Genomic DNA, 55,972 nt, shown 5'->3' on the forward strand with positions numbered 1-55,972 from the left:
CATCGACGGGGAGTGGCGCGACCACGTCCTGTTCCAGCGCATCCTCAACGACCGCCAGCCGAGCTGACCGGCCCGGTCAGCGGGGCGCGTTGACCAGAGCGTCCAGTTCGGACTCGCGGTCGGCGCGGTCCCTCGGCCAGCCCGCCGCGTCCGGCCGGCGCTGCCAGGGCAGGGGCCCCGCCTCCGGGCGGTACTCGACCCCCATGGCATCCAGCCGGGGCAGGTGCTCGGCCAGCCGGTCGCGGAAGTCGGCGTGCCTCCCGGAGTTCCACACCACCTCGGCGAACGCGCACAGCCGGGGGAACACCATGTAGTCCACGGCCCGGGTGGTCGGCATGTGCTCGGTCCACACGTTGCACTGCGCGCCGAGGAGCCGCTCCGGATGGTCGGGGGCGAGGGTGGCCGGGTCGAACGCGTACACGTCGTCGACGGTGAGGACCGTGCCGACCGGGACCGGTTCGTCCGCGTGGTCCGACTGGCGGTAGTCGAGGTAGGTGGACAGGTCCGGGCAGGCGACCACGTCGTGGCCGGCCTCGGCGGCGGCCCTGGTCACGCCGGGTCCCCGCCAGGCGGCGACGGCCACGCCCCGGGGCGCGCCGCCCTCGAGGATCTCGTCCCAGGCGTACGCGCGCCGGCCGTGGGTGGCCAGGTGGTCGACCAGCGCGCGGCCGAACCGGCGGCGGGCGTCGAGGGGCTGGTCGGGCGGGCACTCGTCGCCGCCGATGCCGATGAACTCGCCCGGGAACAGCGCGCACACCTCGTCGAGGACGTTCCGGCAGAACTCCAGGGTGTCGTCGGTCAGGTCGATCCCGTGCGGCGACAGTCCCCACCCGGTCCGCACCCCGACGGGGCCGTGGCCTGGGGCGAGCCAGGGGTAGGCGGCCACGGCGGACTGGGTGTGGCCGGGGAGGTCGATCTCGGGGACGACGGTCACGAACCGGGCGGCCGCGTATCCGACGATCTCGCGGAGGTCGTCGGCGGTGTAGTACCCGCCGTGGGGTCGGCCGTCGAAGCGCCCGTGCTGGCGGGAGCCGACCATGCTCTCGGCCCGCCAGCCGCCGACCTCGGTGAGCAGTGGATAGCCGGGGATCTCGACCCTCCAGCCCTGGTCGTCGGTGAGGTGCAGGTGCAGCACGTTGAGTTTGTGCGCGGCGAGGAGATCCACGAACCGCAGCACGTCGGCCTTGGGCATGAAGTGCCGGGCGACGTCGAGCATGCAGCCGCGCCACCCGTAGCGGGGCGCGTCGCGCACGGTCACGGCCGGTATCCGCCACGGGCCGTCGGCGACCGGTGCCCTGCGGTACGCGGCGGGTGGCAGGAGTTGGCGCAGGGTCTGGGCGCCGTGGAAGACGCCGGCCGGGTCGCCGCCGAGCAGGGTGACGCCGTCGCGGGTCACGACGAGCAGGTACCCGGAGGCGGGCAGCGCGGAATCCACCGCGAGCGCGATGGTCCCGTCCGCGCCGGCCGGGGGCAGCCAGCGGTCCAGCGCCGGGCCGAGTGCGCCGCGCAGCCAGTGCGCGACGCCGTCCAGGCCCTCCCCGACGGACAGCCCGGTCCGCGCGGTCAGCTCGAACTCGCCGGCGCCCCAGGTCACGGATCTCGGGAGCGGCAGCATCAGTCCTTCACCGCCCCGCCGAGGCCGGAGACGAGTCTGCGTTGGACGAGGACGAAGAAGAGCAGTACCGGAATGGTCATCAGGGTCGAGGCCGCCATGATGCCGCCCCAGTCGTTCTCGTCGGGTTTGACGAACATCTGCAACGCCGCCGGCAGGGTCTGGTTGCCCTTCGCGCTGATGATGAACGTCTTGGCGAAGATGAAGTCGTTCCACGCCGTGATGAATGAGAACACGCTGGTCGCGGCCAGTCCGGGCGCGGCGAGCGGGAAGGTGATCCGCCACAGCACGGTGAACCGGCTGGCCCCGTCCACGAGGGCCGCCTCCTCGACGGCCTCGGGGACGGCGGCGACGAAGCCGCGCATCATCCAGATCGCGAACGGCAGTGAGAACGCCAGGTGCGTGATCACCAGCGAGCCCAGCGTGTTGAGCCCGACGCCGGGCACGGTGCCGCCGAGGTCGCGGACCAGGAAGAACAGCGGGATGGTCAGGGCCTCCACCGGCACCATCTGCGCGATCAGGAACAGCACGAGGATGGTGGTGCGCCACCGGAACCGGAACCGGGTCAGCGCGACGGCCGCCAGGAAGGCGACCAGACCCGAGAGCACGACGACGGTACCGGCGACGATCAGGCTGTTGAGGAAGTACCGGCCGAAGTTCTCCTGGCCGATCACCCGCTCGAAGCTGTCCAGGCTGGGGTGCCAGGTCCAGGGCCGCACGGCCGTGGAGGTGATCTCGCCGGCAGGTTTGAAGGCCGACAGCAGCATCCAGTAGATCGGGAACACGGTGACGGCGGCGGCGAGCAGCGCCGCGGCGTTGGCGAGGGGACGCTTCACAGGTGCTCCCCCTGGCGGCGGATCGCGCGGACGTAGAACAGGGTGACGGCGAGCAGGATCACGGTCGTCACGACGCCGATCGCCGAGCCCAGGCCGTACTCGGAGGAGCCGAACGCCTTCTGGTAGGCGAACACGTTCAGCACCAGGTTCTGCCCGGCTATGCCGCCGCCGGTCATCACGTAGATCTGGGTGAAGATCTTGAAGTCCCAGATCACCGACTGGATGACCACGATGGTGATGACGGGCCGCAGGATCGGCACGATCACCTTCCAGAACTGTTGCCACACTGTGGCCCCGTCGATCCGGGACGCCTCGAGCACGGACTCGGGGACGGCCCTGATCCCGGCGTACAGGCTGACCATCACGAACGGGAAGGAGTGCCACACGACCGTGGCCCCGACCAGGGCGAAGGCCGAGTACCGGTCGTAGAACCAGTTGTGGCCGCCGAGCCCGAGGGTCTGGTTGACCAGCCCCAGATCGGTGTCGAACAGGAACAGCCACACCGTCGAGCCGGTCATCGCCGGGGCCGCCCAGGCCGCCATCGCCGCGAGCGACAGCACGGTCCTGGGCACCCGGCCGACCCGGGTGAGCAGCACCGCGAGCGCCGCGCCCACCGCGAGGGTCGCGAGCACGCACGCCGCCGCGAACCACACCGTGGTGCTCAGCACGCTCCAGAACTGCGGATCGGACAACAGCGTCGTGTAGTTGCCCACGCCGACGAACTCTGCCGGCTGACCGCCGGAGACCTGCGGCTGGCGGTAGTCGAAGACCGAGATCAGGCCCAACTGGTACAGGGGGTAGCCGAACAGCGGCACCAGCACCACGGCGGTGGGCAGCAGATACAGCAGCGGCAGGAACCGCCCCCGCCTCGCGGCAGTGGTCATCGGCCGAAGGCGCTGTTGATCGCGGTGTTGGCCTCCTCGGTGGCCGCCTCGACGCTGGCCTGCCCGGTGACGACCTTCTGCAGCATGGTCGGCACGACCTTCTGGCTGTCCACCTTCACCCAGGCCGGGTCGAGCGGCACGAACCGGGTGCCGGCGGCGGCCGTGGCCAGGAACGGCTTGAGGAACGGGTCCCTGGCGGCCACGTCGGCGAGCGCGGCGGAGCTGGTCGGCAGGTTGCCCATCGCGTCGTACATCTTCGTCTGGTACTTCTTCCCGCCGAGCAGCTTCGTGAACTCCACGGCCAGGGTGCGCTTCTTCGTGCCCTTCAGCACGCCGAGGTTGTTGCCGCCGGCGAACGCCGGGGCGATCGAGCCGGCCTTCGCGCCCGGCAGCGGGACCACGGCGTACTTCCCCTTGGCCGCCCCGGCGTCGACCGCGCCCCGGTTGAAGTTGCCGAGGATGGCCATCCCGGCCTTGCCGGTGGCGAACAGTTCGGCCGTCTTGCCGCCGGTCAGCCCGGCGCAGGCCTGGGCGGGACACGTGGCGAACAGGTCGGTGTACGCCTTCACCCCGGCCCTCGACCGCTCCGAACCGATCGCGGCGGCGAACTTGCCCTCCTTGCGCACCGCGATGTCGCCGCCGGCGTCCCAGACGAAGGGCAGTGCGCCGAAGGTGTACTCGCCGCCGACCGCGATGCCGTACAGCTCGGGCTTCGCGGCGCGGATCCTCGTGGCCGCCGCCGCGAGTTCGGCGTAGGAGGTCGGGGGCGCGATGCCCAGCTCGGTGAACACGTCGGTGCGGTAGTAGAGGGCGCGCAGGCCCACGTACCAGGGCATGCCGTAGAGCTTGCCGTCGATCGTGGCGCTGGCGAGCAGGTCCTTGCCGATGTCCCCGCCGGTCACGTCCTTCGTGATGTCCGCGAACCCGCCGGCCGCGACGTAGTCGGCGACGTCGGTGTTGCCGTACTCGGCGACGTCCGGGGCGCTGTCCGGGTCACTGAACGCGCCCTTGAACTTCTCGTGCCGGGTGGCGTTCGTCGGGATGTAGCTGATCTCGACCGTCACGTCCTTGTGCGCGGCAGTGAACTCGGCGACCGCCTCCTGGACGACCTTCTCCTTCGGCGGCTGGTTGGGCTCCTGGAACAGCCAGACCCGCAACGCCCCGGTGCTCTCGTCGACCCCGGCGTTCTCCTGCGGCGCGGCCGAGGGCGGCGCGCAGGCGGTCAGCAGGGCGCCGGCGACGGCCAGCGCTGCCCATTTCACGATCTTCACGGGGTACCTCCAGGGGGCGTCGTTCCGCTGGGCGGAAACCTAGACACCGGGCGGCGGCACGGACAAGGTTCTTCACGAATCGTTCTGCAATGCAAAACGCGATGCCGAGGAAGTATGGTCTGGGCATGACCGAGCGCAACCAGTCCTCCTCACTCCGCCGCGCGCTCGCCGTGCTCGGCCACGTCCGCGAGCACGCCGGGGTGGGCCGGGGGGTGTCGCTGACCGCGCTCGCCGAGGACCTGGAGCTGTCCAAGAGCACGGTGTTACGCCTGGCCACGCCCCTGATCGAGGCCAACCTGCTCGCCAGGGACCGCGACACCGGAGCGTTCCGGCTCGGGCACGGCGCGCTGGTCCTCGGCCAGGCCTATCTCTCCACACTGGACCTTCGCGCGGTGGCCGCGGAGGAGGCGCACCGGCTGATGCGCGAGGCTCAGGAGACGGTGCACCTGTGCGTGTACGACGCCCCACACGTCGTCTACATCGACAAGGTGGAGAACCAGACGAACCTGCGGATGGCATCAAGGGTGGGCAGCAGGATGCCGGCGTACTGCACGGCGGTCGGGAAGGCGATCCTGGCGTTCCTGCCGGACACCGCCATGGACGCGGCCGTCGAGGCCGGCATGCCGGCGCTCACCCCGCACACCATCACCGACCCGGACAAGCTGCGCGCGGAACTGGTGAAGATCCGCGGTCGGGGGTACGCCGTGGACGACCGCGAGAACGAGCAGGAGGTCCGATGTGTGGCGGCCCCCATCTTCGATCACTCCAATATGGTGGTCGCCGCGATGTCGGTGTCGGGGCTGACGTCCCGGATCACGCCGACCCGGGCACGCGAGCTGGGCGTGACCGTGACGGGCGCGTGTCTGCGGATCTCGCGCGGCCTCGGCTCGACGCGGTGACGGCCGCCGGAAGCCGGAACAGGTGTCGCCGTAACCATATTGTGGTTGTCGGCTTTTCAGCCGGGATGCGGAGTGGGGCGCGCGGCCGGCCACCAGGCCAACGGCAACGGGACCGGGTGCCGAGGCGGGGGCAGTCGCCGGCGTCGGCGGCGGCGCGCGTCGTCGGCCGCCGCCCAGCGGGCCTCGATGTCCGCGATGAGGGCGTCCACCGGTTCCGGAACCCTGTCGGCCGTCATGCTGCGGACGCTACCGTTTCGGAACGGGACATGAAGTGCGAATGCCCTGAACCCATGCATGATCCGGGTACCGGCCGGGCCGCGCCGTGAGCCCGCGGTGGGCGGTGCTCGCCGTGTTCGCCGTGCACGGGGCCGTGTCCGGCAGCCTCGCCGCCCGGATGCCGTGGATCGCCGACCACGTCGGCGCCGGCCCCGGACAGTTGGGCGTCGCACTGACCATGCCGGCCGTGGGCGCGATGGCCGCGATGCCGTTCGCCGGCCGGATCGTGGCCCGGCTCGGCGGCCGGCGCGCCACCCGGGCGCTGATCGCCGCGTGGGCGGCCGTCCTCGTCCTGCCGGCCCTCGCGCCTGACCTGGTCGGACTGTGCGGGGCGCTGCTGCTCGCCGGAGCGTGCGCCGGCATGTCGGACATGGCCATGAACGCCGAGGGCGTCGCCGTCGAGAAACTGCTCGGCCGGCCCGTCATGTCCGGGCTGCACGGCGGCTGGAGCATCGGCGGCCTGCTCGCCGGCGGGCTCGGCGCCGGGCTCGCCCGCGCCGGGGTCGACGCCCGGTGGCACTTCGCCGTCCTCGGGGCGACGCTGGTGGTCCTCGGGGTCGCGGCCACCCGGCACCTGCCGTCCGGGAGCGCCGCCGCCGGCACCCCGTTCGCATTGCCCCGGGGGATCGTGCTCGCCATCGCGCTCGTCGGGTTCTGCGCCTGCTTCGCCGAGACCGCCACCGCCGACTGGTCGGCGATCTACCTGGTCCGGGTACTCGGCTCGGGACCAGCGGCCGGGGCCGTCGCGTACGCCGGGTTCGCCGCGGCCATGACCCTCGGCCGGCTCACCGGGGACGCCGTCGTGCACCGGTACGGCCCCGTCGGCACCACCCGGGTCACCGGAGCGTTCGGCACGGTCGGCGGGATCCTGGTCGTGGTGGCGTGGGCCCCGTGGGTGGCCGTCGCCGGGTTCGCGCTGATCGGCCTGGGCATCGCGACCGTCGTCCCCCTGGTGTTCTCCGCCGCCGGGCGCACCGGCCACGGCACGCACGCGATCGCCAGCGTCGCCACGGTCGCCTACGGCGCCGGCCTCGCCGCGCCCGGCGTCGTCGGCGGACTGGCCGACGCCACGTCCCTCACCGTGTCGTTCACCGTGATCACGGCCCTGGTGGCGGTGGTCGCGCTGTCGGCGAGAACACTGCGACTTGACGTCCAGTCCAGTTGAACTCCTAGGGTGCTCCAGACCCCTACCGAGGAGAGTTCCATGTCGCAGTCCCCGATCCGTCTGGCCGTCATCATCGGCAGTACCCGCGAGGGCCGGATCTCGCCCACCGTCGCGCGCTGGTTCGTCGCGCAGGCCGAGCAGGCCGGCCGGTTCGAGGTCGACCTGATCGACGTCGCCGATATCGACGTCCGCCCCGACATGAGCGGCGGACCCACCGCCGTCGCCGACCGGCTCGACGCCGCGGAGGCGTTCGTGGTGGTGACGCCCGAGTACAACCACAGCTTCCCCGGCCCGCTGAAGAGCCTGATCGACGCGCACAAGCCCGAGTGGCGGGCCAAGCCGGTCGGGTTCGTCAGCTACGGCGGGGTGTCCGGGGGACTGCGGGCCGTCGAGCAGCTCCGACTCGTCTTCACGGAGCTGCACACGGTGTCCGTCCGGGAGTGCGTCAGCTTCCACGGGGTGTGGAGCCGGTTCGACGCGGAGGGCGCGTTGCAGGACCCGACGGCCGCCGAGGGGGCCGCGAAGGTGATGCTCGACCAGTTGGCGTGGTGGGGGAAGGCGCTCCGCGACGCGAAGGCCCTGGTCCCGTACGGATCCTGAGCCGGATCACGGACCGCGGGCCGGGGCTCCGGCCGCAGGGCGGTGGCCGTAGTCCCGGGTCGCCGGCTCCGGCCGGGTCGCGTGCGGCTCCGCCGTCGGATCCCGACCCGCCCGGCAGTCGTTAACATCGAAGGATGACGACAGAGGACAGCACGGCTGAGCGCGACTTCAGCACCCTTCCGGCGCGGGTCCGCCCGGAGGAGATGGTCGGTTCCCAGGAGACCCGGAGCACCCGGGACCTGCCGGACGACGTGAACCCGAGCCAGAACGAGGCGCTCCAGGCGGGCGGCTGATCCGTCACGCCGTCGGCGGTAGCCAGTCCGGCAGGGGCTCACGGGCGGCCAGCCAGGCCCCGGGGATCCCCGTCACGCCCGGCCCCGCTCCGGTCCCGGTGTGCGCGGCCACGATCCCTCCCACGATCGCCGCGGTGGTGTCCATGTCCCCGCCGGCCTCGACGCACGCGCGGATCGCCGCCGGGTAGTCGGTGAGGAACGTCGCGGCCGTCCACAGCGCGAAGGGCACGGTGTCCTGGGCGCTGACCCGCGCCCCGTTGCCCAGCTCGTAGGCGGCCCCGGCGACCGACCGGCCCAGCAGGGTCCGCGCGCGGCGGACGCCGTCGGCCGTCAGGCCCCCGGCGATATAGGGCTCGACGACATCCAGCAGATTGTCGGATGTCGTCCCCCGGCTCGCGGCGGCGTGGCAGGCGGCCACCGCGACGGCCATCGCGCCGACGATCCCCTCGGGGTGACGGTGGGTGACCTCGGCGGACAGCGCGGCCTCGGCGGCGGCCCGGTCCGGGTCCCCGGCGAAGAAGGCGCCCAGCGGCGCGACCCGCATCGCGGCCCCGTTGCCCCAGGAGCCGCGCCCGCCGAACAGTGCCCCGGCCGCCTCCGCCCAGGGCAATCCGTCCCGGATCTGGTGCAGGACGACGACGGCGCCGCCGCCGTAGCCCCGGTACGGTTCGCAGCGTTCGGCGAAGGCCATGGCCAGCGCGTCGCGGTCGATGGCGCCCCGGTGGTGGAGTTCCGCGTACACCGAGCAGGCCATCTCCGTGTCGTCGGTCCACGGCCATGGCGGTGCCGGCGGTCGGCCGGCGAGGAGGTCGGGCAGCGAGCTGCCGGGGACGAAGAACTGGGCGCCGAGGGCGTCGCCGACGGACAGACCGTCGAGGGAGTCGCGGGCGGGATCGGGAGTGGTCATACGCCGCCCATCATGCCCGCCCGGCCCGTCCTCCGCCACACCGATCCGGGCCTGGCCCCGGGCCCGTCGGAGTTGGGGCGGTGTGCGAACGGGGCCCACTTCCTGGACCCGAGCGGGCACAACATGGAGATCATCACGCGGCCGTACGGCAGCGCCGGGTAGGTTTTCCGTCGGGCGGAAAGCGCGGTACGGGCGATTCCGGAGCATGTTAGACACCGTGGGCCCGCCCCAGCCGAACGAGAGGAACGTCCGATGCCCGACACGGAACTGTCCCGGCGTGCGCTCCTCGGCGCGACCGCCGCCACCGGCAGCGCACTCCTGATGCCGGAAGCCGCAGCGGCGCGGGCCCCGGAGCTGGCCGCCCGCCCCCGGGTCTACCTGGGCACCTACACCGCCGACGGCGGCCATGGCCTGGGCGTCGGCGCCCTGGACCCGGCGACCGGCACCCCGACGGTCACGAGCTGGCTGACGGGCGTCCCCGACCCGTCCTGGGTCGACGTGTCCCCGGACCGCCGGTTCCTGTACACGATCAGCGAGTCCGGCGGCACGGTGCACGCGTTCCGGCTGGACTCGGCGGGCCACCCCGCCCCGCTCAACCAGCAGCCGACCGGCAAGGGGCCGGCGCACGTGGTCCTGCACCCGGACGGCCGGCACCTGCTCGTGTCGCTGTACGGCGGCGGGGCCGTGGTCGCCCATCCCGTGCTCCCCGACGGCCGGGTCGGCCCGGCGAGCGACACCGTGCGGCATCCCGGGACGGCGCACGCGCACCAGATCGTGGTCGACCCGTCGGGGCGGTGGCTGCTGGCGGCGGATCTGGGGCTGGACTCGGTCTACGTGTACGAGCTGAAGGAGGGCCGGTTCCGCCAGCACCGCCAGGTCCGGCTGCGCAAGGGCGCGGGCCCCCGGCACGTGGTGTTCCACCCGGGCGGCGAGTTCGTCTACGTCGCCAACGAGCTGGACTCCACCGTGGCCGTGTGCCGGTGGCGGGCCGGGGACCTGGTCGTCGGTCAGGTGCTCAGCACCCGCCCCGCCGACGCGCCGGGCGCGAACTATCCGGGCGAGATCGCGATCTCGGCGGACGGCCGGTTCGTCTACGTGTCCAACCGGGGCGACAACACGGTGGCCGTCCTCGGCACGACCGGCGACCGGCTGCGGCTGCTGGCGACCCCGTCCTGCGGCGGCGACTGGCCCCGGCACCTGGGCCTGGACGCGACCGGCCGGTGGCTGCACGTGGCCAACCAGCGCTCGGGCGACGTGACCTGGTTCCCGCTGGACCACGGACTCCCGGGCCCCCTCGCGGGCCGACTCCAGGCCCCCGCCGTCGCCCAGGTCCTCACAACCTGAGACCCCTTTTCCGGCTACGGAGGAGCCTCCCCTGCCACGACGGCCGATCGACGAGGGCTTTTGACACCCGCGCCCGCGCCCGGGAAGAATTGCCCGGAATCGTGATCCACAGTGGAGGTATCGTGTCGCACGTCATCGTGATCAACCGTTGGCGCGGCCCGTTCGCCGACTACGCCGCCTACCTCGACCACGCCGCGCACCACGTCACGTACGTCACGGCGGAGGCCGGGCCGGTGATCCCGGCCGGCGCGGCGGAGGTCCTCGTGGTCGGCGAGCTCTACGACTACCCCGCCGTCCGGGCCGCGCTCGCCCCCGCGATCGACCGGCTCGGCCCGCCCGACCTGGTGGTGGCCCTCAACGAGGCGAACCATCCGGTGGCGATGGCGCTGCGCGAGGAGTTCGACCTGCCGGGGCTGCGCGCGCCGGACACCCACCGGTTCCTCGACAAGCACGCGATGCTGCTGGCCGCGAGCGCGACGGGTGTGCCGGTGCCGGAGTTCGCGCTGGTCACCTCGCGCGCGGAGCTGGACGGGTTCGCCGCCGGGGTCGGCTGGCCGCTGATCGCCAAGCGGCTGTTCGGCGGGGGCAGCTCCGGCATCACCCGGTTGGAGGGCCCCGACCAGCCCTTCGAGGTGGACTCCCCACTACTGGTCCAGCGGTACCTGCCGTATCCGGTGTTCCACGTGGACGGCTGGTACACCGGGGAGAAGCTGGGCCCGTGGCTGGTGTCGCAGTACCTGAACATGCCCGACTCGGTGACCACCGGGCCGCTGGCGTTCACGCTGGGCGAGGCGGTCGGGTCGGTGGAGATCGACGATCCGGCGCTGTTGGACGCCGTGGAGGCGTTCCTGCTGAAGGTCATTCCGGGGATGTGCGCCGAGCCGTGGGTGTTCCACCTGGAGCTGTTCGTCACCGACGCCGGCGAGGTGGTGTTCCTCGAGGTGGGCCGGCGGCCGGGCGGCGGGGAGATCCCGTTCGTGTGGCGCGAGGTGCACGGGATCGACCTGATGGAGCTGGAGTTCCGGCTGCAGTGCGGCGAGGTGCCCGAGGTGGCGGAGTTCGGGCCGGGTGAGCGGGTCACCGGGCAGCTGCTGGTGCCGGTGACGACGCCGTCGCCGTACCGGGTGACGGCCGCCCCGAGCATGGCCGGCACCCCTGGCCTGTACGCGGAGGTGGTCCCCGAGGTCGGCACGGTCGCCCACAACCCGGTGGCCTACGAGTTCGCGGGCGGCCGGTTCCGGTTCGTGGGCGACGACACGGCGACGGTGGCCGCCCAGGTGATGGACGTGGCGGCCCGGTTCACCCTGCGCTGCGAGCCGGCCGACACCACGCCCACCACCTAGCGCGCCCCGGCACCGGGCCGCCCGCCCAGGCCCCTCACACCGACACCGTCAGCTCCTGGGTGCGGTGGTCGCTCATCTTCTCCGGCGAGCCGAACTCGTAGCTGTGCACCCGGACGGACCCCCGGGTGAACGCCCAGTCCAGTCGCCAGAACGGCATCCACACGTCGTCGCGCCAGGTCTGCGGGTACAGGGAACGGTTGGCCCGCAGCGCGTCGGTCGCGACCGACGTCAGCCACCGCATGTCCCCCATCGCCGGGGTGGTGTTGAAGTCCCCGGCGACGACCGACGGGTAGGGGTTGGCCGACAGGTCGGCGTGCAGCCCCTCGAACTGGGCCCGCCGCTTGAGGTCGTTGTCGTTGACGTCGAGGTAGAAGCCGGGCGACAGCAGGGTGCGCTGGCTGAGCTGCATCGGGATGTGCACGTTGTACACGGACAGCGCCGATCCGCGGTAGAGCAGGTCGGTGCGCAGGACCTTGGCGGCCTCGAACACCTTCCACCAGTCCTCGCCGGGCAACTCTCCCGGGTCGGGGCCGACGGGCCGGACGCCGAGCACCTTGAGTTTGCTGAGGGTGAGCAGTTCGCCCCGGGCGACGATGGTGTAGCCGGGGAACTCCTGGCGGAGCCGTTGCAGGTCGCCGGCGGAGCGCGGGCCGCGCCACAGCCCGTCGGTGCCGGTCCGGAAGTCCCAGTTGAGGTACTCCTGGAGCAGGTACACGTCGGCGTTCTGTCTCTTGAGGAACGCGTAGAACTCATCGGCCCCGTCGGCCTCGTCCCAGTACTCGGTGTTCCAGGAGAACACCTTCAGGGCTCCGGGCGGGGCGGGGCCGTCGCCGCCGCCGAGCACGGCGTGCGGGTTGAGTCCGCTGTGCGGCAGGCCGAGGAGCAGCGACAGCAGGGCCAGGACCACGACCCTGCGGCGGCGCGCGGTGAACCGGGCCAGGCCGAGGAGCACGAGGGGCACGACGACGAACCCGAACGGCGGGGCGATGTCGAACAGCAGCCACACCCAGAAGGTGCCGCTGAACGCGCCCTGGGCGAGGACGTACAGGAACCAGAAGGTGGCCAGGGCGGGCACCAGGGCCCGGGGCCTCAGCCGGCCCCGGGGCCCGGACAGGACGAGGGTCACGACAGCAGCTCCGGATAGCGGGCGGCCACGAGGAAGCCGGCGAGCAGCACGCCCCACAGCAGCGAGTTGACGACGAGCACCCGGTCGCGGAGCAGCGCCCGCACGGGGTCGCCCTCCGACTGCCGGACGAGCACGCCCTGGAGGTAGCGGAACAGTCCGAACAGCGCGAACGGCACCGACGCGAGCATCGCGAGGGGGCCGTGCGACCCGAGCGGGGCCTCGTCGCGCATGTAGAGCAGGAACGCCATGCCGGTGAGTCCGGCGTTGAGGAGGAGCAGGTTGTCGATCAGGGGCAGGGAGTACCCGCTGAGGGACGGTCGGTGGCTCCGGCTGGCGACGACGAGTTCGTAGCGGCGTTTGCCCAGGCTGAGCAGCAGGCACAGCGTGAAGACGGAGACGAGCAGCCAGCCGGAGTAGCGCACGTCGAGGGCGACGTAGCCCAGGGCCATCCGGAGCAGGAAGCCGGCGGAGACGACGAACACGTCGAGCAGGGGCAGGTGTTTGAGCTTGGCGCTGTAGGCGACGTTGAGGGCGAGGTAGACGAGGACGGGCCAGGCCAGGGTCGGATGGAGTGCGAGCAGTGCCGCCAGTCCGGTGCCGACGGCCCCGGCGAAACCCCACGCGACGGGTACGGGGACCCGCCCCGACGCCACCGGCCGGTCCCGTTTGCGCGGGTGTCCCCGGTCGCGGTGCCGGTCGGCGATGTCGTTGACGACGTAGACGAGTGCCGAGGCGACCACGAACACGGCGACGGCCCAGGCCAGCCGGGCGAGTCCGGCGAGGTGCCAGGCGGGCGCGTCGATGAGGGCCAGGGGCACGACGAGGATGTTCTTCGGCCACTGGGCGGGGCGGATCAGGGCGAGGAGGTCCGTGGCGAGCCGGACCCGTGGCGGGTCGCCCGGCAGCTGGAGGACGGCGCTAGAAGAGGAACTTGACGACACCGAGGGCCCCCTGCTTCCACGGATCTCGACTGGTGCGGCCATTTCCGCGCGGCCTGATCTCCGTGCGCTGTTCCCGCCACCAGTCGTAGGTGCGCAGGATCGCGTCGGAGTTGGAGTACTTCGGGGAGAAGCCCAGCCGGTCGCGGGCCTTGTCGATGCTCACGTACGAGTCGGCCATCAGCTTGTGCAGCAGCCGGCCGTACACCGGTGAGAGTTTCGACTTCTCCAGCAGCGACAGGGCCGCCAGCGCCGGGCGGGCCGGCAGGGACACGACGCGCCTGCCGTGCCCGGCGGCGTCGAGGACGGCCTGGAAGTCCTCCCGCAGGGTGCCGAACTCGGCGGCCCCCACGTTGTAGGTGTCGTTGGCGGTCTCGTCGGGCGCGCGGAGCACGGTGACGACCGCGTCGACCAGGTCGGCGAGGTCGAACATCTGGATCCGGACGTCGCCCCTGCCGAGGACGGGGAAGTTGTGCCCCTCCTCCGCCCACTCGAACAGCATCGAGAACAGGCCCATCCGGCCGGGGCCGAGGAAGGTCTTGGGGCGCAGGACCGGCAGCAGCATCCCTTTGTCGCGATAGGACAGTGCGACCCGTTCGGCCTCGGCCTTGGCCCGGCTGTAGGGGTCGACGGGGAGGTAGGGGTAGTCCTCGGGGGTGGGCACGACGGTGGGCAGGCCGTACACCGCCGTGGAGGAGATGTAGACGAAGCGGTCGACCCGCGCGGCGTGCGCGGCCTCGAGGACGGCCGTGGAGCCGTCGACCACGATGGAGCGGATCTGCTCGGCCGGATAGCTGGGCAGGGCCGCCGCGCAGTGCACGACCGCGTCGACCCGGGCCTCCTCCAGCAGCCGTTGCAGCAGGGCGGTGTCCCGGATGTCGCCGACCACGTGCTTGAGGGCCGGGTCGTCGGCGGGGCGGAGGTCCAGGCCGACCACGTCGTAGCCGTCGGCGACCAGGCGTTGGACGAGGTGCGAGCCGAGCATGCCGGCCGCGCCGGTGACCAGGATCCGGGCTACCACAGCGAACCCACCTTCTGGGTGACGAACCGGCGGACGAGCTTGGCCAGGCCCTGGGACAGGGTCGCGTCGAGCGCGTCGACGAACCGTTCGGCCTCGGCCGGCGTCGCGATCAGCGGCGGGGCCACGACCAGCGGGTTCTTCCCGTTCAGGGTGTAGTAGGTGAAGATGTCGTGATCGGTGTACAGCGCATTGATCACCGAGGTGGTGATGAACTTCGTCCGGAACTGCGGGTCCTTGGCGATCCCGCCCGGCACGAGCTTGGCGACCAGGTCCAGGAGCCTCGGGCCGCCGTCGAGGAACACGCCCCACAGCGCGCCCGCTCCCGCGACGGAGGAGACGCTGTCGGGGTGGGCCTTGGCGATCCGTTCGAGGCCGGGCTTGAGGACCCGTTCGAGGTCGCGGGCGCGGGCCGGGTAGTCGTCCTCGACCACGACGTTGATCGCCTCGATGGCCGTGGCGCACTCCTCGCCGAAGCCGTAGTACGTGGTGGAGGTGGACTGGACGAGGGAGTCGTTGAGGTTGTCGTAGGCCTTGCGGAACACCGGTTCGCGGGCGACGAACGCCGAGATGGAGGACTTGCCGCCGCCGAAGGACTTGGAGGTGGTGACGACGTCGGGGACGAGTCCCGGGTACCGCATGAAGTAGAACAGGCTGCCGGTCTTCCCCCAGCCGGTGTAGATCTCGTCGAAGACCAGCACGATGTTCTCCCGGGTGCAGATCTCGCGCACCCCGCGCAGGAACTCCTCCGTGCACCACCGGATCGTCGAGGCGCTGAACGGCTCGATGAGCAGCGCGTAGATGTCGCCCTTGTGCGCGGCCACCAGTGCTTCGACGGAGGCCAGGTCGCCGTAGGTGAACACCTGGACGCCCGGGATGCCCGGGAAGGCGAACGTGTTCTGGGCCGAGCCGGTCAGCGAACCGGAGCCGAGCAGCTTGCCGTGGAAGCTGATGTCGGAGCGCAGGATCGTGTTCCGCTTCCCGCGGTGGTACTTGTACGCCAGCTTCACCGCCCCCTCCACCGCCTCGGCCCCCGAGTTCGGGAAGAACGACATGCTCAGGTCCCCGGGCAGCAGCTGGGCGAGGTTGTGCCCGAGCGCGGCGAGATACGGCGAGAAGTAGGTCTTGTGTACCTCCATCCGCTTGTTCTCCCCGAAGCGCCGCCGGGCGGCCAGGATCCGGGGATGGTTGTGCCCGTGGTTGAGCACCCCCACGCCCCCGGTGAAGTCGAGCACCTTCCGGCCGTCGCGCAGGTGCAGGTACGCGCCCTCCGCGTGGTCCACGAGCTCCCGGCCGAAGCCGAAGGACGTCATCAGCGACACCTGGGACCTGTTGACGTAGCTGCGGTACAGGTCGTGCACCTGCTGGACGTCGAGGGCCTCCGCGGCCCCGACTGTGATCAACTCGGACATCAGTTGCTCCTGATCTTGTCGATGAGGCGTTCGTACGCGTCGAGGCCGGCGTCGACCCCGAAGAGGGCCAGGGCCCGGTCAGACAGTTCGGCGCGCCGTTCCGGCGGGGTGGCGCGCAGGGTTTCGATGGCCGCGACGATCGCGTCGGGGTCCTGAGGCGGGATGAGCAGCCCGAAGCCGGTGAGCTGGATCGGCACCCGGCCGCCGGCCACGTCCGCGGCGATCACGGGCACGCCGGCGATCATGGCTTCGGCCTGGACGATGCCGAAGGACTCGTACAGGCTGGGCAGGGCGAACAGGTCGATCGACGCGTAGAAGTCGTCGATGGCCCGCCCGCGCAGCAGCCCGAGGATCCGGACCCGGCCGTCGTCGCCGGCCGCCGCGCGCACCCGGTCGATCACGCTGCCGCCGGCGATGTTCTCGTAGTCCCCGGCGATCAGCAGCCGCGCGTCGGGGTCCGGCAGCCGACGGAACGCCGTGACCAGGTACTCGATCCCCTTCTCCTCGGCGACCCTGCCCATGAACCCGACATGCAGCCCCCCGGTCTCCCGCAGCGACGGCGCGCCGCCCCGCCGGTCCACACTGGGCGCGGGGATCGCGTGCCAGCCGGAGCGTTGCAGCGCCGGCAGGATCCGCGAGTGGCGCGCCTGGTCGTCGCTGTTGACCACGACGGCCGCCGAGCGGCGCAGCGCGATCCGGGCGGACAGGTCGGTGGCGGCCGACGCGGCCGAGGACACCAGGCCGTCGGGGAGCCACAGGTCCAGGTGGTAGGTGGTGAGGATCGGGGTCCGGCCCACCAGGTGCGAGATCGCACCTGCCTCCAGCATCGGCAGGTGCAGGTGCACCACCTCGGACTCGCGGACGATCCGGGCGGCGAGGGTGGGGAACCCGGCGCTGATCAGGCCCCGGCTGATCCCGAAGCTGACCGGGGCGCGGAAGACGTGCACGCCGCTGATCACCTCGTGCCGGGGCAGGGCGGGGTCGTGCCGCTGGCAGACGACGGCCACCCGGCGGCCCCGGGCGGCGAAGCCCTCGGCGAGCAGCCGGGCGGCCTCGGTCAGGCCGCTGACGTAGGGGGCGTAGTAGTTCAGGACGACGGCGAGGTCAAACCGCTTCGACGACACGGGTACTCCTTTCTCAGGTATTGGCGAGGCGGGCCCAGCCCAGGGCGGTCAGGGACGTCAGCACCTCGCACAGCACGCAGACCAGGCGGCTGGCGACGGCGACCACCCCGGCGACGGACCACGGCACGACAGTGGCGAGGGCCGCCATCAGCACGAGTTCGCGCACCCCCCAGCCGTCCGGGAGGATCAGGGCGAGGCTGCCGGCGACCGTCGCCAGCGCGAACGCCCCGACCCCGACCGGCAGCCCGGCGACCGGGTCCGCGCCGCACAGCAGGAGCAGCGCCCACAGGTGCAGCCCGGACACCAGCCAGGAGACCGTGGCGACCACCAACGCCTTCCGGGTACCGGGTGCCGGCGCCGGCTCCTCGCGCCGCAGCAGCCGGGCCGCCCGGACCAGCGCCCCGTGCAGGATCCCCGGCCGGACCACACAGGCCACGACCAGCGCGGCGGGCCCGAGCAGCCAGAACGCGTGCCGGCCCAGGACGGCCGGCCCGACGAGCAGTCCGACGGCGGCCCCGGTCAGGGTGGTGACCCCGAGGCTGACGACGTACGCGCCGACCATCCGGGACGCCGGCACGCCGAGGCGTCTTCCGAGCCCGACGTGGGTGAGGACGCCCCACACCCGGCCGGGCACGTACTTGCTCAACTGCCCGAGGAAGAAGATCCGCGCGCCGGCCGCCGGCCCGATCCGGTCGGCGAGCAGGGCCCGCCAGGAGGCCATCCCGAGCACGAGGCCGGCGATGTTCGCGGCGCACGCGGCGAGCAGCAGCGGGGCGGCCCCGGGCCGGCCGAACAGGTCGAGCACCCGGGGGCCGTCCTCGCGCAGCGCCGACCAGAGCGCGAACCCGACCGCGCCGAGCACGACGACGGTGACGCCCGCCCGCAGCACCCGGCCCCACGCCCCACGGCCTTCCGCGACCGTGTTCCGCGCGGGACCCGCCGCATCCTGGCCGGTCATGACCGCACCGGGGTCGGGCTCGGCTTCGGCGCGGCCCACCGGACCGCCCCGACCACGGCCCCCGCGACCAGGGCCACATGGGTGAGCAGGTGCAAAACGAGGAAGAACCCCAGGAACAGTGGCCCCTTCCGCCCGGCGACGAACCGGGCGAGCCCCACGTCGGCGAGCACGAACAACGCCACGAATCCCAGCGGCACCGCCCAGAACCCCGTGCCCGCCAACGGCAGCGTGACCAGGGCCATCCCGACGGCGAGAATCCCCAGCGGACGGTTGGCCTTCAGCCCGGCGGAACGCTGCCGGCGGGCGGCCAGGACGGTCGGCACGAGCTGCTGGGAGCGGCGGAACTGCTCGCGCAGCAGCGGGCCCAGCCGGTCCTCGTCGTCGTGGTAGGCGACGACCCGGTCGGTGAGCAGGATCCGGTACCGGGCGGCGAGCCGCTCGCTGTACTCCAGGTCCTCCGAGTCGCGCAGCCGCTCGTCGAACGGCCCGACCTCGTCGAACACGGCGCGCGGCACGGCGGCCTGGGCGAAGAAGGCTGTGGCCGTCTCCCCCACGCCCCGGGCCCGCCAGAAGTGCGAGTGCAGCACCTTGTAGTGCTCCACCAGGCCGTCCTCGACGAGTGGCGTGTCGGCGAGGATGCCGTGCACGCAGCCCAGGCCGGGGTCGGCGTCGAGAAACGCGACGGCGTTGGCCAGCGCGTCGGGGGCCAGGGCCTCGTCGGAGTCGAGGAAGAACAGCACCTCGCCGGAACTGGCGGCCACCCCCCGGTTCCGGGCGGCGGACACGCCCTGGTTGCCGGGGCTCTCCAGCAGCGTGCACGGGTAGCGGCCGATGACGTCCCGCGAGCCGTCCGTACTGCCGTCGTCCACCACGATCACCTCGGCGGGCGGGTGGGTCTGGGCGTACACCGAGTCCAGGCACAGCGCGAGGGTCTTCGCGTAGTTGTAGTTCGGGATCACCACCGAAACGGTCTTCACGCGGCACAGTGGATGCCCCGCCGCTATCGGCCCGTTATCGCGGCACTGTCGGACGAACCGAGGGTGGTCGGCCGGGGCCCCGATGTGGAACTGTGCAGGGACACGACATGGACGTCGCGAGATGGGAGTGCGCGGATGGCCCTCGCCAAGAGTGATCGCAGTTGGATTTCCGGCCTCGCGGGGGAAGGCATCGTCACCCTCGGTGACCCCCGTCTGAAGGCCCAGACCGTCGGGGTCGCCGACGTGGACGACGTGGCCGAACTGCTCACGATCCTGGTGGAGCGGCTGCGGTCCCTCAACGGGGCCGGGCTGTCCGCGCCACAGATCGGGGCGTCGGTGAAGGTCACCGTCGTGGAGGTCCGCAAGACCGACGTGTTCCCGGACCGGCCGGAGTTTCCCTTGCTCCAGATGGTCAACCCGGTGATCGTGGCCCGCTCCCAGACCAGCATCACGGACTGGGAGGGCTGCTTCGTCGTCCCCGGGCTGATGGGTCTGGTGCCGCGCGCGGAGACCGTGACCGTGGAGTACGTCTCCCCGGAGGGCGAGCGGGTCGCGAGCGAGTTCTCCGGGTACGTGGCCCGGGTGATCCAGCACGAGCTCGACCACCTCGACGGGGTCGAGTTCCTCAGTCGGATGCCGTCGCTGGAGACCCTGACGACGGTGCAGAACTTCGTGGACTTCCACCGGGGCAAGCAGGAGTGAGCAGGACGACGCCGGCCCGCAGCCACGTGGGGTGCAGCCGCGCCGGGTAGCCGAGCACGACCAGGTCGGCGCCCAGCACCGCCTCGCGGGCACTGTCGGCGACGCACACCCCGACGCCGAGGCGGCGCAGGGTGCCGGCGAGGTCGGGGGGCAGGGTCGGCGTACCCGTCGAGGGGTCGAACCACGCGACGTGGGTGAGCGACGGCAGCCCCCTGGCCAGGGCCCGGACCTGGGTCGCGGCGTCGGCGACCTGGCCGAGGACGCCGGCCGTGAGCACGCCGGGGGGCAGCAGGACGCGGGCCGCCGCGACGAGGGACCACGCGTCGGGCATGGGGTGAGACCTCCGGGGGCACGGGGGACGGCGATCCTCGCAGGCGCCGCTATCGGCCCGGTATCCCCGCCGGTGAAAGCGCGACGATAGTGAGTCGATGGTCCCGGGTTGTGCACTGTGTCCGTTCCGTTGACACAGGCATGAGGGAGATCCGATGTTCCGCGAAGAGACGCACTGGGGCAGCGCGCCGAGGCTGCGGGGCGGGCGGTGAGGCGCCGCGCGCTGCTGGCCGCCGGGCTGGCCGTCACCCTACTCGGCGTCGCGGCCTGCGGCGACGCGGGTTCCGGCGGGAGCAAGGGGGACGGTGGGACGCTGAAGGTCTGGTTCCAGGAGGACTCGGTCCCCGACAAGATCATGAAGGACCTGAACGACGAGTTCGAGAAGAAGCACGGCGTGAAGGTCAAGTACGAGATGCAGTACTGGACCGGCATCCAGCAGAAGCTCACCAAGTCGTTCGCGGACGGCACCGGGCCGGACGTGTTCGAGACCGGCAACACCCAGAACGCGGCGTTCGCCAAGGCCGGGGCCCTGACGGACCTGACAGACAAGGTCGCCGACCTGGGCGGACAGGACTGGCTGCCGGGGCTCGCGGAGTCGGGCAGGTGGGACGGCAAGCAGTACGGCGTGCCGTTCTACGCCTCGAACCGGGTCGTGGTGTACCGCAAGGACATGTTCGACAAGGCCGGCGTGACCCCGCCGAAAACCCAGGACGAGTGGCTGGCCGTCGCGAGGAAGCTCCAGGACACCTTCGGCGCGGCCGACCCGGCCTTCCAGCCGCTGCTGCTGCCCGGTTCCTACTGGTTCGCGCTGGCCGGTTTCGTCTGGGACCAGGGCGGCGAGCTGGCGGTGCGGGGCCCCTCCGGTGCGTGGAAGGGCTCCCTGGACACCCCGCAGGCCAAGGCCGGCATGCGGTACTACCAGGACCTGTTCCGGTACTCGAAGCTCGCCCCGGACAGCACCGAGGACCACCCGCGCAGCTCGGACGTGTTCGCGCAGGGCAAGACGGCGATGATGCTGTCACTGCCGCTGTACTACAAGGAGTCCATCGCCGCCGACCCGTCCCTGGACGGCAGGATCGGGGTGTTCCCGATCCCGGGCCGCACCGCCGAGAAGACCAGCTCGGTCTTCGTCGGCGGCTCGAACATCGCGGTGCCGAAGAGCTCGAAGAACCAGGCCCTGGCGTACGAGTACGTGAAGCTGATCACCGGGGAGAAGTGGCAGACCCGGCTCGTCCAGTCGGCCGGCAACTGGTACGTGCCCAACAAGGTGTCCCTCGGCGCGGCCGTCGCGAACGATCCCGTGATGAACATCGTGGTGGCCGCCGCCAAGCTCGGGAAGGTGCCGCCGACCGATCCGCGCTGGGCCGCCGTGGAGGAGGAGCCGCAGATCATCCGGCAGTACATGATCGGGGTGCTCAAGGGCGGCGACATCGACGCGCTAGCGGCGGAGGCGAGCGCGGAGATCACCCGGCGGATGAAGGAGTAGCGGGCGCGGCGGAGCGGGGTGGCCCGGCGGGGCGGGGCGGCTCTGCGGAGCGGGCCGGCCCGCCAGTCGGGACCGGACCCGCTCCGCCTCCGCCGAGTCCACTCCGGACAGCAGCTCCACGACCTCGTCGTAGCTGCGTTCCGAGGAGGCCAGGTCACCCGCTCCGGCGTACACCTCGCCCATGGACAGCAGGCTGCGGGCCTCCCAGATCACGGCCGGGATCGCCCGGAACAGCTCCCTGGCCTCGGCGAGCCGCTCGATGGCCGGCTCGTGCCGGAACTGCCGGGCCTCCAGCTCGCCCAGCGCGTGCAGCACCCGGCCGACGACGAGCCGCTCGTCCACGGCCTCGGCGATCAGCCGGGCCTGGGACAGCGAGGCCTCGGCCTGCTCGTACCGGCCCTCGCGGCTGCGGACCATGCCCAGCCCGTACAGCGCGTACGCCTCCCCGATCCGGTCCCCGGCGTGCCGGACGATCCGCAGCACCCAGTGGAAGTCCTGCGCCGCCCGGTCCAGGTCCCCGAGGAACAGGGCCACCTCGCCGAGCCGGTGGCGCACCTGGGCCTCGACCCGGCGGCTGCCCACGTCCCGGCAGATCGCCAGCGACTCCTCGAGGAGGTCCCTGGCGGCCTCGGGCTCACCGGCGTCGAGCCGCATCCCGGCCATGTTGCTCAGCACGTGCGCCTGGCCGATCAGGTCCCCGGCCGCGCGCAGGCCGGCGAGCGCGTCGGCGTACCGGGCGCCGGCCGCCTCCGGCTGGCTGCGCATCCGGTCCAGATAGGCCAGGTTGCGCAAAACGAGTGCTCTACCGTGCGTGTCGCCGCACTCCTCGAAGGTGCGCAGCGCCCCGCCGATCAGGGTGTCCGCGTCGGCGAAGTCGCGCTGGAACACGTGCAGCGCGCCCAGGGTGTGCAGCATCGCCGCCGCCCCGCGCCGCTCCCCGACCGCCCGGCACGCCGCCAGGGCCCCCTCCGCGCACTCCCGCCAGTCGTCGAAGTAGCTCTTCGCCTCGAACAGAGTCACCGACGTCATCGCCAGGTCCCAGGCCAGGTCGGCCCAGCCGTGCGCGCAGGACTGCCGGACCGCGCAGACCAGCCCGGCCCGCTCCGCGTCGAACCACGCCACCGGGTCGGCCAGCAGGTCGTCGGCCGTGGCCGCCGGCAGGGACCAGCGGGGCGCCGGGCCGTGCAGGACGGTGTAGTCGCCGCCGTACTCGCGCCGGTGCGCGCTCTCGGCCAGGCCCAGCCACGCGCCGAACGCCCGGCCCAGCACCTCGTCCACCGGCTCCTCGGCCAGGGCGCGCTCGCGGGCGAAGACCCGGATCAGGTCGTGGAACCGGTACCGCGCCCCGCCGACCACCTCCAACAACTGTGCGTCGACCAGGAGTTCGAGCAGGTCCTCGGCCTCCTCGACGCCGATGTCCAGCAGGGCGGCGCCGACCCAGCCGGCCACGTCCGGCGCGTCGAGCAGGGCGAGCCGGCGCAGCAGCCGCTGGGCCGGCGGGGTCAGGCCCTCGTAGCTCAGCGAGATGCTGGCCCGGATGCCCAGGCTGCCGTGTTCCAGCTCGTCGAGCCGGCGGGTCTCGTCGCGCAGCCGGTCGAGGAGCCGGCCGATCCGCCAGTGCGGCCTCGACGCCAGCCGGGCGCCGGCGATCCGCAGCGCCAGCGGCAGGCCGCCGCACAGTTCGACCAGGGCCGCGGCGGCGCGCGGCTCGGCGGCGACCCGTTCGACGCCCACGATCCGGGCCAGCATGCCCAGGGCGGTGTCGCGGTCGAGCACCCCGAGGGCGAGGTGCCGGGCCCCGGGCAGCCCGGCGAGCCGGCCCCGGGCCGTGACGAGCACCGCCGCGCTCGCCGAGCCCGGCAGCAGCGGCATGACCTGCTCCTCGCTGGCCGCGTCGTCGAGCACGATCAGGATCCGACGGCCGGCGACCTTCGTCCGGTACAGCTCGGCCCGCTCGGCCAGCCCGTCCGGCACGGCCGGCCCCGGCACCCCGAGGGCGCGCAGGAACCGGGCCAGGATCTCCGCCGGCCCGACCGGGGCGCACACCCCGCGCAGGTCGGCGTACAGCTGGCCGTCCGGGAAGTCCGCCTGGGCCCGGTGCGCGAGGTGCACGGCCAGCGCGGACTTGCCGACCCCGCCCGGGCCGGTGATCGCCAGCACGGGCACGGCCGGCGCGCCGGCCCCGGACAGCACGTCGGCGGCCAGCCCGATGCTCCGGGACCGGCCGAGGAAGTCCGCGATGTCCGACGGCAGCTGGCGCGGGGCGGCGGACGGCCCGGGGAGCGCGACCACGGCCCTGGCCACGGCCGGCGGGTCGAGGGCCGGGTCGGCGGACAGGATGGCGTGTTCGAGCCGGCGCAACTCCTCGCCCGGCTCGATGCCCAGCTCCTCGACGAACACCGCCCGGGCCCGGCGGAACGCCTCGAGGGCCTCGGCGGGGCGGCCGGTGCGGTACAGCGCCGTCATCAGGTGGGCGTGCGGGCGCTCGCGGAGCGGCTCGGCGGCCACCAGCTCGAACAGCTCCCCCACCAGCTCGTCGTGCCGGCCGAGGGCCAGGTCGAGCCGGATCCGCTCCTCGGTCGCCGTCAGCCGGCTCTCCTCCAGCCGGGTGGTGGCGGTGCGCAGCAGCCGGCCGTCGACCCCGGCGAGCGCCGGCCCGCGCCACAGGGCCAGGCCCGCGCGGAGCCGGTCGGCGGCCTCGGCCGGCCGGTCGGCGTCGGCGAGCATCCGGGCCACGGCGAGGGACTCCTCGAAGACGTGCGCGTCGAGCTGCTGGTCGCCAATCGCCAGGACGTAGCCGGGCGGGCGGGTGCCGATCGCGTCGGGCAGGCCGAGCGCGCGGCGCAGGGCGGAGACGCAGATCTGCACCTGGCCCCGGGCCGTGGACGGCGGGTGCTCGTCCCACACCGCGTCGACGAGCCGGTCGACGGGGACGACCCGGTTGGCCTCCAGCGCCAGCATGGCCAGGATGACCTGCGGACGGCGCCCGCCGAGGGGCACCGGCACGCCCCCGACCAGGACTTCCAGTGGTCCCAGGACGCGTACCTGCAACGTGCTCCCCCGCTCCCCCGACATCATGGACCTGGCGGCAGGAAACACCCACGACCATGATCCATAACGCGTAGCCTAACCAATCGGAGGTAGGCAGCAATAGCCCCCAGTTAAGTTTGTTCAGAGATTCCGGGGAAACTGCTCCCGCACAGCCCGGTCCCGCCATCCGCGTTGACGTGCTCGACCGCCTCGCGGAGCGCGTCGACCACCCGGAGCACGTCCGGGTCCCGGGTCCGGGTCGTGGTGACGAACACGTCCAGGGTCAACCGGTGCTCCACTCCGGCCTCGTCGCGGTGGCACAACGGCACCCAGCGGAACTTGTCGGCGTTGCGTCCCGCGAACTCCCGCCCCGGCTTGTAGGCCAGCGCCACGTCGGAGGGCACCACGACCACCCTGCTCCGCCGGGTCGGCCGGCGGTGCTCGTTGCGGATCCGCATCACGCTGGTCGCGCTCTCGTAGGTTTCGGTCAGCACCCTCGTGCCGGGCCCCGGGTCGGGGATGTCCCACCGCCGGATGCTGTCCTCCAACAGCCGGCGGGACCGCATGTCGGGCGGCGGGGCGAGCATCTGGTGCTCGGTGACCAGCTCGGTGAGGGTCATCGCCGCGTGCGGGTAGCCGACCGGCACCATCGCCTCCAGCTGCGCCGTGTACAGCCGGGTCGACACACAGGCCGGGTCGCGCACGTCCGGGCCGACGACCCAGTGGTAGCGGCGGTCGCGGAGCCGGCTGACCGCGTTCTCGTGGAAGCCGGAGTCGCCCCGGCTGGCCTGGTCGAGGTAGACCACCTGCACACCGAACCCGTGCTCCTCGAGCAGCACGTCCTCGGCCCGGGCGACGAAACTCGTGTGGTGCGGCAGACAGGCCAGCGTGCGGGGCCTGCCGGGCGCGGACCCCCCACCCCGCATGATCTGGTACTCCGCGACCACGGTCCGCGCCGACTCCAGGAACCGCTGCCCCTCCTCGGTCAGGCACAGCAGCTTCTGCGGCCCCTCCCGGGTGAACAGCCGCGCGTCGCGCCACTCCTCGATCCGCGCCACGGTGCGGCTGACGGTCTGCCGCCGCACGGTCCGCCCGGTCTCCGCGTGCAGCGCCTCGGTGGCCTTCATGACCCCCCGCTGCTCGGCGACGGCGATGAACTGCCGGCACTCCCACTCGTCCGGTGCGCTGTCGTCACTGCTCGCCACGAACGCAGCGTAGGCGCGGGCCGGCCGCGACCGACAGTCGTCGCGCAGAAGGCGACAGGTTTCGTGTCCTCAAAGGACGCCCGGGCCAGTGGTTACCCAGAGCTATGTGATTTGGGTCACTCATCAGGTTCGGGCTTCACCCACTGTGGTTGCGAGTGTCCTGTGTGCCCCGTTGGGAACCCGAGATTCACTCAGAGTGAACAGAAGCTGCGGCAAACGCATCATCAAGGCACCTAACAGTTACCCACGGCCACCGCGCGTACGTTGCCCGACCGGCCGGAGTGGGACTACACATCAAGCCCCGGCAGAAACGGGAGTGGTCGGGTCCGACGCAACCGGACCCGACCACGGAAGACCACGGAGCCCAACGGAGGAGCCCCGATGTCCGACACCAAAGCTACGCCGCCCGCCGAGTGGCACCTAGCCCTCCCCGTCCGATTCGGCCTCGACAAGGGTTCGACACGGGTCAGCCTCGCCGTGCACCGGCCGAGCCTGCACTCCCTGATGTACTTCGCAGCCCTTGCCAACGCCGCGCGCGCGTACCTCCCCGCGCACCACCCCGGTGCCGGCCCCGCGATCCTGGTCGCCGTGTACTGCGGCTGCGCGGCGCTGGCCCTCCTCTCGGCCACCGTGGTCAGCCGGTTGTCGACCGGCGAGCGCGCCTCGCGGCTGTGCGCCACCGCGATCGGCCTGACCGAGGTGTGGCTCGCGGCCACGCCGGGCGGGCGGGCGCAGTCGCTCGTCCCGGTGTACGCCGCCGGGGTGGTGCTGGTGGTGACGGTGCTCGGCGAGATCGCGTTCCGGCTCTCGGCCCGGGCCGGGCGGGCCAGGGAGTCCGAGCCGGTCGGCGCCACGACAGCACCCACCTCCGCCGGGGCCGAGCCCGCACCCGGCCCGGTGCCGGACATGCCGGAGGCGGGGGCCGCGCCGGTGGACGCCGTGGCCTCGGCGGTGCGGCTGCTCGCCGAGGTCGAGGACGTCGCCCGGCACGCCGACCGGGCCGGACTGTGCTACCTCGTGCACCGCGCGGGCGCGCTCGCCGGCACCCTGGCCGTCGCGGCCAGTACCGCCGACCCCGACCCGCTCCGGTGGCGCGAGGTTTCTTAGCCGGCTCCTACGATTCTCTTAGACGCCGCACCACGCGGTCGGCGATGCTGTGAGCGGGGGTGGGCGGGTGCGGATTCTGGTGGTCGACGACGACGCGGCGGTGCGCGACTCGTTGTCGCGCAGCCTGCGCTTCGAGGGGTACGAGGTCACCACGGCCGAGGACGGCCACCGCGCCCTGGAGCTGGTCCGCGGCGGCGAACCCGACGCCGTGGTGCTCGACGTGATGATGCCGCGCCTCGACGGCCTGGAGACCTGCCGGACCCTGCGCGCCGAAGGCCTGCTGCTGCCGGTGCTGATGCTCACCGCCCGGCACAGCGTGGGCGACCGGGTCGCCGGCCTCGACGCGGGGGCCGACGACTACCTGGTCAAGCCGTTCGCGCTCCAGGAGCTGCTGGCCCGGCTGCGGGCCCTGCTCCGGCGCACCCTGCACGCCGGGGCCGCGCCCGACACCGGCGAGGGCGAGCTGCGGTTCGCCGGGCTGACCCTGGACCCGGCGACCCGGGAGGTGCGCCGGGCCGGCCGGCTGGTCCGGCTGACCCGCACCGAGTTCTCGATCCTGGAGGCGTTCCTGCGCCACCCGCGCCAGGTCCTGACCCGCCAGGCCCTGTTCGAGCAGGTCTGGGGGTACGACTTCGGCGAGTCCTCCAACAGCCTGCACGTCTACCTCGGCTACCTGCGCCGCAAGCTCGAGTCCGACGGCGAGCCCCGCCTCCTGCACACGGTCCGCGGCGTCGGCTACGTGCTCCGGGAACAGCCGCTGTGAACCGGTGGCGCCGCCTCACCCTGCGGTCCCGGCTGTCCCTGCTGGCCGCGGCGGCGGTGGCCGTGGCCGTCGTCGGGGTCAGCGCCGGGGCCTGGCTCGTCGTCCGCGCGGAGCTGTACCGGCAGCTCGACGTCCAGCTCGACACCGACGCGCGCACCATCGCCGCCCAGCCGGACCGGTGGCGCGACGCCGTGCCGCCCCGGCTGCCCGACGAGAACTACGGCCGGGGCCCCGGGCCGGGCGGCCCCCGGCACTTCGAGCACGACATCGGGCCCCGCTGGCAGCTCCTCGACCCGACCGGCACCCCGTACGGCGCGGGCACCGGCCCCGGGCTGCTGCCCGTCCTGCCGGTCACCCCGGCCGCGCGGGCCGTCGCCGGCGGGGACAGGCGCGACGCCCGGGAGAGGATCGGGATCGGCTGGAGCGACTACCGGATGCTCACCGTCCCCGCCGCCGGCGGCGGCGCGGTGCAGGTGGCCGTCGCGACCGACCCGGTGGACCGGACACTCGGCCAACTGGGCCTCCTGCTCGCCGCCGTGGGCCTGGCCGGGATCGTCGGCGCGGCGCTGCTCGGCCGGAGCGTGGCCCGGGCCGGGCTGGCCCCGGTCGAACGGCTCACCCGCGCCGTCGAGCACGTCACGGTCACCAAGGACCTGCAGGCGGCGATCCCCGTCGACGGCGAGGACGAGGTGGCCCGGCTCGCCCGGTCGTTCAACGCGATGCTCGGCGCACTGGACTCGTCCCGGGCCGCGCAGCGGATGCTGGTCGAGGACGCCGGGCACGAGCTGCGTACCCCGCTGACCAGCCTGCGGACCAATATCGAGCTGCTGGTCCGCGCCGAGGCCACCCCGGGGCGGACCCTGTCGGCCGAGGACAGGTCCCGGCTGCTGGGCGACCTGGAGGTGCAGGTCGTCGAGCTGACCCAGCTGACGAACGAGCTGGTGGAGTTGGCGCGGGAGGACCCGGGACCGGTACCCGTCGAGGCCGTTGATCTGTCGGAGGTCGTGGCCTCGGCCGTCGAACGGGTCCGGACCCGGGGCGCCGGGATCGTCTTCGACACCCGCCTGGCGGCCGTGACCGTCGCCGGCCGGCCGGCGGCCCTGGAACGCCTGGTCCTCAACCTGCTGGACAACGCGGCCAAGTGGAGCCCCGCCGGCGGGACCGTGGACGTCCGGCTGACCGGCACCGGCGCGGCCGCCACCCTGACCGTCGCGGACCGGGGCCCCGGCATCGACGACGAGGACCTGCCCCGGGTGTTCGAACGGTTCTACCGGGCGCTGTCGGCCCGGTCGATGCCCGGTTCCGGGCTGGGCCTGGCGATCGTGGCGCAGGCCGTGGAGCAGCACGGCGGGACGGTGACCGCCGGGCGGGCGGCGACGGGCGGCGCGCTGCTGACCGTGACCCTGCCGGTGAGCGGACCCGAGGCGGGGCCGGGCGGCGGCTCTGGCGCGAGCCCGTGGGCGGGGCCGGGTGGCGGCACCGGCGGCGGTCAGGACTCATCGGAAGTTCTTAGAAAGCCGGTCGGCGGCCCTTAGACGACGGCGTCAGGGTGGAAGCATGACGACAGAGCCCGACAACCAGCCCACCACGGCACTGCCGGCCGAGCCCGCGCCGGCGGCCGAGTCCCCAGCTCCCCCGGCTCCCGCGCCGGTCCCCGCGGCTCCCCGGCGTCGGCCCTCCGGCAAGACGATCGGCGCCCTGATCGGCGCGTTCCTGCTCGGCGCGTGCCTGTGCGGGGCTGCCGGCCTGGCCATCGGCGCGGCCGTGGGCCACCACGGCGGACCCGGGCACGGCGGGTACAGCCGGATGGACGACCGCCGCGAGCACAACCGCGACCAGAACCAGAACCAGCGCGGCGGCGAGGACCGGCAGCGCGGGCCGCGCGGCGGCGACGGTCGGGGCGTCCCGGCACCGCCGCCCCAGAACCGTCCGGCGACGCCCGCCCCGTCACCGACGTCCTGACACCGGCCGGCACCCACGCCGCTCCCGGAGAGCGTGGCCGGCACGGAGCGCACGCGAACGGGGGCCGGCCCGGTAGGGCCGACCCCCGCACGTCATCCGTCGACTAGGACACCGTGAGAGCGGTGTCGTCGATGACGAAGGACGTCTGCAGCGAGGAGTCCTCGGTGCCGCTGAACTTCAGCGTGACCGTCTGGCCGGCGAAGGCCGCGACGTTGAAGGAGCGCAGCGTGTACCCGGCGGGGTTGAGGTTCGAGTACGTCGCCAGGGTGGTGCTGCCGACCGTCACGGTCAGCTTGTCGTACTGCACCGTGGTGGTGGTCTCCGCCGTGCTGATCTTCAGGTAGAACGACAGGGTGTAGGTGCTGCACCCGGCCGGGATGGAGATCGACTGCGACAGGGTGTCGGTGTGCGTCGAGCCGTAGCCGTCGAGCCACGCGCTCTGGGTGCCGGTCCGCGGCGAACCGTTACCGGTGTTCGCCCCGATGACGCCCGACGTGGCGGTCCACGACGCCGAGCCCGACTCGAAGCCCGGGTTCAGGATCTTCTGGCCCGGGCTGGTGCAGCCGCCCGTGCCGTTGACCGTCAGGGTGTAGGTCGTGGAGTGCGCGACCGAGCCCGTGCCGGTGATCGTGACCGTGTACGTGCCGGCGGCCGTGGAGCCCGCCGTCGCGATCGTCAGGGTCGACGAGTTGCCCGAGGTCACCGACGAGGGGCTGAACGACGCGGTCGCCCCGGCCGGCAGGCCGGACGCGGACAGCGCGACGGTCTGCGCCGAGCCGGACGTGGTGGCGGTGCCGACCGTGGTGGTGGTCGAGCCGCCGGCCGTGACCGTGCCGGAGTTCGGGCTCACCGAGACCGAGAAGTCGTTGGTCGGGGTGGTGCCGTTGACCGTCAGGCTGTAGGTCGCGGTGTGCGTGGCCGTACCGGCGCCCGTCACCGTGATGGTGTAGGTGCCGGCGGCGGCCGTCGCGCTGGCCGCGACGGTCATCGTCGAGGAGTTGCCCGAGGTGACCGAGGAGGGGCTGAAGCTCACGGTCACGCCGGACGGCGCGCCGCTCGCGGTCAGGTTCACGGTCTGGGCGGAGCCCGACGTGGTGGTGGTGCTGACCGTCGAGGTGACCGACGCGCCCTGGTTGACCGAACCCGAGGTCGGGCTCAGCGCCATGGAGAAGTCGTTGGTCGGCGTGCTGGTGCACGTCGGGTCGGCGGTCTGGGCCGGAACGCTGATCGCGTCCCACGCGGCCTTGGTCTTGTTGAACAGACCACAGGTCGAGTCGAGGTTCTTCGCGGCGGTCAGGGTGCCGGTCCGGTACTTCTTGTACGTCTGGCTCGACGTCTTCGTCAGCATCGCGCCGTAGAAGATCTTGCCGGCGTTCTGGATGCCCATGCCCGTCAGCGTGGTGCTGTTGCAGGTCGGGCTGACCGGGCCACCGGCCGGGTTGGTGCCCTCGGCCATCAGGTAGAACCAGTGGTTCAGCGGGCCGGCGGCGGCGTGCACCTCGGTGCTCGGGATCGAGGACGAGTAGCAGTTCGGGTCGCCGTCGACGAGCGAGGGGTTGTACATGTTGCGGATCGGGCCGGTGCCGACGAGGTTGATCTCCTCGCCGACCAGGTAGTCCGGCTCGTCGTAGGCGGCGGGCTCGTTGGTGTAGGCCTCGGTCAGCGCGCCGAAGATGTCACCGGTGCCCTCGCCCAGACCGGCCTCGGAGCCGGCGCCACCGGGGGTGAACTGGTCGATGCCGTGGCCGAACTCGTGGCCGACGACGTCCATCGAGGAGATCCAGTCGTTGGCGTTGTTGTGGCCGATCGAGATGCTCGAACCGTCCCAGTAGGCGTTGACGTCCGCGAGGCCCACCTTGATGGGCCAACTGCCGCCGGTGCCGTTGTGGCCGTTGCGGCCCAACCAGTTGACCAGCATGTCCCACTCGTGCTGGGCGGCCCACAGGGCGTCCACGCAGCCGGTCTCGATGTTGTTGCCGACGCCGTTGCCCCAGACGTCGTCCGGTCCGGTGAAGACGGTGCCGCTGGCGTTGCCGCAGGACAGGCCGGGGCGGCCCGGGTCGCGCATCGAGTTGGTGCTGCCCGTGGTGGTGGCGATCGTCAGCGGGTTCGGGCCGTTCCACTTGCCGGTGCCCGTGCCATACGTGACGTCGTCGTGCTGCGACAGCACCTTGCCCGTGATCGCGTCGACCCACACGTGCAGGTGGCTCGGGGCGGTCGCGGTCAGGCCGGTCATCGTGGTCTCCCACGCCAGGCGCGGGTTGTCCTCGCGGATCAGGACCACGAGCCGGCTGGAGTCCACCCGGTCCACGCTGGCCAGCTGGCCGCGCGAGGTGGCCTCAGCGGCCGACGCCGTGACCGCCGGGGCGACCGGCACGTTGATCTTCGCCGTGGTGGCGGCCACCGTGCTCTTGACGTGCCCTTGGCCGTCGGCGAGCACGACAGCGTCGCCCCCGACGACCGGCAGGCCCCGGTAGGTACGGTCGTAGTCGACCGCGAACAGGCCGTTGACCCACGGCAGCACGTTCTTCTGGGTGTACTGCTCGAACGGGCCCTTGGCGAGGGCGTCGAGACCGCTGGCCGCCGCCTTGTCGGCGGCGGAGACGGCCATGGTCCGGGCGTCACCGAGGTTGCGGTCGGTGGGCGTCGCGGCGGCAGTGGTGGTGGCGGACAGGGTCAGTGCCATTCCCGCGAATACAGCCAGGGTTAACCCGGCCGTCGCTGTTCTGCGTCTCATCTCTGGCTCCCTCTAGGTGAGACCGCGTCTGCGGCACGCCCATGTAACCATCGAGTTATTTCAATAACAACCTAAGAAAACCTTATGGTTGTCCACAGTGTTCCGGGACGCGGAAGAACCCGAGAAGATCTCAACCCCGCATGTCACCGGTACCCGTGACAGAGGCGACAGCGACCGCGCGCGGGTCGGTCAGCCGGGCAGGTGTTCCAGGCGGGCGAGGAACTCGCGCTGGGCGGCGACGATCCGCGCCCCGGCGTCCGACAGTCCGAACCACCCGACCCGGTCGAGCTCCGGGAACTCCCGGACCACCCCGGAACCCTTCGGCCACTCCATCGCGAACGTGCCCGGCACAACGTCGGCCGGGTCCAGGTCGCCCTCCAGCGCCCACACGGTCACCACCTTGCCCCCGGCCTGCCGGACCTCGCCCAGCCCGACCAACTCCCCGGCCGGGACCGGCAGGCCCAACTCCTCCCGGAACTCGCGGCGGGCGGCGGCGAGGGGCTCCTCGTCCGGCCCGTACTCCCCCTTGGGTATCGACCACGCGCCGGCGTCCTTGCGGGCCCAGAACGGGCCGCCCATGTGCCCGAGGAGCACCTCGGTGGTGCCACCGACCCGGCGGTACAGCAGAATCCCGGCACTTCGCTTCTCGGCCACGGCCTGATTCTGCCCCCGGGACGGCACCGCCACCGGGAACGGCGCGACACCGGCGCGTGCGACCCGGCCCAGACGAGGCCGTCGATCGGACCTCCGTGCCGAGTGCCCGAGGTTCCCTGGGGCGTCCTCGACCGCGCGGTGCGACCATGGGAGGCATGTTGATCAAGGTGTGTCTCAACGGGGCCCGTCGACTGGGCGAGCACCCCGGGCTGCCGGTCACCCCGGCGGAGCTGGCCGACGCCGCCCGGGACGCCGTCGCCGCAGGTGCCGGGGCCGTGCACCTGCACGCCCGGGACCCCCGGGGCGCGGAGTCCCTCGTGGCCGCCGACATCGGCGCGGCCGTCCGGGCGGCACGCGACGCGTGCCCCGGCATCCCGGTCGGCGTGTCCACCGGGCTGTGGATCACCGCGGGCGACGAGCGGGCCCGGCTGGCCGCCGTCGCGGCCTGGTCGGAGCTGTCGGGATCCGATAGGCCGGACTTCGCGTCGGTCAACCTGTCCGAGCCCGGGTTCGCGACGCTCGCCGAGGCGCTGTGGACGGCCGGCATCGGGGTGGAGGCCGGCGTCTGGTCGGCGGCCGACGCCGCGGCACTGCGCGCGTCGGGACTGGCCGGGCGGTGCGTACGCCTGCTGGTCGAGATCATCGGCGGGACCGCCGCGGAGGCGCCAGGAGCCGCGCACCGGATCCTCGCCGCACTCGACGGTCTCCCCGGACAGCGCCTGCTGCACGGCGAGGAGGACGCGGCGTGGCCACTGGTCGGGATGGCGGGGCCGCTCGGGCTGGACACCCGGATCGGACTGGAGGACACCCTGGTGGGTCCGGCGGGGGAACCGGTGCGGGACAACGCCGAGTTGGTCAGTCACGCGGTGGCGCTGCTCCCGCACCGGTGATCAGGCGGGCCGTCAGCCGGCGGGGGATCCGGCAACCGGCCGGATCCCCCGTCCGGCCGTAGCCGCAGGCCCGGACGTGGCCCGTGGCCGGTTGGTCTGAGGTACGGGGTGGCGCCTGACCCCTGAGGCGCCACCCCTGTGCCGGGTGAGGTCGCCGCGCTCATCACAGCCCCTCAACTGCGACGGCGTCCGGGCGACCTCCGGCTGTGTGCGCCACAGCCTTGACCTATTTTATCCAACTAACTCATGTTGTAAACACCCAATTCGGTCAACGGTGGAAGTCGACGCTCTCCAGTACCCGGCTCGGGTAGCCGTCGCGAGCCACGTCCAGCATCGCCCGGGCGATCTCCTCGGTCGTCGTGACGTACCTCGGCGCGACGGCGCGCAGCAGCGGGAACAGGGGCGTGGTGACGACGTAGGCCAGCCGGTACCAGCGGGTCTTGGAGCGTTCGCCGTGCCGGGGCTGGATGAAGGCCGGGCGGAAGGCGTACCCGTTCGGGAACAGGGCCAGGACGGCGTTCTCCGTGCGGCCCTTGACCCGGGCCCACATGCTGCGACCCTTCTCCGTGGAGTCGGTGCCGGCCCCGGAGACGTACACGAACGTCAGGTCCGGGTTGAGCCTGGCCAGGGGGCGCGCGGCGGCCATCGTGCCGTCGAACGTGATCCGGGTGTAGTCCGCCTCGCTCATCCCCGCCGAGGTCACGCCGAGGCAGAAGAAGCACGCGTCGTACCCGGCCAGCTGGTCCTCGATCGCCGACAGGTCCGTCAGGTCCGGCCGCAGGATCTCGCGCAGCTTCGGGTGTTCCCGGCCGGTCGGGGTGCGCCCGACGACCAGGACGGACCCGACGTCGTCGGCGAGCAGACACTCGCGGAGCACGCCCTGACCGACCATGCCGGTGGCGCCGAACAGGATGACCTTCATCGTCAACAAGTACCAGAAATTGTCCTAGAACCGGGCCGCACGCCAGCGGAACACAGCCGAGACGCCGTCGGTGACCGCCCGGAGTCGGGCCAACCGCTCGTCCCTGGTCCCCGCCGGGACCGGGCCCGAGGTGCGGACCCAGGCCATCAGGGCCTCGAAGGCCTCCTGGTCGGCCGCCGGGTCGAGGGCCGCCAGGTAGTCGTCCGGGTCCCGCAGCTCCTCGGGGACCACGTGCGCGCGGAGGAACTCCACCACGAGCCGGCGGGCCAGTTCGGCGTCCGTGGCCGGCGGACCGGCCGGGGTCGGGGCCGGTCGGCGGGGCGGGCGGACCGCCGCCAGGGCCAGCACGAGCCCCGCGACGCCGGTCAGTCCCGCGAAGTCGGCGGTCGCCCCGGCCTCCCGCGCCGCGTCCGGCGTGGTCGGGTTGAGCCACCCCGACGGGTCGACCAGCACCGCGACCCGGTCGCCGGTCCGGTGGCGCACCCCGGTCCGGAGCTGGCCGTCCAGCCGGACCCCGTCGGGGCCGGCGAGCGCGTACAGGTGCGGGCCGCCCCGACCGTCGACGCCCACGTCGGCCAGCACCGTGGCCGCGACCCGGTCCCGGTCGCCCGCCAGCAGACCGTCCGCTGTGGCCAGCATGGCCCCGGCCTGGCAGAGGAGCACCAGGGTCCAGCCCGCCAGCGCCCACCCGACCCGGCCGTGCGCCGCGATCCCGACGAACAGCACCGGCACGGACACGAGGGCGAGGACGAAGACCCGCGCCGTGACGGGCAGCCAGGTGGTCCCCGCGCACGTGCCGACGCCCACGGCGGCGGCGATCGCGGCCAGCATCCAGACGACGGGTACGGACCGGGACGACCACATCCCGTCAGTGTGCCCGGGGCCCGCGCCTCGCCGCAGTCCCGTGGTTGGCCGGGGCCGGTCCGGGGTAGGTGGCGCTTGTGTCCACGGTCCTGATCGACGCCGGCGGGGTCACCCTGGACGGGGAGCTGACGGTCCCGGCCGGGGCGGTCGGCGTCGTGGTGTTCGCGCACGGCAGCGGTAGTTCCCGACACAGCCCCCGCAACGGGTACGTCGCCGGGGTGCTCAACGCCGCCGGCTTCGCGACGCTGCTGGTCGACCTGCTCACCCGGGCCGAGGACCGGTCCCCCGAGGCGCGGTTCGACATCCCGCTGCTCGCCGGGCGGCTCGTCGGGCTCGTGCGGTCGGTCCGGGTGTGGCCGGGGCTGGTCGGGTTGCCGGTGGGGCTGTTCGGGGCGAGCACGGGGGCCGCGGCGGCGCTGGTCGCGGCGGGTGCCGGGCTCGGCCACGGTTCCGACACCGGCGGGGGTCCCTGGGCTGGGCGGGCTTCGGACCCCGACGGGAATCCCGGGGGCGGGCGGGTGGTTGCCGGGGAGATCGGGGCCGTCGTGTCCCGGGGCGGGCGGCCGGACCTGGCCGGCGGGGCGCTGGGCCAGGTGACGGTGCCGACGCTGCTGATCGTGGGCGGCCGGGATCTGGAGGTGCTGGAATTCAACCGGCGGGCGGCGCGGGAACTCGGCGGGCCGTGCGAGGTGGAGGTCGTGCCCGGGGCGACCCACCTGTTCGAGGAGCCGGGCGCGTTGGCGCGGGTCGCCGACCTGGCGGCGGCGTGGTTCGCCGACCGCCTGCGGTGAACGCCGGCGCGAGGCCGCACGTGGGGTTCGCCGGCGCGCGGGGACCGGCGGTGATCCGGAATCCCGGTAGCCGCATCGGGCGCACGCGGCCCTCCGCGGCGGAAAACCCCAGTGGCGGCCGTCACATCGGGAACACCGGGGCCTCCCACGAACTTGAGCCGAAGAGACTCATGTTTACGTGATTACAGAGGTGACCTCATGGCTACACTTCCCGTCCTGCCCCTGGCCGAGTCGGTGCTGCTCCCCGGCATGGTCATCCCCGTCACGCTCGACGCGGCCACCCAGGCCGCCGTCGACGCGGCCCGTGCGGCCGGCGACGACACCCTGCTCGCCGTCCCGCGCCTCGACGGCGACTACGGCCCGGTCGGCACGATCGCCGTGATCGAGAAGGTCGGCCGGCTGTCCAGCGGCGAACCGGCCGCCGTCATCCGGGGGCTGGCCCGGGGCAAGATCGGCTCCGGGGTGCCGGGGCCGGGGGCAGCCCTGTGGGTCGAGGTCGCCGAGGTGACCGAGCCGGAGGCGACGGAGAAGGCGCGCGAGCAGGCCCGCGAGTACAAGACGATGCTGGTCGCTCTTCTGCAGCGCCGCAGCGCCTGGCAGGTCATCGACGCCGTCGAACGCATGACGGAACCGGCCGAGCTGGCCGACTCCGCCGGCTACGCGCCGTGGCTGTCCGTCGAGCAGAAGGCCGAGCTGCTGGCCGCCGTCGACGTCGGCGACCGGCTGGACAAGCTCACGGCGTGGATCCGCGACCACCTCGCCGAACTCGACGTGTCCGAGAAGATCAGCGAGGACGTGCGCGAGAGCGTCGAGAAGACCCAGCGCGAGTTCCTGCTCCGCCAGCAGCTCGCGGCGATCCGCAAGGAGCTCGGCGAGGACGAGCCCGAGGGCAGCGCCGACTACCGGTCCCGGGTGGAGGCCGCCGACCTGCCGGAGAAGGTGCGCGAGGCGGCGATCCGCGAGGTCGACAAGCTCGAGCGCGCCAGCGACCAGTCCCCGGAGGCCGGCTGGATCCGGACCTGGCTCGACACGGTGCTGGAGATGCCGTGGACGACCCGGACCGAGGACAACACGAACCTGCGCCAGGCGCGCGAGGTGCTCGACGCCGACCACGCGGGGCTGGAGGACGTCAAGGACCGCATCCTGGAGTACCTGGCGGTGCGCAACCGGCGGGCCGCGCGCGGCCTGCAGGTGGTCGGCGGGCGCGGCTCCGGCGCGGTGCTGGCCCTCGTCGGGCCGCCCGGGGTGGGCAAGACCAGTCTCGGCGAGTCCGTCGCGCGGGCGCTCGGCCGGAAGTTCGTCCGGGTGTCCCTGGGCGGCATCCGCGACGAGGCGGAGATCCGAGGCCACCGGCGTACGTACGTGGGCGCGCTGCCCGGCCGGATCGTCCGCGCCATCCGGGAGGCTGGCTCGATGAACCCGGTCGTGCTGCTCGACGAGGTGGACAAGCTGTCGGCCGGCTACGCCGGGGACCCGGCCGCCGCGCTCCTCGAGGTGCTCGACCCGGCGCAGAACCACACGTTCCGCGACCACTACCTCGAGGTGGACCTCGACCTGTCCGACGTGCTGTTCCTGGCCACGGCGAACGTCGCCGACACCGTGCCGGGGCCGCTGCTGGACCGGATGGAGGTCGTCACCCTCGACGGGTACACCGAGGCGGAGAAGGTCGCCATCGCCCGCGGGCACCTGTGGCCGCGGCAGCTCGACCGGGCCGGGTTGACCGGTGAGGACGTGTCGGTGACCGACGAGGTGCTGGGGTTGCTGGCGTCGGAGTACACCCGGGAGGCCGGGGTGCGGCAGCTCGAACGGGCGTTGGGGCGGGTGCTGCGGAAGGTGGCTGTGCGGTTGTCCACCGATGAGGCCGGGGAGCCGGTCACGGGTGACGGCGGGGACGGCTCGGGCGGCGTCGTCGACGGCTCGGGTGGGATCGGCTCGGGCCGTGAGGGCGGCTCGGGCGGCGACGCAGTCGGCTCGGGAAGTGGTGACGGTGCGGTGGTCGGCGGTGCGCGGGCCGAGGTGACCGTGGCCAACCTGAAGGACTACCTCGGCCGGCCCCGGTTCACCCCGGAGTCCGCGGAGCGCACGGCCGTGCCCGGCGTGGCGACCGGGCTCGCGGTCACCGGCGCTGGCGGCGACGTGCTGTTCATCGAGGCCACGGCCCTCGCGGACGGCGAGCCGGGGCTGACCCTGACCGGTCAGCTCGGCGACGTGATGAAGGAGTCCGCGCAGATCGCGCTGTCCTACCTGCGGTCGCACGGTCCGGAACTCGGCGTCGACCCCGCGGCGCTGCACCGCCGTCTGCACCTGCACGTCCCCGCCGGCGCGGTACCGAAGGACGGGCCGAGTGCCGGGATCACGATGGTCACGGCCCTCGCGTCGCTGGCCACCGGCCGACCGGTCCGCCCGGAGATCGGGATGACCGGCGAGGTCACCCTCAACGGCCGGGTACTGCCGATCGGCGGCGTGAAGCAGAAGCTGCTCGCCGCGCACCGGGCGGGCCTGACCGAGGTGATCGTCCCGGCCCGCAACGAGCCGGACCTGGACGACCTGCCGGCGACGGTCCGCGACCAGCTGACGATCCACGTCGTCGCGGACGTGGCCGACGTGGTGCGGCTGGCGCTGCGGCCGGTGGAGGCGGGGACGCTGGCGAACGCGGCCTGACCGCACCGAAGTGGCACGTGGTGGCGACACTCCTGCGGGGTGTCGCCACTCGGCGTGTGGAGGAGGCGGGGCGCCGCCCGGGCCCGGTCCCCGGGTACCTTTGCCCGCACCAGCCAGAGCGGAGAGCCCATGGATTTCGTGCTTCCCCCGCCGACCGGGCCGCATCCGGTGGGCGTGACCGACGTGCACCTCACCGACCACGGCCGCCGGGACCCGTGGCTGGCCGACGGTCCCCGCGAGCTGATGGTCAGCGTCTGGTACCCGGCCCGGGACGTCACCGGGTCGCCCCGGGCGCCCTGGCTGCCGGCCGGCGCGGCGGAACCCTTCGACGCGCTCGTGGGGGCGGAGGGTGGTGTGCCCGCGGGTACCGTGGCATGGGTTTCGCCCACCGCCGGCCATCTCGACGCTCCCGCCCGCCCGGCCGGCCCGGTCGTGCTGTTCTCCCCCGGGCTCGGGATGGGGCGCGGCACGACGACCACGCTGGTGTCCGACCTGGCCAGCCACGGCTACACGGTCGTGACCGTCGACCATCCCGGGGAGGGTTCGCCGGTGCGGTTCCCGGACGGTCGGGTGCGGGTCGACGGGACGCTCACGGCCGAGGTGGCGTCGGACCAGGAACGGATGGCCGACCACATCGGGCGGGCCCTCGACGCCCGGATCGCCGACACGGCGTTCGTCCTGGACACGCTGGAGCGCACCGGACTCGCCCCGGACCGGTCGACTCCGGACCCACGGGGCGGCGTCGGAATCGACCGGGGCGCGGGAGGCGGTCCGGCGTTCGGTGCGGGGGCCCGGTTCGCGGTCGGCATGTTCGGGCACTCGCTGGGCGGGACCACGGCGTGCGAGGCGGTGGCCCTGGATCCCCGGATCGTGGCCGGGGCCAATCTGGACGGTCCGCTCGGCGCGTCGCCGACGAACCCGATGCCGGCGGAGCATGTCGACCTGCACGGGCACGACCGGCCGTTCCTGGTGCTCGGGGCGTCGCTGTCCCGGTCGGACGGCGCGGGCGGGTTCCGGACCCGCAGCCACGCCCCGGGCTGCGATCCGGGGTGGGCGGACTTCTGGTCCCGGCATCGCGGCTGGAAGCGGGATCTGACGCTGGTCGGCGCGGCGCACCACGGCTTCACCGACTTCCAGTCGATCTATCCGCAGCTCGCCGGTCCGCTGGGCCTGGCCGGGCCCGGCTACGAGCGGGTCGCCGGGACGGTCGACCCCGGCCGGGCCGTGGCGGCCCAACGCGCGTGCCTGCTGGCCTTCTTCGACCGGTTCCTCCGCCCCGCGCCGGCCGCCAGCCTGCAGGCCCCGGACGCGAGGCCAGGGTCCCCGGTCACCGGGCCGAACGGACCGGAGGGCCTCCTCGACGGCGCCACCACCGGATGGCCGGAGCTCATCCCAGTGCCGTGACCCGGCCCGCCGCGACTCCTACAGTGGACTGATGACATGGACGATCCGGGCCGGCGGACCGGCCGACGTTCCCGCCGTGCTGGCCCTGCTGGACGCCGCCGGCGAGTGGCTGGTCTCCCGGGGCCGCACCGGCCAGTGGGGCACCGCCCGCCAGTCCACCAGCCCCCGACGCCTCCGCCAGGCCGAGAGCTGGGGCCGGGACGGCGGGCTGTGGCTGATCGAGCTCGACGGGGTGCCCCTCGGCGCGTTGGTGCTCGGCGAGGTGCCGGCGCAGCTGCCCCCGGCCACCGTCCCGGAGGTGTACGTGCTGCTGCTCGTGACCAGCCGCGAGCACGCCGGGCTCGGGATCGGCGCGCGTCTCCTGGACCACGCGGCCGGCCTCGCGGCGGAACGGGGCGCGACCCGGCTCCGGCTGGACTGCTACGGCGGCGACGACCGCGCCCTGGTCGGCTATTACGAGCGCCAGGGCTTCACGCCGGCGGAGCTGGTGGAGTTCCCGCTGCCGACGGGCGTGCTGTGGCCGTGCCAGGTCCTGGTCCGGGAGCTGTAGGGGTCGTCAGGCCGCGCGGGCCGCACGCCAGCGGGCCACGACCTCGTCCTCGTCGAGGGTGTGCACCACGATCGGGGGGCCTTCCACCGCGCCCCGGCGCACGTCGAGGATCCGGGCGTTGAGGTCGGCAACGATGCCGCGCACGGCCCGTTCCGAGTGCTCCTTCACCAGGGTGTCCATGATGTCCTCGGCCTCCTTGCGCAGGGCCAGCGCCGGCGGGCCGACGAAGGTCAGCTTCTCCCGGCGCATGTACTCCCGGACCCACCAGTTCTCGTCGTAGTGGGTGCCGAGGTTCGGGATCGGCTTGCCGGCACCGGGCAGGTTCGCGAACTCGCCGCGCTCCTCCGCCTCACGGATCTGCTGGTCGACGCGCATCTCGTGCCTGTCGGGCATGGGTCACCACCTCCGTCGGGTACCCCCGATTCTATGCGAAGTCCTCAGATCGCACCGTCCCGGATGATCTCCACCGGATCGCAGGCGCGCGCCACCGGTGGAGGGAAGGGTCCGCGGCCTCCGCCACCGGCCGGAGCGCGAGGCCGGTGGCGGTCGGCGGATCGCTAGGCGGTGGCCGCCCGCAGGTCGTAGGTGTCGAAGGCGACCATGGACTCGATCACCCGGTCGTCGCGGAGGATCATCCGGTCGATGCCCTCCCATGTGGCGGGCCGGCCGCCGACGGTGGCGCTCGCCTGCCAACTGATGAAGCACAGGTCGCCGTTGAACGCGTGTCCGGTGACCCGCAGGACCAGGTCCGGGAACCGCTGGAGCATGCCGGCGATCCGCGCCTCCCAGACGGGCAGCCCGCGCAGTGGCTCGTCGACGGCCGGCCAGTTCATGACGATGTCGGGGTGCGCGATCGTGTGCACGCCGGCCGGGTCCGGCTTGGCCCAGAAGTCGGACCAGCGCTGTACGAAGTCCATCGGATTCCCACTTCCATACTTGAGGTACGTACTTGCAGTACGGAAACTACATACCCATAGTATGTAAGTCAAGAGGGGGTGCCATGAGTCGACGAACGCAGGCCGACCGGACCGGCGAGACCACCACCGGGCTGCTCGACGCCGCCGCCGCGCTGTTCGGCCGTGACGGTTACGCCGCCACCTCGATCGACGAGATCGCCCGGGTCGCCGGCGTCACCAAGGGCGCGGTCTACCACCACTTCGAGGGCAAGCCGGGGCTGTTCCGCGCCGTGTTCGTCCGCCAGGAGCAGCTGCTGGCCGACGCGCTGGCCGGGGCGGCGGCCGACGCGCCGGACGCGTGGGCCGCGGTGCGGGCCGGCTGCCGGGCGTTCCTCCGCGCGAGCCTGGACCCGGTGGTCCGCCAGGTGATCGTGCTCGACGGCCCGGCCGTGCTCGGCTGGGAGACCGTCCGCGACCTCGAACGCGAGCACACCCTGGCCATGATGCGCCGGGGCATCGCCGCGGCGGCCGACGCCGGGCTGGTGCGGCCGGGCGACCCGGAGACCCGGACCCACCTGCTGCTCGGCGCGCTGTGCGAGGCGGCGCTGCTGATCGCCCGCTCCCCCGATCCGGCGGCCACCCTGGCCACAGTGGACACAGAGGTCGAAACCCTTCTCGACGGGTACGCCACGTGAGCCGCCTCGTCACCGCGCACACCGCGGACCTGGACACCGACACGCTGGGCGCGGCCCGGGCGCTGCTCTATGACGTGTTCGACGACATGACCGAGCACGACTGGGAACACTCGCTCGGCGGCGTGCACGCCATCGTGTGGGAGGGCGACGCCGTGATCGGGCACGCCGCGGTCATCCAGCGCCGGATCCTGCACGGCGGCCGGGCCCTGCGCGCCGGCTACGTCGAGGGCGTCGCCGTCCGCGCCGACCACCGGGGACGCGGCCACGGCGCCACCATGATGACGGCGCTGGAACGCGTGGTCCGGTCCGCGTACGACCTGGGCGCGCTCGGCGCCACCGACGAGGGTGCCACCTTCTACGCGGCGCGCGGCTGGCACCTGTGGCGCGGCCCGACATCGGCGCTCACCCCGACGGGCGTGACCGCCACCCCCGACGCCGACGACTGTGTGTACGTCCTCCCCGGCGGAGTCCCGCTGGACCTGGACGCGGCCCTGACCTGCGACTGGCGCGACGGCGACGTCTGGTAGCCGCCGGCCGGTGAGACGCTGTCTGGTCAGGGGCGGGTGATCTCCGGGTGCGCGGCGATGATCGCGTCCGCCGTCTCCGCCAGCCGGGGCAGATAGGCCAGCACCTCGGCCGTCCGTCGCGCGAGGTCGGCCCCGGTCGCCACTCCGAGGTCCGCCGTCAGCTCCCCGAACGCCGGGGCCAGCCGCTCCCCCAGTTCGGGCGCGTCGGCGGCGAGGATCGCGTGGCACCGGGCGAAGGTGGCCGCCGTCCAGAACACCGTCTCGCGGTGCAGCCCCCGGTCGATCAGCGTCCGGCTGGCGTCGATCGCGATCGGCCGCGCCGCCGGGGTGATGTCGGAGCTGAACGGGAACCGGGTGCGCGCGACGGCCGCCGCCGCGTCGAACGTGTCGGCGAGGGCATCGAGGTGCCGCCGGGCCGTGGCCGCGGTCATCGTGGCGCAGCCGAGCAGTTCCAGCAGCTCCGGGTACCCGTCGGAGAGGCCGTAGTCGGCCAGCACGCCCCGGACGGCCAGGTGGCGCAGCCGGACCGTCGGGTTGCGCAGCGCGGCGACGAGCAGGACGTGCGCCGTGCACGCCGTGGGGAACAGCCAGCCGGTGACCCGCGCGTGCCAGGGGGCTGCCGGGTCCTGGCGCCGCAGGCTCTCGGCGACCGCGACGTCGGCGCACCGGCGGCGGACCCAGTCCTCCCGGGCGAACTCGACGGCCACCCGGCGGTGCAGGGCGCGCAGGTGGCCGGTCGGGTCGGCGATCACGGTGTCGGTCCGGAACGGGCCGGCCAGGTGGTAGCGCCCCAGCACCTGCTCGGGCGTCGCCAGGCCCGCTGCCGGCAACGGGCTGATCTCCAGGAGGGCGCCGTGGTACTCGAACTTGCCCACCTTCGCGCCCGGCTCCTCGACGACGAGGAACACGTCCACATCGGACCCGGCGGGGACCGGCGCGTCGTCGGGCAGCGCGACGGTGGAGCCGCCGAAGTAGGCGCCCAGGAAGCCGGGTTCCGGCGCGGCGTGCCGGGTCACCCAGTCGACGGCCGCGGCCCGCGCGGCCCCCGCCGTCATCGGACCCGTCCGCGCGCCGGGTTCGGAGCCGGTCGGCGCGCCCCGGTCGGGGGTGGGGGTCACGGGGTGCCGGCCAGGGTCGTGCGGGCCGCGGCCGCGAGGTAGGTCAGGAGGGACGCCGTGGCCGGCGGGTCCGGGGGCGTGCCGTGCACGGCGGCGGTGACCAGCCGCGCGTCGCCCGGCAGCCGCTCGATCCGCACCCGGGGGTCGCGGTGCGCCGCCAGGGCCAGGCCCGGCAGGGTCGCGACGCCCAGACCCGCGGCGACGAGGGCCTGCACGGCCACGTAGTCGTCCGTGGTGAACGCCAGGTCCGGGTGGAAGCCGGCGTCCGCGCAGGAGCGCACCAGGTGACCCCGGCACCGTTCGCAGCCGGCGATCCACCGCGACCCGGCGTGGTCGGCGAGCCGGTCGCCGGGCACGTCCGCCGGGGCCACGAGATAGAGGGGCTCGCTGAGCAGGGCGGTCTGCCGCAGGCCGTCGTCCTCCGAGGAGGAGATCCCCGGGTACCCGAAAAGGAGCGCCACCTCCACCTCCCCCGCCCGCAGCAGCCGCACCGCCTCGGGCGGCTCCGCCTCGGCGAACCGCAGCTCGACCTCGGGGTGCTCGGCCCGGAACGCCGCGGCGGCCCGCGGCACGAACGTGCCCAGCGCCGACGGGAACGCCGCGAGCCGGACCCGCCCGGCGCGCAGCCCGGAGTACGCGGCCAGTTCCGCCTCCGCCGCGTCCAGCCGGCCGAGGATCTCCTCGCCCCGCTCGGCGAGCATCCGGCCGGCGTCGGTGAGCCGCACGCCCCGGCCGACCCGCTGGACGAGCTGGCTGCCGGTCTCCGCCTCGAGCCGGGCGAGGTGGTGGCTGACGGAGGGCTGGGCGTAGCCGAGCTCGCGGGCGGCGGCGGTGACCGAACCGTGCCGGGCGACGGCGGCGAGGACCCGCAGGCGGGTGACGTCGAGCATCGCCCCAAACTATCAATGAGATTGATGGGTTGCCACTCCAACTGGCATTGGACTGATGTGTCGGTGCGGCCGCACTCTGGGGACATGGAAGCAGCACCCACCTTCGCCGACGTCCTCGCCGCCCGGGAAGTCCTGGTCAGACACCTGCCAGCCACCCCGATGTGGGCCTATCCGGCCCTCGACGCCGCCCTCGGCGCGACCGTGTACGTCAAGCACGAGAACGTCCAACCGGTCGGCGCGTTCAAGGTCCGCGGCGGGCTGACCCTGCTCGCCGGGCTGACCCCAGACCAGCGCGCCCGGGGGGTGGTCACCTACTCGACCGGCAACCACGCCCAGTCGATCGCGTACGCCAGCACCGCACACGCCGCGCCGTGCACGGTCGTGATGCCGGCGGCGGCGAACGAGGCCAAGGTCCGCGCCGTCCGGTCGCTCGGCGCGACCGTCGTCCTGCACGGCGCCGACATCTCCGACGCCCAGGCGCGCGCCGAGGAGCTGGCCGCCGCCGGGGGCGGGCTGCTGGTCAGCCCCGGGGACACCCCGGCCCTGCTGTCGGGGGTCGGCACGGCGTTCCTGGAGATCTTCGAGGCCGTGCCGGACCTCGACGCCGTCCTGGTACCGGTGGGCAGCGGCACCGGCGCGGCAGCCGCCTGCGTGGTGGCCGCGGAGCTCGCCCCGCGCTGCCGGGTGATCGCCGTGCAGTCCGCGGCGTCGCCGGCCGGGCACGACTCGTGGCGGGAGGGCCGCTGCGTGCGCCGGCCCAACCGGACGGTGGTGGACGGGCTGGCGACGGGGCGCGGGTTCACGCTGCCGCAGTACCTGATGCGGGAGCTCGCGGACTTCCACCTGGTCACCGACGCGCAGATCGCCGCGGCGGCCCGGCTGCTGGCCAGTCACGCGCACACCCTCGCCGAGGGGGCGGGGGCCGCGGCGCTGGCGGCCGTGCTGGCCCGGCCGGCGGAGTTCGCCGGTCTGCGGGTGGCCGTGGTGTGTTCGGGCGGCAACGCCTCGCCGGCGGAGGTCGCCGCGCTCGCCGGAAGCTGAGACCGCCTCCCCCGACGTGATGTGGCTCTCTTATGGCCCGAGTGTCCCGCTCCCGACGCTTCGGGCCCCGCAGCGCTCGCCCCGGCTGGTTACCATCACTACGCTCCCCGAGAACGAAAGAGGCACGATGGCGAAGATAGGCTCCTACACGTTGCGTCGCGCCCTGGCGCGGTCCACGGTCGCGGAGGCGTGGCTCGGCACCGACCCGGCCGGGCAGGGGTTGACCGTCGTGGTCCTGGACGACTCGGCGAAGCGGGACAACGGCAAGCGGTCGAGCTTCCTGTTCGCCATCAACTTCATCGAGCGGTCCGAGGCGTCCTCCTACCAGGTCATCGGCACGGACACCACCGCGCGGCGGCCCTGGATCGCGTTCGCCGGCGAGGGCGAGGAGGGGCCGCGCCAGTTCTTCGGCGCGATGGGCATCCACTACACGCCGGTGGAGGGCACACAGCTTCCGCCGTCCCGCGACGACACGACCATGGTGCACCAGTTCTCCCCCACGCCCCCGCCGGAGCCGAGCACGGTGGTGCACCAGCTGCCGGTGCAGCCTCCCCGGCAGCGGGCCGACGCTCCGGCCGACGGCGGGGCGCACTCGCTGCTGCCGCAGCAACCGCAGCACCAGTGGCCGGCGGATCCGGCTCCGGTTCAGCACCAGTGGCACGCGGACACAGCTCCCGCGCAGCACCAGTGGCCGGCCGATCCCGCGCCGGCCCAGCCGGCGGCGTCGCAGTTCCCCCAGCAGCCGATGTACCAGCAGCCGACTCCGCCGGTGCCCCAGCATCCGGATCAGGCGTGGCCCAGCCAGCCGATGGCGGCCCAGCCCATGCCGGCCGAGCCGATGTCCGCGCCGCCGGTGTCGAGCCAGCCCGGCTACGGGCAGCCGGTGTCCGGGGCGTCCGGCTACGGGCAACCCGCGTCCGGCTACGGCCAGCCCGGGTCCGCGACCCCGTCCTTCGGACAGCCCGTCTCCGCGACCCCCGCCTACGGCCAACCGGTGTCCGCGACGCCGACCTACGGCCATCCCGTGTCCGGGGTGCCGGGCTACGGGCAGCCGGTGTCCGCGGTGCCGGCCCCGGTGTCCGGGCCGGCGGGGCCGTACCCGCCGGTGCAGTACGGCTACACCCAGCCCCGGAAGAACTCACGGACCGTGCTCATCGCGTGCCTGTCCGTCCTGGTGCTCGCGTTGCTCGTCGGGGGTGGCGTGATCGCGTACACGACGTTGAAGGGCAAGCCCACCGTCACGGCCACCGCCACGCCGAGCCCCGCCCCGACCGGGTGGACCTCCATGGTGGGCGGCTCCGCCCCCGGCCTCGAACCGCCGGCGGCCGGTGGGTACCCGTCGGCGTGGTCGACGTTCGGGGCCACGGACCGGCCGGTGGCCGTGCCGTCGGCGGTGGATCTCGGCTTCGACTTCAAGGTGCCGGCCGGGTGGAAGTGCCAGCTGCGCACGGACCAGCCGGCGGACCTCGTCCTGTACACCTGTGCGGACCGGTTCCAGGCGGAGCCGGTGGAGGCGGAGATCGAGGTGCAGGCCTGCCCGCCGGGCTGCACCGAGCAGATGCGCACCGACCTGCGGGCGAAGCAGCCGGCCTGGGGTCTGCAGTGGAACCTGTCGGGCCCGAACACCGTCCGGGTCACGTCGGAGAAGGTCCCCGGCCCGAATGGCACGACGCGCTACGGGATCGTGCTGATCCGGTACTGGTCCAGTGTTCCCTCCGGGCCCGTCGACCGGCAGGTCGTGGTGCGGCTGGCCGGCCCCATCAGCCAGGCGAACGCGCTGCAGAAGGTCGGGCACAGCGTGTGGAGCGCCGTGAACTAGCCGGGAACGCGTACGCGAAAGGGGCGGCCCGTAGCGGGCCGCCCCTTTCGCGTGTGTGCGATCAACCAGGCGTGTGCGCGATCAGGCCTCAGCCCGGGGGAAGGGTCGCGCCCTTGTCGTTCTGCAGCGCGGCGAACAGTGCCAGGGCCTTTTCGGTGTCCACCAGGACGACGCTCTGGTCGCCCACCATCCCGGTGCCCTTGTTCGGGCTGGTCAGGAACGTGATGTTGCTGCTCGAGATGCTCCTGAGGTCCATCGCGGTGGACACCAGGTTGAAGTCCTTGTCCGTCGTGATGGTCTTGGCGATGGATTCCAGGAAGGCGGTGAGCTTACCGGGGTTGGCGATGGTCCCGGCGCTGGTGGCCTTGTCGAGAACCCCCTTCACCACCATCTGCTGATGGCGCATCCGGCCGAAGTCGCCGTCGGTCAAGGTCTTGCGGGTCCGCGCGTACTCGAGGGCGAGGTCACCGTCGAGGTGGATCCGGCCCTTCTTGTACACGTTGTTGGGATTGAAGTACGACGTGAACGTGACGTCGTTGTCGATGTCGATGCCGCCCACGGCGTCGACGACGCTCTTGAAGCCCGCGAAGTCGATCACGATCACGTTGTCGATCCGGATCTTCGTGAACGACTCGACCATCCGGATCATCAACGGCAGCCCGCCCTGGGCGAACGCCCAGTTGATCTTCCCCTTGGCCCCGCCGTTGCCGTCGGGGGCCTTGGGAATGTCCACCCAGCTGTCGCGGGGGATCGAGACGATCTGCGCGGTCTTCCGATCCGCGGTCACGTGCGCGACCATGATCGTGTCCGCGCGGGAGCCCGACGTGTCCGGGTCGCGGGAGTCGCTGCCCAGGACGAGGATGTTCATCGACTTGGTGTCGACCTTGGCGGGCCGTTCCGCCTCCACCAGGCCGTCGAAGGCGTCGGTCCGGGTCACGTTCTTGTTGAACGACTGCAGATACCACCACCCGGCGAAGCCGGCGGTGCCGCACAGCAGCGCGAACACGACGAGGCAGATCAACAGGATCTTCCTGGTACGCCGACGCCGGGGCTTCGCGGCCGGTCTCGTCCCGCCGGGCCCGGTCGGGCCGTCGGTGGCCGCCCGGATCGCGCGCGCGTCGATGACCTGGGTGGGCGTGTCCGCCTCCCGGATGGTGCGGGCCGGGCCGTACTCGCCTCCCCGGTGCTCCTGGGCTGCATGGTCCTGGCGGTCGTCCGACTCCTGCCTGCGGTGCCGTCGGCTCCGTCCGGCGTCGTCGGGGCCGCGGTCGGGCGGATGCTGTCCGTCGTAGGGGTGCGACATAGCCGAGAGAGTACAGGGGCTGGCTGTCGACTTTTGCCCCTGAGCTGGTCGCTGTGAGCGACGGATCTCACTGCCACCTTCGTACGGTGTCGGGCGTTCAACCACGGTGCGTGTTCGGTGGACGGTCAGCGTCCGGGGTCGGGGACCCTGGCGACGCCCCGCGCGGCCGGTGGTTGTCCGGGCTCGTCGGGTCGGGTGCGGCGGCGGTCGGCGCGGGCCATCAGGACGACCGCGAGGCCGAGGCCGAGGGCGCCGCCGCCGAGCGATCCGCCGAACAGGGGTGTGGCCCAGGACACGGGTTCCGGCCCGGACGGGGTCCAGCCGACGTCGGTCTGGGTCAGGCGGGCGGTGGCGCCGAGCTCCTTGTCCGGCACCTGGTAGGCGACATACCGGACGAGTTCCTCGGCGATCGTGTTGGCGATGTCCGAGGCCCGCTCCGCGTCGGTGTCGGTCACGACGACCTCGATCCGGTAACTGTCGACCGGCGACCAGGCCTGGACCCGACTGAGGAGTTCCGGGTACGAGTACGGCAGGTCCAACGACTCGATGACCTTGCCCAGGATCTGCAGGCTCATCGCCTTGCCACAGAACGTCTTGGTCTGACGCTGCTTCAACCGCAGCGCCAGCGGAGCGGTGGGGCTCAACGTGGTCGACTTGGTGAACGTGGCGGTCAGGCTGGTCCGCGCCTTGAACACGTCCGGTTCGCGCAGTTCGACGGCGAACAGCAGCCCGGTGGTCAGCACGGCTGTGACGAGGACGATCGGCCAGTACACCTTGAGGGCGCGGAGATAGTCGTGCTTCGGCATGGCTCTCCCGCGGTCTGGCGCCCGAACGGGTCCAGGCTACCCTGGCCGGAGCGCGGTCGGAGTGACCAGCACCGCCTCATCCGATCGGTTGGATTTTGTGGGTGTTTTCCCCACTTCTCAGGCCGCTTTGTCGGTAAAAGTGGCCCGGCGTACCGGCCAGCGGGCCTTGTGGATCTAAGACGCTTCCGGTAGAAAGATCCCCCAGCGACTGCGGGGGCACGGGGCTGAGTTTCCTTTCCGCTTGCCAGTCTTGGACAGCGAACGCTCGGAAAGGATCACCGGTGCCTGAGGTGGGCAAATCCGCCACGGCCGAGGTGCCCGCGGCTGCGGCTCTCCCCACTCGGACCTCCGTCGTAGCCAGACTGTTCTCGCCGGAGCGGTTGTACATGGCCTCGCTCGGTCTGACCGGCTGCGCCGCGCTCATGTCCGTCGCCCTGCCGCCCGCCGACCGGGGTGGCCTGGCCGCGAGCATCGTCAGCGCCACCCTGGGCGCGTCCGTGGGCAGCTTCTCCATCGACACCTTCCTGCTCTCCCGCCCGCACGGCTGGGTTCTCCGGCGCGGGCTGACCTGGCTGTCGACCCTCCTCGCCGGCAGCGTGCTCACCTCCGCGCTGGTCGCGGCGGTGCTGTCCGCCATCGCCGGCATCGGCAGCACGGCGGTCGGCATGGGCGCCGCCGCCGCGCTCACCGTCTTCAACGCGTGCACGGCCCTGGGGCTGCGACTGAAGCACTTCACCGTCGTCTACGCGGTGCGTTCGGCCGGTGGCGTGCTGCTCATCGCCGGGTACGGGACGCTGTACCTGATCGGCGACCTCGACGGTCGCGCCTGGGCCTGGGTGTGGCTCGGATTCCAGGTCTTCATCGCGCTCACCCTGACCCTGATGGTGCTGCGGTGGGGCCGGGGCTTCGGCGGCGCGCAGCCCGTCCCTGCCCAGCCCGGGCCCGGGGACCGGCGTGCGGACCTCGCCGCGATCGGGAAGCTGCACCTGGGCATGTGCGCCCAGATGCTGACGATGCGCCTCGACCAGATCCTGCTCGCCCGGGTCGCCGGCGCCGGGCCGCTGGGCGTCTACGCGCTGGCGGTCGCCGCGATGGAGTTCGCCCAGGCCGGTTCGGTCGTCGCGGCGCAGCGGGTGCTCGCCCACCGTGGGCAGGAGAACATCTCGGGCTCCGGGAAGGCCGTGCTCCGGTCAGCGGCTCCACTGGCCGTCCTCGCCGTGATCGGGCTCGCGGGGATCGGCTGGCTCTCCGACGAGTACTCGAACGCGTGGCTGTACGCCGTGCTGCTGCTGCCGGGCATCCTCGCGGTCGCCACGAGCAAGATCTGGGGCGCGACCCTGCTCAAACGGACCGGGGAACGGGCCACCACCGTCATCGCCCTGATCGGCCTGGCCGCGGCCCTGCCCTGCTTCCTCGTCGTGATCCCGCTCTTCGACGCGTTCGGCGCGGCCGCCGCCGTGTCGCTCGCGTACCTGCTGCAAGCCGTCATCACCTGGCGGTGGCTCCGCCGGTCCCCGTCCACGCCCACGCATGGAGCAATGTAGATATGGACGTCTCGATCGTCGTTCTGGCCTGGGAGGACATCGACCGCACCGCGCAGTGTGTCCGGTCCCTGCCGACCGCAGCCGAGATCATCGTGGTCGACAACGGCAGCTCCGCACCGATCCGGGACGCCGTCGAGGCACTGTGCGGGGAGGTCGGCGCGCAGTACGTCCAGTCCGGCGAGAATCTCGGCTACGCCCGGGGGATGAACCTCGGCGCACGCCACGCCACCAGGACGAACATCATCCTGGCCAACAACGACGTGATCGTGCACAGCGACAGCGTCGACCGGCTGCTGGCCGCGCTGGACGCGCCCGACGTCGGCGCGGCCTTCCCCCAGGTGGTCAACCCGGACGGGAGCGACGAGACCGCTGGCGGCCGCTTCCTCACCCCCGGTCTGGGCATCGCGCACGCCGTCGGGCTGAACCTGCTCGTGCCCCGGCTGCGGATCACCGCCGAGCCCGCGGTCGCCGACTGGCTGACCGGGCCGTTCGTCGTCATGCGCCGGCGGGACTTCGAGGCGATCGGCGGGGTGGACGAGACCTCCTACTTCTACTCCGAGGACCTGCGCCTGTGCTGGGCGGTGCAGCGGAAGCTGGGCATGCGGATCGCCTACATCACCGACGCGACCATCAACCACCTCGGCGACGCGAGCTCCCAGCGCCGGTGGAGCTCCGCGGAGATCGCGCAGCGGCAGACCCGGGAGTTCGTCCGGGCCGCCCGGCAGCTCGGCGGCGGCGGGTCCGGCCGGATCGCGGCGACGGCATACACGCTCGGGGCCCTGTGGCGGGGCCTGTTGGGCAGGGACGCCGTGCGACGCGGGATCGGCCGTGGCGCGCTGGAGGGACTGCGCTCCCGATGAGGATCATGTATGTCTGCACCACCGGCGGCTCCGGCCGTCGGCAACTCGGCGGTGCGGAGCGCATTCTGGTCGACCTGATCCCGGCGCTGGCGGACCGGGGCGTCGAGGTGGTCGCGTACACGCCCGACGACGAGGTCGGCAGGCTGCTGCGGGCGGCGGGCGTGCCGTGGACCGACCTGTCGGCCCGTAGCCGTCTCGACCTGTCCTACGTGCGGGCGATCCGCCGCGAGGTCCGGCGGGTGAAGCCGGACATCGTGTGCTCCCACCTCCTGTCGGCGGCCATGCACTGCCGGGCCGCGCTCGGCGTCGACCTGCGCGGGATCCCGCTCGTGGTCACGCTGCACAACAGCCTCTGGCAGTACCGTGACACTGTGGACGGTTTCCGGGCCCGGGCCAGCGTGCAGTCGAACATCGCCCTCGACCTCCTGATGCGCAGGCTGCGGTCGCACACCACGGTCGCCGTCTCCCAGTTCGAGGCCGACGATCTGGTCACCAAGGGCAAGGTGGGCAACCTCCGGGTGATCCCCAACCCGCTGCCGGCGGACTGGCCGGTGGCGGCCCCGCGCGAGCCCGGGTCCGCCCTGCGGGTGGGCTACATGGGCAGGCTGGAGCCCGAGAAGGGCGCGGACCTCATCGAGCCGACCGCCGCCCTGATGCCCGACGCCACCTTCCTGGTCGCCGGCGAGGGTTCGGTGCCCGTCCGGCCGGGGCCCAACGTCGAGGTGCTCGGCCGGGTGGTCGCCGCAGACTTCCTGCGGTCGATCGACTGCCTGATCGTCCCGTCCCGGGTCGAGTCGTTCGGGCTCAGTGCCCTGGAGGCGCTGTCGCTGGGGGTGCCGGTCGTGCACACCGGAGCCGGCGGTCTGGCCGAGGTGACCCGGCACGCGGCGGGCACCATGGCGGTTCAGGCCGCGCTGGAGCCTGCGGCCTTCGCGTCGGCGATCCGCGAGGCCACGGCATCGTCCACGCCCGCCCAGCGGCTGGGGATCGCCGGACGGTACGCCGAGGAGTACGCCTTCGACCGGTTCGTCGACCGGTGGGAGAGCATGTACCGGACGATTCTCGATGAAGCTCCCTGACGGCCTGGCGGCGAGCGTTCCGCCGTTCGCCATCGGCGCGGTCGCCCTGCTGGCCGTGTATTCGCCCGCGGCCGGCGCCACCGCGGCACTCCTCGTGGGCTGTGTCGCGGCGTACCGGGTCAGCATCTGGCTCGCGGCGTGCGCGGCGGCCTGGGCGGTGGCCTTCCTCGCCGTTCTCGTCCTGCCCGGCCCCTACGACTCCTGGGCCGGCGCGGCGGTCGTGCCCGTGCTGGCCTGCTACGCCGCCTGCTTCCTCGGCGCCTGGGCTGCTACCCGCCTGTTCTGCGCCCGCAGCGACAAGCCCGGCCTGCACCGCCGTTCCGCCCGGTGGGCCCTGCCTCGAGGCCCGGCGGGCGGTCCGGCCCTGCGGTGGCCCCGGGACCGGGTGCTGCTCCTCTTCCTGCTCGGCACGCTGGCCGCCGCGGTCCTGGCGGCCTTCCTCCGGTTCGGCACCACGGTTCCGCCCCTGTTCGCCGACAACCCCGACGTCGCCCGGAGCCTGCTCGCCGGCCGCGCCAGCATCTACGCCGGCCTGCTCTCCGAGGCGTGGACGGTCGGGATGTCGGTCAGCCTGCTGCGTCTCCTGGCCGGCGCGAAACAGCGCCGATGGATCTTCGGGGTACTGACCCTGGTGTTCACCGTCGGCGCGGCCCTGGGCGCGAGCAAGAACTCCGTGCTGATCGGCATCGTCCCCGGCCTGATCGCCGCGCTGTCCGTGCGGCGCACCGGTCGGCAGCTCTCGCCGCGGACCCGGCGGAAACTCGTGTTCGGCATCGTGGGGATCGGCGTCCTCGCTGTCGGCGCGGCGGTCTTCCTCGGCGGCCAGCGGACCCTCGCCGGCCAGGGCGACTTCGAGAACCAGTTCCGGGCGCAGTACGGGAACAACGCCCTGGCGTCGTCGGTCGGTTCGCTCGACCTGTCGCTGAGCGCCTCGGTGGAGACGTTCGGACGGCTGTGGGCACAGCACGAGAACCAGGACCCGGCGTACGGCGGCTACTCGTTGATGTTCTCCGGCTCGCCCGGCCATGCGCTGCTCGGAGCCCGGTCCGAGGGTGAGTTCTACCGGCAGACCTCGCAGCTCAGCGAACCCTTCTTCATGAACACGGCCACGGCGGTGGCGATCCCGCTGATGGACTTCGGGCCTGTGGGGGCAGCCTTCTACCTCGCGCTGCTGGGCGTGGGCGTCGGCCTCGCCGAGTGGAAGCTCGAGCGGTCCCGGTCCCCCGCCGGGCAACTCGGCACGGCCTTCCTCGTCTACTTCTCCGCGTTCGGGATCTACGAGTTCTACCCGGCGGTCCAGCCGTTCTGGATGTCGCTGGCACCAGCCCTGTTCTGCCTCCACCTGGTCGTCAGACGCGACACGAACAAAGGCACCGTACTGTGAGTTCCCGTCCCACGCCCCGACTCTCGGTGATCACCGTGCTCTACCGGTCGGCCGAGATGCTGCGCGAGACACTGCCCACCTGGGTGGCCAGCGGGCAGGGCCTGCCCGTCGAGTACGTCTTCGTGAACAACACCCCCGACGACGGCAGCCTCGAGGTCATCCGGGCCTGTCTCGGCGACGAGGGGTACCGCTACCTGCCCGACCACACCAACCCCGGGTTCGCCGGCGGCTGCAACCGGGCCGTGGCCGCTGTCGACGCCGGGCACGTCATGCTGCTCAATCCGGACGTCTGGCTGCACGGGGACTCACTCGGGCTGGTGCTCGCGGCGATCGACGCCGATCCCTCGTCCCCGGTCGCGGTGGGCATGCGGATGCACGGCCGCAGCTACGTCGGCATCGACCTGCATCCGATCGGCCTGTTCATCGACCGGCCCGCGGACCTGGGCCGGGGTCCGCTCGGCCCCTCCGGCGGCGCGGCGGTGCTGCCCCGGGAGCTCTTCGAGCGCACCGGCGGCTTCGACGAGCCCATGTTCGCCTGGGGCGAGGACGCGGACCTGGCCTTCCGGATGTACGCCGCCGGGGTGCGCACCCGCACCCTCGACCTCGACCTGCCGCACGCCTGGGGGCACAGCGTGGAGGGCGACAGCGGACTCGGCGAGTTCCGCGCCTTCCTGCTCGCCCGCAACCGGCTGCTCGTGGCGTGGCGCAACTTCTCGGTCCCGCTGATGGCGGTCATGCTGCCGCTGCTGGTCCTCACCCACCTGGCGCTCGCCGTGCGCAAGGCCCGGCAGGGTCTGCTCGGGGCCTTCCTGAAGGGCGTGGGCCACGGGCTCGCCCAGGGGCCACGGGCGCGCCGCCGGCGCACCGGCCGCCGTTTCGGCTTCCGCCTGCTCCGCACCTATCTCTCCGCCGGAAGGTCCGCATCATGAACGGGTACGCCGCAGACGCAGCGATGTGGAGCGTCATCAC

General features: G+C 73.0%; 55 protein-coding genes (2 of these 55 cut by a window edge). 29 read left to right on the plus strand and 26 right to left on the minus strand.

Translation table 11 applies throughout. The annotated features are described in order from the left end of the window. Positions 1-67 carry the final stretch of a GNAT family N-acetyltransferase gene (locus IW245_RS19045; RefSeq protein WP_197004525.1) on the plus strand. Its footprint begins 491 nt before the window's first position, so 67 of the gene's 558 nt are visible here — the last part of the coding sequence; its start codon lies beyond the left edge, outside the window; the stop codon is at positions 65-67. 9 nt (positions 68-76) lie between these two features. Here the strand turns inward: IW245_RS19045 and IW245_RS19050 are convergent, their stop codons facing one another. Genes IW245_RS19050 through IW245_RS19065 form a run of 4 tightly spaced genes read right to left on the minus strand, consistent with a single transcriptional unit; the run spans position 77 to position 4,603 of the window. Beyond that, positions 77-1,615: a beta-N-acetylhexosaminidase gene (locus IW245_RS19050; RefSeq protein ID WP_197004526.1), complete on the minus strand. Its 1,539-nt coding sequence runs from the start codon at positions 1,613-1,615 to the stop codon at positions 77-79. Further along, positions 1,615-2,448: a carbohydrate ABC transporter permease gene (locus tag IW245_RS19055; RefSeq protein ID WP_233473140.1), complete on the minus strand. Its 834-nt coding sequence runs from the start codon at positions 2,446-2,448 to the stop codon at positions 1,615-1,617. Before IW245_RS19055 ends, IW245_RS19050 begins: the two co-directional genes overlap by 1 nt. Further along, positions 2,445-3,332: a carbohydrate ABC transporter permease gene (locus IW245_RS19060; protein ID WP_197004527.1), complete on the minus strand. Its 888-nt coding sequence runs from the start codon at positions 3,330-3,332 to the stop codon at positions 2,445-2,447. Before IW245_RS19060 ends, IW245_RS19055 begins: the two co-directional genes overlap by 4 nt. Next, positions 3,329-4,603, minus strand: coding sequence for an extracellular solute-binding protein (locus tag IW245_RS19065; RefSeq protein ID WP_233473139.1), 1,275 nt, complete (start codon positions 4,601-4,603; stop codon positions 3,329-3,331). Before IW245_RS19065 ends, IW245_RS19060 begins: the two co-directional genes overlap by 4 nt. A 125-nt stretch (positions 4,604-4,728) precedes the next feature. Between IW245_RS19065 and IW245_RS19070 the strand changes: the two genes are divergently transcribed. Further along, positions 4,729-5,502 (plus strand): IclR family transcriptional regulator, encoded by a 774-nt coding sequence (locus IW245_RS19070; RefSeq protein WP_197004528.1) that lies wholly within the window; start codon positions 4,729-4,731, stop codon positions 5,500-5,502. Between the two features lie 56 nt (positions 5,503-5,558). Here IW245_RS19070 and IW245_RS19075 read toward each other — a convergent pair whose 3' ends face one another. Next, positions 5,559-5,738, minus strand: a complete 180-nt coding sequence (locus tag IW245_RS19075) for a hypothetical protein (protein ID WP_197004529.1) — start codon at positions 5,736-5,738, stop codon at positions 5,559-5,561. 86 nt (positions 5,739-5,824) lie between these two features. Between IW245_RS19075 and IW245_RS19080 the strand changes: the two genes are divergently transcribed. The 3 genes from IW245_RS19080 (at position 5,825) to IW245_RS19090 (ending at position 7,836) form a co-directional block, all read left to right on the plus strand. Next, positions 5,825-6,943, plus strand: a complete 1,119-nt coding sequence (locus IW245_RS19080; RefSeq protein ID WP_197004530.1) for an MFS transporter — start codon at positions 5,825-5,827, stop codon at positions 6,941-6,943. Positions 6,944-6,982: 39 nt separating this feature from the next. Next, positions 6,983-7,543, plus strand: coding sequence for an NADPH-dependent FMN reductase (locus tag IW245_RS19085; protein ID WP_197004531.1), 561 nt, complete (start codon positions 6,983-6,985; stop codon positions 7,541-7,543). A gap of 134 nt (positions 7,544-7,677) precedes the next feature. After that, the gene (locus tag IW245_RS19090; RefSeq protein WP_197004532.1) at positions 7,678-7,836 is read left to right on the plus strand and encodes a hypothetical protein; all 159 of its coding nucleotides are present in this window, start codon (positions 7,678-7,680) and stop codon (positions 7,834-7,836) included. A gap of 4 nt (positions 7,837-7,840) precedes the next feature. On the opposite strand, the gene IW245_RS19095 is transcribed toward IW245_RS19090, so the two are convergent. Beyond that, positions 7,841-8,743 (minus strand): ADP-ribosylglycohydrolase family protein, encoded by a 903-nt coding sequence (locus IW245_RS19095; RefSeq protein WP_197004533.1) that lies wholly within the window; start codon positions 8,741-8,743, stop codon positions 7,841-7,843. A gap of 12 nt (positions 8,744-8,755) precedes the next feature. Here IW245_RS19095 and IW245_RS19100 point away from each other — a divergent pair, with 12 nt between their 5' ends. From IW245_RS19100 to IW245_RS19110, 3 genes are all read left to right on the plus strand, one after another. Next, on the plus strand, positions 8,756-8,905 hold the full coding sequence (locus IW245_RS19100) for a hypothetical protein (RefSeq protein WP_197004534.1): 150 nt from the start codon (positions 8,756-8,758) through the stop codon (positions 8,903-8,905). A 90-nt stretch (positions 8,906-8,995) separates the two neighbouring features. Beyond that, entirely contained in the window at positions 8,996-10,087 is a 1,092-nt protein-coding gene (locus tag IW245_RS19105; RefSeq protein WP_197004535.1) for a lactonase family protein, read from the plus strand. 122 nt (positions 10,088-10,209) lie between these two features. After that, entirely contained in the window at positions 10,210-11,430 is a 1,221-nt protein-coding gene (locus tag IW245_RS19110) for an ATP-grasp domain-containing protein (RefSeq protein WP_197004536.1), read from the plus strand. A 34-nt stretch (positions 11,431-11,464) separates the two neighbouring features. Here IW245_RS19110 and IW245_RS19115 read toward each other — a convergent pair whose 3' ends face one another. From IW245_RS19115 to IW245_RS19145, 7 genes are all read right to left on the minus strand, one after another. Then, positions 11,465-12,556, minus strand: coding sequence for an endonuclease/exonuclease/phosphatase family protein (locus IW245_RS19115; protein WP_197004537.1), 1,092 nt, complete (start codon positions 12,554-12,556; stop codon positions 11,465-11,467). Further along, positions 12,553-13,497, minus strand: a complete 945-nt coding sequence (locus IW245_RS19120) for a UbiA prenyltransferase family protein (protein WP_233473138.1) — start codon at positions 13,495-13,497, stop codon at positions 12,553-12,555. The genes IW245_RS19115 and IW245_RS19120 overlap by 4 nt, the downstream gene beginning before the upstream one ends. Continuing rightward, positions 13,475-14,515 (minus strand): NAD-dependent epimerase/dehydratase family protein, encoded by a 1,041-nt coding sequence (locus IW245_RS19125; RefSeq protein ID WP_197004539.1) that lies wholly within the window; start codon positions 14,513-14,515, stop codon positions 13,475-13,477. Before IW245_RS19125 ends, IW245_RS19120 begins: the two co-directional genes overlap by 23 nt. Beyond that, positions 14,509-15,825 carry an aspartate aminotransferase family protein gene (locus IW245_RS19130; protein WP_197008581.1) on the minus strand — a complete coding sequence of 439 codons (1,317 nt, stop codon included), beginning with the start codon at positions 15,823-15,825 and terminating at the stop codon, positions 14,509-14,511. The genes IW245_RS19125 and IW245_RS19130 overlap by 7 nt, the downstream gene beginning before the upstream one ends. A 98-nt stretch (positions 15,826-15,923) precedes the next feature. Then, positions 15,924-17,048, minus strand: coding sequence for a glycosyltransferase family 4 protein (locus IW245_RS19135; protein ID WP_197004540.1), 1,125 nt, complete (start codon positions 17,046-17,048; stop codon positions 15,924-15,926). A gap of 13 nt (positions 17,049-17,061) precedes the next feature. Beyond that, positions 17,062-18,006, minus strand: coding sequence for a lysylphosphatidylglycerol synthase domain-containing protein (locus IW245_RS19140; protein WP_197004541.1), 945 nt, complete (start codon positions 18,004-18,006; stop codon positions 17,062-17,064). After that, positions 18,003-18,983, minus strand: a complete 981-nt coding sequence (locus IW245_RS19145; RefSeq protein ID WP_233473137.1) for a glycosyltransferase family 2 protein — start codon at positions 18,981-18,983, stop codon at positions 18,003-18,005. Before IW245_RS19145 ends, IW245_RS19140 begins: the two co-directional genes overlap by 4 nt. Before the next feature lie 135 nt (positions 18,984-19,118). Here IW245_RS19145 and IW245_RS19150 point away from each other — a divergent pair, with 135 nt between their 5' ends. Continuing rightward, positions 19,119-19,685 carry a peptide deformylase gene (locus tag IW245_RS19150; RefSeq protein ID WP_231398858.1) on the plus strand — a complete coding sequence of 189 codons (567 nt, stop codon included), beginning with the start codon at positions 19,119-19,121 and terminating at the stop codon, positions 19,683-19,685. Here the strand turns inward: IW245_RS19150 and IW245_RS19155 are convergent. After that, complete coding sequence (locus tag IW245_RS19155; RefSeq protein ID WP_197004542.1) at positions 19,609-20,016, minus strand: hypothetical protein; 408 nt, start codon at positions 20,014-20,016, stop codon at positions 19,609-19,611. The genes IW245_RS19150 and IW245_RS19155 overlap by 77 nt on opposite strands. Positions 20,017-20,223: 207 nt before the next feature. Between IW245_RS19155 and IW245_RS19160 the strand changes: the two genes are divergently transcribed. After that, positions 20,224-21,501 (plus strand): extracellular solute-binding protein, encoded by a 1,278-nt coding sequence (locus IW245_RS19160; RefSeq protein WP_197004543.1) that lies wholly within the window; start codon positions 20,224-20,226, stop codon positions 21,499-21,501. On the opposite strand, the gene IW245_RS19165 is transcribed toward IW245_RS19160, so the two are convergent. Continuing rightward, a complete protein-coding gene (locus tag IW245_RS19165) occupies positions 21,454-24,552 on the minus strand; it encodes an AfsR/SARP family transcriptional regulator (RefSeq protein ID WP_197004544.1) in 3,099 nt (1,032 codons plus the stop codon). The genes IW245_RS19160 and IW245_RS19165 overlap by 48 nt on opposite strands. Positions 24,553-24,662: 110 nt before the next feature. Continuing rightward, complete coding sequence (locus tag IW245_RS19170; protein ID WP_197004545.1) at positions 24,663-25,736, minus strand: LysR family transcriptional regulator; 1,074 nt, start codon at positions 25,734-25,736, stop codon at positions 24,663-24,665. 381 nt (positions 25,737-26,117) lie between these two features. Between IW245_RS19170 and IW245_RS19175 the strand changes: the two genes are divergently transcribed. The 4 genes from IW245_RS19175 to IW245_RS19190 all read left to right on the plus strand — a co-directional run bounded on the left by IW245_RS19175 (position 26,118) and on the right by IW245_RS19190 (position 29,568). After that, positions 26,118-26,843, plus strand: coding sequence for a hypothetical protein (locus IW245_RS19175; protein WP_197004546.1), 726 nt, complete (start codon positions 26,118-26,120; stop codon positions 26,841-26,843). A gap of 67 nt (positions 26,844-26,910) precedes the next feature. Next, positions 26,911-27,606 (plus strand): response regulator transcription factor, encoded by a 696-nt coding sequence (locus IW245_RS19180; protein WP_197004547.1) that lies wholly within the window; start codon positions 26,911-26,913, stop codon positions 27,604-27,606. Beyond that, entirely contained in the window at positions 27,603-29,141 is a 1,539-nt protein-coding gene (locus IW245_RS19185; protein ID WP_197004548.1) for a HAMP domain-containing sensor histidine kinase, read from the plus strand. The genes IW245_RS19180 and IW245_RS19185 overlap by 4 nt, the downstream gene beginning before the upstream one ends. A gap of 22 nt (positions 29,142-29,163) precedes the next feature. Further along, positions 29,164-29,568 carry a hypothetical protein gene (locus IW245_RS19190; protein WP_197004549.1) on the plus strand — a complete coding sequence of 135 codons (405 nt, stop codon included), beginning with the start codon at positions 29,164-29,166 and terminating at the stop codon, positions 29,566-29,568. 103 nt (positions 29,569-29,671) lie between these two features. Here IW245_RS19190 and IW245_RS19195 read toward each other — a convergent pair whose 3' ends face one another. Then, positions 29,672-32,254: a M4 family metallopeptidase gene (locus IW245_RS19195; protein WP_197004550.1), complete on the minus strand. Its 2,583-nt coding sequence runs from the start codon at positions 32,252-32,254 to the stop codon at positions 29,672-29,674. A gap of 240 nt (positions 32,255-32,494) precedes the next feature. After that, positions 32,495-32,959, minus strand: coding sequence for an NUDIX hydrolase (locus IW245_RS19200; RefSeq protein WP_197004551.1), 465 nt, complete (start codon positions 32,957-32,959; stop codon positions 32,495-32,497). Positions 32,960-33,114: 155 nt separating this feature from the next. On the opposite strand from IW245_RS19200, the gene IW245_RS19205 reads away from it, so the two are divergent. Next, positions 33,115-33,849, plus strand: coding sequence for a 3-keto-5-aminohexanoate cleavage protein (locus tag IW245_RS19205; protein WP_231398859.1), 735 nt, complete (start codon positions 33,115-33,117; stop codon positions 33,847-33,849). A 268-nt stretch (positions 33,850-34,117) separates the two neighbouring features. Here the strand turns inward: IW245_RS19205 and IW245_RS19210 are convergent, their stop codons facing one another. Both IW245_RS19210 and IW245_RS19215 read right to left on the minus strand, forming a co-directional pair. Beyond that, a complete protein-coding gene (locus IW245_RS19210) occupies positions 34,118-34,771 on the minus strand; it encodes an NAD-dependent epimerase/dehydratase family protein (protein ID WP_197004552.1) in 654 nt (217 codons plus the stop codon). Between the two features lie 24 nt (positions 34,772-34,795). Continuing rightward, entirely contained in the window at positions 34,796-35,635 is an 840-nt protein-coding gene (locus tag IW245_RS19215; RefSeq protein WP_197004553.1) for a hypothetical protein, read from the minus strand. A 68-nt stretch (positions 35,636-35,703) separates the two neighbouring features. On the opposite strand from IW245_RS19215, the gene IW245_RS19220 reads away from it, so the two are divergent. The 4 genes from IW245_RS19220 (at position 35,704) to IW245_RS19235 (ending at position 41,041) form a co-directional block, all read left to right on the plus strand. After that, positions 35,704-36,426 (plus strand): dienelactone hydrolase family protein, encoded by a 723-nt coding sequence (locus IW245_RS19220; protein ID WP_197004554.1) that lies wholly within the window; start codon positions 35,704-35,706, stop codon positions 36,424-36,426. Positions 36,427-36,624: 198 nt separating this feature from the next. Beyond that, positions 36,625-39,087, plus strand: coding sequence for an endopeptidase La (lon, locus tag IW245_RS19225; RefSeq protein ID WP_197004555.1), 2,463 nt, complete (start codon positions 36,625-36,627; stop codon positions 39,085-39,087). A gap of 129 nt (positions 39,088-39,216) precedes the next feature. Beyond that, on the plus strand, positions 39,217-40,491 hold the full coding sequence (locus IW245_RS19230; protein WP_197004556.1) for an alpha/beta hydrolase family protein: 1,275 nt from the start codon (positions 39,217-39,219) through the stop codon (positions 40,489-40,491). A gap of 31 nt (positions 40,492-40,522) precedes the next feature. Further along, complete coding sequence (locus IW245_RS19235; RefSeq protein WP_197004557.1) at positions 40,523-41,041, plus strand: GNAT family N-acetyltransferase; 519 nt, start codon at positions 40,523-40,525, stop codon at positions 41,039-41,041. A 6-nt stretch (positions 41,042-41,047) separates the two neighbouring features. On the opposite strand, the gene IW245_RS19240 is transcribed toward IW245_RS19235, so the two are convergent. Continuing rightward, on the minus strand, positions 41,048-41,434 hold the full coding sequence (locus tag IW245_RS19240) for a DnaJ family domain-containing protein (protein ID WP_197004558.1): 387 nt from the start codon (positions 41,432-41,434) through the stop codon (positions 41,048-41,050). 164 nt (positions 41,435-41,598) lie between these two features. Further along, on the minus strand, positions 41,599-41,958 hold the full coding sequence (locus IW245_RS19245) for a nuclear transport factor 2 family protein (protein ID WP_197004559.1): 360 nt from the start codon (positions 41,956-41,958) through the stop codon (positions 41,599-41,601). Positions 41,959-42,041: 83 nt separating this feature from the next. Between IW245_RS19245 and IW245_RS19250 the strand changes: the two genes are divergently transcribed. Together IW245_RS19250 and IW245_RS19255 are read left to right on the plus strand one after the other, a co-directional pair. Continuing rightward, positions 42,042-42,632 carry a TetR/AcrR family transcriptional regulator gene (locus IW245_RS19250; protein ID WP_197004560.1) on the plus strand — a complete coding sequence of 197 codons (591 nt, stop codon included), beginning with the start codon at positions 42,042-42,044 and terminating at the stop codon, positions 42,630-42,632. Then, complete coding sequence (locus tag IW245_RS19255) at positions 42,629-43,159, plus strand: GNAT family N-acetyltransferase (protein WP_197004561.1); 531 nt, start codon at positions 42,629-42,631, stop codon at positions 43,157-43,159. Before IW245_RS19250 ends, IW245_RS19255 begins: the two co-directional genes overlap by 4 nt. Before the next feature lie 26 nt (positions 43,160-43,185). Here the strand turns inward: IW245_RS19255 and IW245_RS19260 are convergent, their stop codons facing one another. Then, positions 43,186-44,277 (minus strand): hypothetical protein, encoded by a 1,092-nt coding sequence (locus tag IW245_RS19260; protein WP_197004562.1) that lies wholly within the window; start codon positions 44,275-44,277, stop codon positions 43,186-43,188. Then, positions 44,274-45,167 carry a LysR family transcriptional regulator gene (locus IW245_RS19265; RefSeq protein WP_197004563.1) on the minus strand — a complete coding sequence of 298 codons (894 nt, stop codon included), beginning with the start codon at positions 45,165-45,167 and terminating at the stop codon, positions 44,274-44,276. Before IW245_RS19265 ends, IW245_RS19260 begins: the two co-directional genes overlap by 4 nt. Positions 45,168-45,251: 84 nt before the next feature. On the opposite strand from IW245_RS19265, the gene IW245_RS19270 reads away from it, so the two are divergent. Both IW245_RS19270 and IW245_RS19275 read left to right on the plus strand, forming a co-directional pair. Further along, the gene (locus IW245_RS19270) at positions 45,252-46,208 is read left to right on the plus strand and encodes a threonine ammonia-lyase (protein WP_197004564.1); all 957 of its coding nucleotides are present in this window, start codon (positions 45,252-45,254) and stop codon (positions 46,206-46,208) included. 127 nt (positions 46,209-46,335) lie between these two features. Further along, the gene (locus IW245_RS19275; RefSeq protein WP_197004565.1) at positions 46,336-48,027 is read left to right on the plus strand and encodes a YML083C domain-containing protein; all 1,692 of its coding nucleotides are present in this window, start codon (positions 46,336-46,338) and stop codon (positions 48,025-48,027) included. Positions 48,028-48,115: 88 nt separating this feature from the next. Here the strand turns inward: IW245_RS19275 and IW245_RS19280 are convergent, their stop codons facing one another. Continuing rightward, a complete protein-coding gene (locus IW245_RS19280; protein ID WP_197004566.1) occupies positions 48,116-49,330 on the minus strand; it encodes an LCP family protein in 1,215 nt (404 codons plus the stop codon). Between the two features lie 125 nt (positions 49,331-49,455). Then, positions 49,456-50,136 carry a YveK family protein gene (locus IW245_RS19285; RefSeq protein ID WP_197004567.1) on the minus strand — a complete coding sequence of 227 codons (681 nt, stop codon included), beginning with the start codon at positions 50,134-50,136 and terminating at the stop codon, positions 49,456-49,458. 281 nt (positions 50,137-50,417) lie between these two features. On the opposite strand from IW245_RS19285, the gene IW245_RS19290 reads away from it, so the two are divergent. The 6 genes in view from IW245_RS19290 to IW245_RS19315 are tightly spaced (at most 2 nt apart) and all read left to right on the plus strand, a layout consistent with a single transcriptional unit that may run on beyond the window. After that, positions 50,418-51,680, plus strand: coding sequence for a lipopolysaccharide biosynthesis protein (locus IW245_RS19290; RefSeq protein ID WP_233473136.1), 1,263 nt, complete (start codon positions 50,418-50,420; stop codon positions 51,678-51,680). A gap of 2 nt (positions 51,681-51,682) precedes the next feature. Continuing rightward, positions 51,683-52,540, plus strand: a complete 858-nt coding sequence (locus IW245_RS19295; protein WP_197004568.1) for a glycosyltransferase — start codon at positions 51,683-51,685, stop codon at positions 52,538-52,540. After that, the gene (locus IW245_RS19300; RefSeq protein ID WP_197004569.1) at positions 52,537-53,619 is read left to right on the plus strand and encodes a glycosyltransferase family 4 protein; all 1,083 of its coding nucleotides are present in this window, start codon (positions 52,537-52,539) and stop codon (positions 53,617-53,619) included. The genes IW245_RS19295 and IW245_RS19300 overlap by 4 nt, the downstream gene beginning before the upstream one ends. Beyond that, the gene (locus tag IW245_RS19305; RefSeq protein WP_197004570.1) at positions 53,606-55,003 is read left to right on the plus strand and encodes an O-antigen polymerase; all 1,398 of its coding nucleotides are present in this window, start codon (positions 53,606-53,608) and stop codon (positions 55,001-55,003) included. Before IW245_RS19300 ends, IW245_RS19305 begins: the two co-directional genes overlap by 14 nt. Beyond that, positions 55,000-55,932 carry a glycosyltransferase family 2 protein gene (locus IW245_RS19310; RefSeq protein WP_233473135.1) on the plus strand — a complete coding sequence of 311 codons (933 nt, stop codon included), beginning with the start codon at positions 55,000-55,002 and terminating at the stop codon, positions 55,930-55,932. The genes IW245_RS19305 and IW245_RS19310 overlap by 4 nt, the downstream gene beginning before the upstream one ends. Further along, a protein-coding gene (locus IW245_RS19315) for a glycosyltransferase family 2 protein (protein WP_231398860.1) crosses the window boundary here: on the plus strand, positions 55,929-55,972 show its start. The gene runs 811 nt beyond the window's last position; 44 of the gene's 855 nt are visible here — the first part of the coding sequence; it begins with the start codon at positions 55,929-55,931; the stop codon falls past the right edge of the window. Before IW245_RS19310 ends, IW245_RS19315 begins: the two co-directional genes overlap by 4 nt.

This window comes from Longispora fulva (genome assembly GCF_015751905.1).
GTDB classification, from domain to species: Bacteria; Actinomycetota; Actinomycetes; order Mycobacteriales; family Micromonosporaceae; genus Longispora; species Longispora fulva.

Excerpts from the sequence above, each read along its gene's own strand:
- IW245_RS19210 (WP_197004552.1), bottom strand. The coding sequence starts at position 34,771 with ATGAAGGTCATCCTGTTCGGCGCCACCGGCATGGTCGGTCAGGGCGTG.
- IW245_RS19245 (WP_197004559.1), bottom strand. The coding sequence starts at position 41,958 with ATGGACTTCGTACAGCGCTGGTCCGACTTCTGGGCCAAGCCGGACCCG.
- IW245_RS19190 (WP_197004549.1), top strand. The coding sequence starts at position 29,164 with ATGACGACAGAGCCCGACAACCAGCCCACCACGGCACTGCCGGCCGAG.
- IW245_RS19100 (WP_197004534.1), top strand. The coding sequence starts at position 8,756 with ATGCCCGCCCGGCCCGTCCTCCGCCACACCGATCCGGGCCTGGCCCCG.
- IW245_RS19060 (WP_197004527.1), bottom strand. The coding sequence starts at position 3,332 with ATGACCACTGCCGCGAGGCGGGGGCGGTTCCTGCCGCTGCTGTATCTG.
- IW245_RS19285 (WP_197004567.1), bottom strand. The coding sequence starts at position 50,136 with ATGCCGAAGCACGACTATCTCCGCGCCCTCAAGGTGTACTGGCCGATC.
- IW245_RS19300 (WP_197004569.1), top strand. The coding sequence starts at position 52,537 with ATGAGGATCATGTATGTCTGCACCACCGGCGGCTCCGGCCGTCGGCAA.
- IW245_RS19280 (WP_197004566.1), bottom strand. The coding sequence starts at position 49,330 with ATGTCGCACCCCTACGACGGACAGCATCCGCCCGACCGCGGCCCCGAC.
- IW245_RS19140 (WP_197004541.1), bottom strand. The coding sequence starts at position 18,006 with ATGACCGGCCAGGATGCGGCGGGTCCCGCGCGGAACACGGTCGCGGAA.
- IW245_RS19275 (WP_197004565.1), top strand. The coding sequence starts at position 46,336 with ATGGCGAAGATAGGCTCCTACACGTTGCGTCGCGCCCTGGCGCGGTCC.
- IW245_RS19085 (WP_197004531.1), top strand. The coding sequence starts at position 6,983 with ATGTCGCAGTCCCCGATCCGTCTGGCCGTCATCATCGGCAGTACCCGC.
- IW245_RS19050 (WP_197004526.1), bottom strand. The coding sequence starts at position 1,615 with ATGCTGCCGCTCCCGAGATCCGTGACCTGGGGCGCCGGCGAGTTCGAG.
- IW245_RS19230 (WP_197004556.1), top strand. The coding sequence starts at position 39,217 with ATGGATTTCGTGCTTCCCCCGCCGACCGGGCCGCATCCGGTGGGCGTG.
- IW245_RS19240 (WP_197004558.1), bottom strand. The coding sequence starts at position 41,434 with ATGCCCGACAGGCACGAGATGCGCGTCGACCAGCAGATCCGTGAGGCG.
- IW245_RS19235 (WP_197004557.1), top strand. The coding sequence starts at position 40,523 with ATGACATGGACGATCCGGGCCGGCGGACCGGCCGACGTTCCCGCCGTG.
- IW245_RS19150 (WP_231398858.1), top strand. The coding sequence starts at position 19,119 with ATGGCCCTCGCCAAGAGTGATCGCAGTTGGATTTCCGGCCTCGCGGGG.
- IW245_RS19295 (WP_197004568.1), top strand. The coding sequence starts at position 51,683 with ATGGACGTCTCGATCGTCGTTCTGGCCTGGGAGGACATCGACCGCACC.
- IW245_RS19130 (WP_197008581.1), bottom strand. The coding sequence starts at position 15,825 with ATGACGTCCTTCGGCTTCGGCCGGGAGCTCGTGGACCACGCGGAGGGC.
- IW245_RS19250 (WP_197004560.1), top strand. The coding sequence starts at position 42,042 with ATGAGTCGACGAACGCAGGCCGACCGGACCGGCGAGACCACCACCGGG.
- IW245_RS19265 (WP_197004563.1), bottom strand. The coding sequence starts at position 45,167 with ATGCTCGACGTCACCCGCCTGCGGGTCCTCGCCGCCGTCGCCCGGCAC.
- IW245_RS19105 (WP_197004535.1), top strand. The coding sequence starts at position 8,996 with ATGCCCGACACGGAACTGTCCCGGCGTGCGCTCCTCGGCGCGACCGCC.
- IW245_RS19155 (WP_197004542.1), bottom strand. The coding sequence starts at position 20,016 with ATGCCCGACGCGTGGTCCCTCGTCGCGGCGGCCCGCGTCCTGCTGCCC.
- IW245_RS19305 (WP_197004570.1), top strand. The coding sequence starts at position 53,606 with ATGAAGCTCCCTGACGGCCTGGCGGCGAGCGTTCCGCCGTTCGCCATC.
- IW245_RS19070 (WP_197004528.1), top strand. The coding sequence starts at position 4,729 with ATGACCGAGCGCAACCAGTCCTCCTCACTCCGCCGCGCGCTCGCCGTG.
- IW245_RS19270 (WP_197004564.1), top strand. The coding sequence starts at position 45,252 with ATGGAAGCAGCACCCACCTTCGCCGACGTCCTCGCCGCCCGGGAAGTC.
- IW245_RS19195 (WP_197004550.1), bottom strand. The coding sequence starts at position 32,254 with ATGGCACTGACCCTGTCCGCCACCACCACTGCCGCCGCGACGCCCACC.
- IW245_RS19175 (WP_197004546.1), top strand. The coding sequence starts at position 26,118 with ATGTCCGACACCAAAGCTACGCCGCCCGCCGAGTGGCACCTAGCCCTC.
- IW245_RS19205 (WP_231398859.1), top strand. The coding sequence starts at position 33,115 with ATGTTGATCAAGGTGTGTCTCAACGGGGCCCGTCGACTGGGCGAGCAC.
- lon (WP_197004555.1), top strand. The coding sequence starts at position 36,625 with ATGGCTACACTTCCCGTCCTGCCCCTGGCCGAGTCGGTGCTGCTCCCC.
- IW245_RS19075 (WP_197004529.1), bottom strand. The coding sequence starts at position 5,738 with ATGACGGCCGACAGGGTTCCGGAACCGGTGGACGCCCTCATCGCGGAC.
- IW245_RS19095 (WP_197004533.1), bottom strand. The coding sequence starts at position 8,743 with ATGACCACTCCCGATCCCGCCCGCGACTCCCTCGACGGTCTGTCCGTC.
- IW245_RS19090 (WP_197004532.1), top strand. The coding sequence starts at position 7,678 with ATGACGACAGAGGACAGCACGGCTGAGCGCGACTTCAGCACCCTTCCG.
- IW245_RS19215 (WP_197004553.1), bottom strand. The coding sequence starts at position 35,635 with ATGTGGTCGTCCCGGTCCGTACCCGTCGTCTGGATGCTGGCCGCGATC.